The organism is Ochrobactrum sp. EDr1-4 (genome assembly GCF_049199085.1).
Classification (GTDB): Bacteria; Pseudomonadota; Alphaproteobacteria; order Rhizobiales; family Rhizobiaceae; genus Brucella.
On record NZ_JBLZOF010000007.1, the window covers coordinates 57,672 to 115,342 of the forward strand.

Genomic DNA, 57,671 nt, shown 5'->3' on the forward strand with positions numbered 1-57,671 from the left:
TTTTCTCGCCGGACTACAGGACGATCAGATTAAAGATATTCTCGCGCGAAGTGACTTGCGTGCTTATACGCCCAGGACAATCGTCGAGCCTGAACAAATATGGCAACGTATTTATGAAACCCGTCAGCGCGGATTTGCGATTGCCGTAGAGCAGGTTTACGCCAACGACATCGCCTTGGCCGCACCAATCCATTTGCCAGATGGTCACACGACAGCTGCTGTGGTGCTTGCTGCGTCTAATCTACGATATGATGAAAATACCATCACGCGTCAGTTTGTACCGATGATGATTTCAGCTACCCGATCTGTGACGCAGATTCTCTCCTAGGCATCATAACAGTTCGCTCTACCCTTGCTGAGCTGAATTGGCCGTCAAGCCCATAATAGTCTTGCTTTTGAATGCGATCATACTAAAAAAATGAGTTAGCGAGTGTTTTGGAGAGCCTGCCTCAATTACATCTTGCTTTCGGCAATGTCATCTCCAGGCACATTTGCTGCTGTTCATCTCTTTCCAACCCATTTGGCACCTTGCGTTGATTGTTTGGAATCGGAACCAACAATCTCGACTGGCACTCTGGAAAACGGAAAGCAATATTCTGCGCGGGGCAGTTTCTTGACTTGCAATCAGCACTCGATCCAGTAATAGGGGCAAGAGGTTCATACTCCATTGTTTCATCCAAACATTACGCTGTGATGTCGAGTAGCTGCATGCATAAGGCGCGGGCATCGTTTGAAATGTCTGGACTAAAAACAAGCCAATAGCCTTTTGCGCTTGTCAGTGTCACATCGCAGGCGTGGACCAACTTCCCGCGCGCTATTGCATTATCGATAAGTCCCACCCAGCCAAGCGCGATCCCCTGATCGGCCATAGCTGCTTCCAAAACCAAGTTATAAGTGTTGAAAATCAACCCGTAATTTCCCTCATCAATCTCTTCGTTGATAGCCTCAAGCCATGTTGACCACGTGTACCAGCGATCGCCTTGCAATGTATCCAGGTGCAAAAGTGCCGATGATTTGATACCCGCCGCATTCGGGAAAGGGCCATGTTCCTCTAAAAATGCAGGAGAGCAGACAGGGACAACAGCTTCTCCGATGAATGCAATAGAGTCTTTTGGGACGTCGTCCTTTGCTCCAAACAAGATTGCAACATCGGCTTCGCGATAATCCAGCGGCTTGATCATAGAAGATGCGGTGATACGAACGTCAACATCAGGATGTCTGGGGCGGAATTTCGCTACACGCGGCATCAGCCAAAACGCAGCGAAGCCGTAATCTGTTGCAATGCGCAGGCCGGGAGTTCGCTGTCTGCGTTTAATTTGTTGAATTGCATCTTCAATACCGTCAAGGCCGCGACGCACAGCATCATAAAGTATGCGTCCCTCTGGGAGAATTTCGACGCCTCGGGCTCGTCGTGCGAACAGCGATACGCCCAATCGATCTTCCATTCGTTTTATTTGATAACTGACAGCAGGTTGTGTCATGCCTAACTCACGCGCTGCGAGAGTTAGATTTTCTAATCGTCCAACAGCTTCAAAAACGCCGAGACTGCCCATATCCCAGGATGGAGAAACCATAAATAACCTTTATGACTGTGATAAAAAATCAGTGTCTTTTCCCTTATCCCTAAAGATGTTTTTCTTAAACAAGGAATGCAAGACATAACGAATTTTGATTGAAAATCATTTCGCTAAATACAGATAGGGGACAGATATGCGCTACCTTACAATGACAGCAATTGCACTTGCGAGCTTTGCAGGTTTGTCGAATGCAGCCTCTGCGGCTGATGCTGCGGCGTGTGAAACAATTCGTCTGTCTGATCCGGGTTGGACGGATATTACATCAACGAATTCAATAGCCAGCGTGCTTCTTGACGGTCTTGGCTATAAGCCTGACGTGAAGACAATGTCAGTTCCTATCGGATATGAGGCACTCAAAACCGGTAATCTGGATGTTTTTCTTGGCAACTGGATGCCCGCGCAGCAGAAATTCCGGGATGATCTCGATAAAGCAAATGCTGCTGAGGTTTTGGTAAAGAACCTTGAAGGCGCAAAGTTCACATTGGCTGTTCCTGACTACGTGGCTAAAGAGGGTGTGAAAGATTTCGCTGATCTTGCAGCGCATGCTGATAAATTTAGCAAAGAGATCTATGGCATCGAACCCGGTGCGCCCGCGAACCAAAACATTCAGAAAATTATTGAAGATAAAAAGTTCAAGCTGGAGGGCTGGAACCTTGTGGAATCAAGCGAGCAGGCAATGCTTGCTCAAGTGGACCGCAAGAACCGCGATAAGCAATGGGTTGTGTTTCTCGCATGGGCGCCACACCCGATGAACACCAAACTCAACATCGAATATTTGGCGGGTGGTGACGATTATTTTGGTGCGAATTACGGTGGCGCTGAAGTCTACACGCTTTCACGCACGGGTTGGGCCAACGATTGTGCAAACGCTGCTAAATTCTTCAAGCAATTGACGTTCACGGTTGATCTCGAAAATGAGCTGATGGACAAGATCCTTAACGAGGGAACTGAAGGCACTGCTGCGGCAACTGCATGGCTCAAATCCAATCCGGCTCAGATAGATAAATGGCTTGATGGTGTAACCACGCTCAAGGGCGAACCGGGCGCTGCCGCAGTGAAGGCAAAGCTCGGATTATAAGTCGCACGACAGTCTTGGTTTCGGCGGGCGTTGATTGCGCCCGTCGTTTGACGTTTGTACTTTATCTCCATTGATGGTTCTTCCCATGACAAAGCCGAACATACTGATATTGATGGTCGATCAGCTGAATGGCACATTCTTTCCTGACGGACCGGCCGAGTTTCTTCATGCCCCACATTTAAGAAAGCTGGCCGAAAGATCTGCACGTTTTGCGAATTGCTATACGGCAAGCCCGTTGTGCGCGCCGGCACGTGCCTCGTTTATGTCGGGGCAATTGCCATCGCGCACCGGCGTTTATGACAATGCGGCTGAGTTTTCGTCAGAAATACCGACCTATGCGCATCATTTGCGGAATGCTGGATACCAAACAGCTTTGTCAGGCAAAATGCACTTTGTTGGCCCTGATCAATTGCATGGCTTTGAGCAACGCTTGACGACAGATATTTATCCTGCGGATTTTGGATGGACACCGGATTATCGCAAGCCGGGTGAGCGGATTGACTGGTGGTATCATAATCTTGGATCGATCACGGGGGCTGGAACAGCTGAGATAACAAACCAACTCGAATATGACGACGAGGTCGCTTATCAGGCTGAGACCAAGCTCTATGATCTGGCTCGCGGCCATGATGACCGCCCATGGTGCCTCACTGTGAGCTTTACGCATCCACATGATCCCTATGTGGCGAGAAAAAAGTTCTTTGATCTTTATGCAGATATTCCCGAGCTTGATCCAAAAATTGGACCATTGCCTGCCAGTGAAATTGATCCGCACAGCGAACGTTTGCTACGGGCTTGCAAAGCGGAAGATTATGATCTGACCCGGGAGCAGATCAGGGCCGCGCGTCAGGCCTATTTTGCTAATATTTCCTATGTCGATGATAAAATTGGCAGCATTCTTGATGTGATTGATCGATGCGGGATGGCTGAAAATACAATTATTGTTTTTACGTCAGATCACGGAGATATGCTCGGTGAGCGCGGGCTGTGGTTTAAGATGAACTTCTTTGATGGCTCTGCGCGTGTGCCTTTGATGATCGCGTCGCCGCAGCTTAAGCCGGGACGGATTGAAGAAGCTGTATCAACGCTTGATGTATTGCCGACGCTTGCTGACTTCGCTGGAATAAATCTCAGCGATATCATGCCTTGGACCGATGGGGCGTCATTGGTCGATGTCGCATCAGGCGCTAAATCGCGCGGCGTGGTGCCAATGGAATATGCTGCGGAGGGCACTATCGCGCCCATGGTCGCGGTAAGAGAGGGGCAGTGGAAACTTAATCTGTGCGAGGCTGATCCACCGCAACTGTTTAATCTTGCAGAAGACCCGGACGAACTGTCGAACCTCGCCGATGCGTTTGAATATCAGGACGTCTTTAAACGTCTTAAGACACAGGCAGAGAAGCGCTGGAATTTAGAACTTTATGATCAGCAGGTTCGGGCCAGTCAAGCGCGCCGGCATGTGGTTTACACTGCGCTTCGCAATGGCGCTTACTACCCTTGGGACTATCAGCCGCTTCAAAAGGCTTCGGAGCGCTACATGCGCAACCACATGGATTTGAATATTCTTGAGGAGGCCCAACGGTTTCCAAGATAAAATCGGAGCTCTTTGATATTCACATGTATCGCTGAGTTATGTATTTCAGTCCGAAACTGCTTGAACGTTACAATGAAGCTTCTCGTTATACGCAAATGGAACCGGCTCAGACAGATTAGCGCCATCATTGCGGGCGCTCCAGCAAGTATCTTAATAATCGCACTCAGCGTGATCAGTGCGGAATCAAGCGTTGCACATGCTCTATCTTCGACTTTAAGTCCGAAGCCGCGGCCGGTTTTACGCTTTGCGGTATTGAAGGCCTGCATATGGTGCAAAAACAACAAGGGGACTTCGTCTGACCGGCCGCGTTTCATTGCACACCTGTTCAGGTATTAAGGTATTGCTCAATTGGCGAGTAGCACGGCTATTTGGACTTTAGCGGATTGAGTAAGCGATTGGAAATTGGCCTTGACCGCTTGGATCGGAATATTTCACATGATGACCGACTAATCGCTTCCATCGCTTGCTCTCCCTTCAGTGCAAATCAAGGCTAACAAAAATAATCATGCATGAAATCATTTGTCCTCACTGCAACAAGGCCTTCAAGATCGACGAGGCTGGTTATGCTGACATTTTAAAGCAGGTTAGAGACGGAGATTTCGAGAAGCAACTGCATGAGCGTTTGGATCTGGCCGAGCAGGACAAGCGCAACGCAGTGGAACTGGCACAGGCTAAGGTTGCTAGTGAACTACAGAAAACGACTTCTGCGAAGGATTCTGAAATCCAGGAATTGCGCGCGAAACTTGAGGCAGGCGAAGTTGCGCGCAAACTAGCGGTTGCTGAGGCTTTGAGCGACGTTGAAAAGCAGCGTGATAAGCTGGTGAACGATCTTGATAATGCCAGACGTGATCAGGAAGCGATGTCGAAACTCGCCGAGGCAAAGCTCATTTCAGAGTTGCAAAAAGCTGGTTCAATTAAGGACGCTGAAATCCAGAGCTTAAAGGCGAGACTTGATGCGGGAGAACTTTCGCAGCAACTCGCTGTTACACAAGCGGTCAGCGCGATTGAAAGAGAACGCGAGGAGCTGAAGAACGGTCTTTCCCGGGTAGAGCTCGAAAAGAAGCTGGCTGAAACGGCTCTCAAGGACAAGTACGAAACACAACTCCGGGATCGCGATGACGCTATTGAACGCTTGAGAGATATGAAAGCAAAGCTGTCGACAAAGATGATCGGAGAAACGCTCGAACAACACTGTGCCACCGAGTTCGACCGAATTCGAGCGACGGCCTTCCCCCGTGCATATTTTGAGAAAGACAATGACGCGCGCAACGGTAGCAAGGGGGACTTCATCTTCCGCGATATAGATGATGGCGCGTCTGAAATCGTTTCGATCATGTTCGAGATGAAAAATGAAAATGATCAGACTGCTACAAAGAAAAAGAACGAGGACTTTTTCAAAGAACTGGACAAGGATCGCAGCGCTAAGGGCTGTGAATTTGCAGTATTGGTCTCACTGCTGGAACCGGAGAGCGAACTCTACAATACCGGCATTGTAGACGTATCTCATCGTTACCCAAAGATGTATGTGGTGCGGCCACAATTCTTCATTCCAATCATTACGCTTTTACGAAACGCGGCAATGAACTCATTGAAGTACAAGACTGAACTGGCTTTGGTAAAAGCACAACACGTCGACATCACCAATTTTGAAAGCCAGCTTGACGATTTCAAATCAGCTTTCGGGAGAAACTGGCGTCTGGCCTCAGACGGTTTTGAAGAAGCAATCAAGCGTATTGATGAAGCTATCAAAGATTTGGAAAAGACGAAAGAAGCACTTCACAAGTCAGCAAACAACTTGCGGCTTGCAAATGACAAGGCTGAGGATTTGACAGTCAAGCGATTGACGCGTGGCAATCCAACGATGGCTACGAAATTTGCTGAACTCCAGTCAAGTGTCACGGAAGACGATTAAGAGAGCCGCCGATTCTTGACTGGATCTCAAGCTCACAGATCTATTAGCGGTTGTGCCTCTTTGCTCAGAGCTGCAGATGGACTGTCAGTTCGATAGGTGGTGACAGGCTTAAGCGGTATTTTAAGCGTTCCTCCCCAAATTAATAAGGCGGCGGCGCTAAAACCTGCACCAAGCATGCATACGCCTGTTCGTATGGCAAAGCGCGCACGATCGCAGGCGGAATTTCCTATAAGTTCTAACTTATCGGCGTGAAATTGAGAATCTATGCAAAAGATAAAACTTAGATTCCGGGTTCATGCTCCTAAAGACGCACGGGGTTCTAAGGGTTGAGATGCGCTGCATAGACGCTGATGTTTTGATCATGTGGTACGGGGAGGGTGCGCGTGCTGCAGCGCAAGCACAGCCGTTGTTTGCAGCACTAAGTGCCGTGAAGCGCGGCTCCTATGTGGCACTCGATGATCCTGTCGCGGTTTGGTCGGCATCGGCATTAAGCGTTCTCTCCATTCCCTATAGTTTTCCCAAATTTGTGCCGCGTTTGGCTGAGGCTGCACGTAAAGCAGAAGTGGCTCGGGAAATCTGCACAGCTAGGATAAGTGGAATTTCTGCCTGAGTGCGGCTTAGATGCCGGGAACAGGAGATACCATGACGAGACGACCACGCCGAAACCATAGTCCAGCTTTCAAGGCAAAAGTTGCGCTCGCTGCGATCAGAGGCGAGCAGACGCTAGTTGAATTATCCCAGCAGTTTGACGTGCACGCGAACCAGATAAAGCAATGGAAAGATCAGCTTCTTGAGGGGGCGATCGGGGTTTTCGGCGACGAGACCAAGGCGGAACCAGCAGAGCCAACCGTCGACGTTAAAACGCTGCATGCCAAGATCGGCGAGCTAACTCTGGAGAACGATTTTTTAGCCGGAGCGCTCAGCAAGGCGGGATTGCTGGGCGGAAGGAAATGATCGACCGCGCTCACAAGCTTTCGGTCGCACGACAGGCAAAGCTGCTCGGGTTCAGCCGTAGCAGTGTCTACTATTCACCGCGCCCTGTATCGGATGGCGATTTGGCACTGATGCGCCGGATCGATGAACGGCATCTGGAATATCCATTCGCGGGAAGTCGGATGTTGCAGGGGCTTTTGAAAGGCGAAGGGCTTGAGGTTGGGCGACTACATGTCGCTACGCTGATGAAGAAGATGAGCATCGAGGCGATTTACCGTCGCCCAAACACCTCGAAGCCAGCGCCAGGGCATAAAATCTATCCCTATCTCCTGCGCAAGCTAGCGGTCACCAGACCCAATCAGGTGTGGGCAATGGATATAACGTATATTCCGATGGCACGTGGTTTTGTCTATCTGTGCGCTGTCGTCGACTGGTTCAGCCGCCGGGTTCTGTCATGGCGACTGTCGATCACGATGGAGGCGGACTTCTGCATCGAAGCGGTTGAGGAAGCTCTGGTGCGCTATGGAAAGCCTGAAATATTCAACACGGATCAAGGATCACAGTTCACGTCCATCGACTTCACTAACGTGTTGAAAAAGGCAGAAATAGCTATCTCGATGGACGGTAAGGGGGCGTGGCGGGACAATGTCTTTGTCGAGCGGCTCTGGCGATCAATCAAATACGAAGAGGTTTATCTTCACGCCTACAAAACCGTGTCCGAGGCCCGCACTGGCATCGGCAGATATCTGAATTTCTACAACAGCCGACGGCCACATTCATCGCTTGACCGGCAGACACCGGATCAGGTTTACTTCAACGCGCTGACACCAATGATGGTGGCGGCATAATCCAGGCGGTAATCCACTTAGCAAAACGACCGAAACTGTTCAGACAAACCGAGCCACTTCTAGCGACGGAGCAATGATGCATGATTACCCTAAGCGGATATTGAAAATTAATCCGTCAGCGAAAGTGCAAATTCTTTAATTGCAATATTACCGAATGCAGTTCCGGGTAGATGTGCAATTTCCGCCATGAAAGCTAAATTGCGGGCAAGTTTGATAACTAAGCTTCGGTAATATTGCTCAATGGTGAACCAACACTCCCCGAAAAGCCTCTATAGCGCTGATGGCTGCGGCTGAGGTGGGCCTGCATCGCATTGCGGGCTTTTTCAGTGTCGCCTGAGCTGATCGCTTCGCAAATAGCGTGATGCTCTATAACCGTGTTTTGAATATATTCCGGCGTGATCAGAGCGGGGTTGAGATTGCGTGAGAATGCTGGCTGCGGTAGCATTTTCACGCTCATCACGCTGAAAAATTCGATGAAAGCGAGGTTGTTTGTAGCTTCCGCTATGCATCGATGGAAAGCAAAATCGAGTTCATCTAATGCCGCTTCGTCATCCTGCGAGTTCTCAAACTGTTTAAGAGCCTCCCACATTTTAGCTTCCTGCGCCCATGATCTGCGCTGAGCGGCTAACCCCGCAGCATGAACCTCAAATGCCATTCGCAATTCAAGCAAGTCCATAAAGGGTAGGGATAAAAGACCGAGCGGCTCCAGAATGGTGGAAGCTTCGCCGGGTGCGGCATTGGCTTTGTCCTGATCGCGAACAAAGATACCCACCCCGTGTTTGGCTTCCAGCAATCCGTCTGAGCGTAAGGCTGCAATCGCTTCGCGAATAACCGTTCGGCTGACGCCAAGTGTGTGGCCGAGCTCTGCCAAGGTGGGGAGCTTGTCTCCATTTTGGAGTGTCCCATCGGTAATCAGCGCCTTGAGATTGTCAATCGTTCGCGATGTCAGTGTTTTCAATGAAAATCTATCCCGCTCAATTCATTTTCTCATCTCTCAGCTTTGTTACGATGCCTTCATGGAATATGCAAGATAGTATCATTCATGCAGTGATATTATCTCTTATCAAATTTATTTCTCTTTTGGTTAAAATTACCATGGATACAGATTGCTGAATCTAAGAAAATCAAATGCAAGATGTGCATTTCAGAAAGAGATTTCATTAAAAAATTTATTAGATCGGAATCAATTATACGGAATGGAAAATTGATAAGTTGTTATTTTAAAACAATAAAATGCAGTTAGTGAATATTTCGCCAACGCTGTACGACATCTAATAAACCATCTTGACAAGAAGTAATATTTCCGCGAATTTGATGTCATAACAAAACCGCAAGTGATAATATCACAATCTTTTCGTCGCATAACAGATGATGAAAATAAGAGATGCGGAAAACAATAAGGGGAAACATGATGGGATCGGTTTCATCCAGACTGAAAGAACTCGGTATTACTCTTCCAGAGATCACGGCACCAAGCGGCACATATGTTCCGTTCAGGCTTAGCGGTGATACGCTTTATATCTCGGGGCAGGTTCCGCGCGTTGACGGTATTGATTGCTATCTTGGCTTGGTGGGCAGTACGATGGATGTGAAACAGGCTTATCAGGCAGCCCGCATCTGTGCGCTTAATATTCTAGCTCGTGTGTCCACTGCGCTTGAAGGCGATCTGGACCGCATTTCTGCGTGTCTGCAGGTGCGCGGTTTTGTCAATGCAGTGCCAGACTTTAAAGATCATCCAGCTGTAATCGATGGGGCGTCTGATCTTCTCGTCGAAATTCTGGGCGAGAAAGGTCGCCACGCGCGAACTGCTTTGGGTGCAGGGTCGTTGCCACGCGGGTTCGCCGTTGAAGTCGATGCGATTTTTGAGGTTCGGCCTTAAAGCGCTGTTTCCATTGTGCTGATATAACGAAGCGAGAGTTCGATGACTGACAAAGCCATCAAGATGAGTGCGGTCAACAAATGGTATGGCCAGCTTCATGTACTTAGAGACATCAATCTGGAGGTTAATCGCGGCGAGCATATTGTGTTGTGTGGTCCTTCCGGTTCTGGAAAATCCACGCTGATACGCTGCATTAATTTTCTCGAAGAAATACAAGATGGTATAATTGATGTGAATGGAACCCGTTTGGGCAACAAAGGAGCGAATGTCGATCATATTCGCCGCGATGTTGGGATGGTCTTTCAGCAGTTTAATTTGTTTCCCCACATGACCGTGCTGGAAAATTGCATGCTCGCTCCGCGCCGCGTGCACAAGTCGTCGACGCCGTCGGCTAAAGAAAAGGCAATGCATTTTCTCAACCGCGTTCATATTGCGGATCAGGCCAACAAATATCCAGCTCAGCTATCCGGTGGGCAGCAGCAGCGCGTTGCCATTGCACGTGCACTTTGCATGGACCCCAAGATCATGCTTTTTGACGAACCGACCTCGGCGCTTGATCCCGAGATGGTCAAAGAGGTGCTTGATACTATGGTATCTCTCGCGGATGATGGCATCACGATGATCTGCGTGACCCATGAAATGGGGTTTGCGCGCGCAGTTGCCCATCGCGTCATTTTCATGGACCGCGGCGAGATTATCGAAAGCGCTCCACCGAACGAATTTTTCAGCTATCCCAAACATGAGCGCGCCAAAGCGTTTCTCGGGCAGATTCTCAACCACTGACAATAAGGGGAACAGAGGCAATAAGTGGGAGATAGCGAATGCACTATATATTTGACTTTGGACCAGTCTTAGCAGCATGGCCGGCGCTCGTTAATGGCGCAATCCTGACACTGAAAATATCGTCAACGTCAATGGTTTTGGGCCTGCTGCTCGGTATCGTTTTCATGCTTATGCGCATGAGCGCAATTAAGCCAATTTCGCTTATCGCGTTTGGCTATATCGAACTGATCCGGAATACCCCTTTTCTCGTGCAGTTGTTCTTTATCTTTTTTGGCATGCCTTCCATGGGTATCACACTGACTGCTGAACAGGCGGCAATTTTGGCGATGACGCTGAATTGCGCGGCCTATGCTGCTGAAATTGTTCGCGGTGGTGTTGAATCAATCAAGGTTGGGCAGGTTGAAGCTGGTAAGGCATTGGGACTTCATACATTCGATATTTACCGCTTCATTATCTTCCGTCCGGCCATTCGCGCAGTCTACCCCGCTTTGTGCAGCCAGTTCATCCTGATGATGCTCAATTCAAGCCTGGTGGCATCCATCTCTGCGGAAGAACTGACCTATGTGGGACAGATGATCGATTCAGAAACGTTCCGAAGTTTTGAGGTCTATTTCATACTGGGCGTTATCTATCTTGCACTATCGCAGTTCTTCTCCATCGTTCTGCAATTCATCGGCAGAACCTACTTTTCCTATCCGACGAAGTGAGGCTTAGCGATGATCCGTAGTTTTGGTTCAGGAGAATTCTTTTTCATCCTTGAAGGCGCACGCTGGACGGTCTTGTTGTCAATCCTCGCTTTTACTTTCGGAGGGCTTGCGGGCTTAATGGTTGCGCTTGGGCGTACCAGCCGGATGAAATGGCTGCGTTATACGATGGCGACCTATATCCAGATTTTCCAAGGTACACCGCTGCTCATTCAACTTTTCTTTGTCTATTTTGGCTTGCCGCTGTTGGGCCTTCGTGTCGATGTTTGGGTGGCCATGATCGTCGGACTTTCGCTGCATGCCAGTGCGTTTCTAGGTGAAATCTGGCGTGGAAGTATTGAAGCTGTTCCGACCGGTCAGGATGAGGCTGCACGTGCGCTCGGCGTTGGATATTTTGATCGTATGAAGGATGTCGTGCTGCCACAGGCATTTCGCATAGGTCTGCCTGCCACCATCGGATTTCTGGTCAATCTGATCAAGGGAACCGCGCTGGCAGCTTTGCTTGGGCTGACAGAGCTCACGCGATCAGGACAGCTCATGGCAAATATCACTTTCGAGCCGATGAAGGTCTTTGGAACGGTGGGTCTCATGTATTTCGTCATTTGTGTTCCGCTCACTTACTACAGCGCCCGGATCGAGAAGCGCCTCAACGCTTCGCGTTAAATCAAGAATAAATAAACCAGAGGTAAGAACATGTTTTCGAAGATCGCATTTAGTCTGGCAGCAGGTGTTGTTGCATCTCTTTGGGCTTCGGGTGCTGCACTCGCTGCATCACCTGACGAAATCAAAGCCAGGGGCGTTGCCGTTGTTGGGGTTCAGATGGACCAGTTTCCATGGGGCTTTATTGACGAGAATGGCAAGAATGGTGGCTACGACATTGAAGTCGCCAATCTGATTGCCAAGGAGCTTGGTGTGGAGGTCAAGTTCGAACGCGTTACCGGCCAAAACCGTATTCCACTGCTGACAAATGGTATGGTGGATTTTCTTGTGCCGTCTATGACGGTCACACCGGAACGCGCCAAGGTCATTCAGTTTGCGCTGCCTTACTCCGCAAACGACATCACTGTTTGGGGCAAAAAAGACCTCGACATTAAGGGCAATGAAGACCTTGCAAATTATACGATAGGCGTTAACCGAGGCAGCGCATTTGAGCCGATCCTTAGAAGGGTTGCGCCAGCGGGAACGAAAACCAAAGGTTTTGATGATGATGCAACAACCGTGCAAGCCCTTTTGTCCGGACAGGTAGACGCTATTCTCGGAAGTCTGACTTATGGTTTGGTGATCGACAGCACGGGGAATGGCGGTAACTATGATCGCAAATATAAGGCTGCAGATAACATTCAATCGATGGCTGTTCGTAAGGGCGACCAGGAAATGCTCGACTATCTCAATGATTTCGTAACACGGCATAATGCCGACGGATCATTGGATGCGCTTTATAAAAAGTGGATTGGTGTTGATCGCCCGAAACTACCAACCGAGCTTGAAGGCGTGGATTTTACGGGCAAGCAATAGTTATCCCGTGATTTAAAATAGAGGGTGTGCGGCGTTAACTGCACACCAACCACCAAAACACTCACATGCAACAAAATTGAACCCGCAAAGGATATTTGCGGGAACCGATAAACACGTGCCGCTCTACAGCTTTCCAGCTGCGCCCGCACATACCGTATTGATCTCTTTCTGGGAGTTAAGCAGAACATGACGATAGATGGCAAACTGATCAGGGTTGGTGTCGATATTGGCGGAACCTTTACTGATGTGGCGATGGAAGTTGGTGAGACTCTTCATTCGACCAAGGTGCTGACGGATTACGCATTTCCGGAAAACGCGATCATCAAAGCCATTGTTGAAGTGGCTGAAAAAGCTGGAGTTAAGCTTGAGCAGATCGATACCGTTATTCACGGCACAACACTTGCTACGAATGCGTTGATTGAGCGGCGCGGTGCCAGGACTGCACTGGTGACGACAAGGGGCTTCCGTGACGTTATCGAAATGCGCACTGAAAGTCGCTTCGAGCAATATGATCTGGATATTGTCCTGCCAGCACCACTTGTTCCGCGCAATGACCGATTGGTCATCGATGAGCGTATTGGAGCAACGGGAGAAATTCTCAAGCCGCTTGATGAGAAGGAAGCCGACACGCTCTGCGACCGTATTATTGCGGAAGGCTATGAAAGTGTCGCTGTCGGCCTTATTCATTCATACCTCAATGGCGAACATGAACGCCGCTTCCGTGATCGGTTGTTGGCTAAAAAACCTGATCTTTCGGTGTCGATCTCATCGGAAGTGTCGCCACAGATGCGCGAGTTCCAGCGCTTCAATACGGTTTGTGCGAACGCCTATGTAAAACCGCTGATGGCTTCTTATCTCAATCGTCTTGTAGGCCGTTTGCGCGAAGAGGGGTTGGTTTCACCTGTCTTCATGATCCATTCGGGTGGTGGTATCATCAGCATTGAAAGTGCGATTGAATTTCCGGTTCGTCTGCTTGAATCGGGGCCCGCAGGAGGCGCGATCTTCGCGGCCTATATTGCGGCCAATCACAAGCTTGATCAGGTCGTTTCCTACGATATGGGTGGGACAACGGCTAAAATCTGTCTGATTGAACAACAAGTTCCCAAGACGTCGAAGACCTTTGAAGTGGCGCGTACGTATCGCTTCAAGAAGGGTAGCGGCATGCCGATTTCTATTCCGGTTATCGAAATGGTCGAGATCGGCGCCGGTGGCGGCTCGATTGCAACGGTGGATTCCATGCGTCAGATCCGCGTTGGTCCGCATAGTGCTGGATCAGAACCGGGCCCTGCATGCTATAATCGCGGTGGTATTCATCCAACCGTTACGGATGCCGATGTTATTCTCGGTCGCCTTGATCCCGAAAGCTTCGCTGGTGGTGCTATGAAGCTGTCACGCAATGCGTCTGAAAAGGCGATGGAAGCTGATATTGGAAGTAAACTCGGTTCAGATGTTGCAACCTCTGCTTATGGTTTGAGTGAAGTCGTCGACGAGAACATGAGCAACGCAGCGCGCATGCATGCGGTGGAAAACGGCAAGGAATTATCGGAATTCACAATGATTGCCTTTGGTGGAGCAGCGCCTGTCCATGCGGCACGTCTTTGCGAAAAGCTCGGTGTTAATGATCTTCTCATTCCGCCCGGTGCAGGCGTCGGCTCGGCAATCGGCTTTCTGCGCGCTCCTTTTGGTTTTGAATCTGTCCGCAGTGCCTATAGTCGCCTGAGCCGTTTTGATGGCACCGCGATCAATACGGTCATTCGCGAACTCGTTGAAGAAGCAACGTCCTTTGTCCGTTCGGGCGCGCCTGATGCGAACCCATCGCTCGAATGCACGGCCTATATGCGCTATGCGGGCCAAGGCTGGGAAGTGCCGGTAACTATCGAAGTTCGAGACTATCAGGACGCAGATGCTGGCCTTTTCCGCGGTCTTTTCGATGAATGCTATGAACGTTTCTTCGGTCGTGTGATTGATGATCTGGACGTTGAAATCGTGAGCTGGTCGTTACGTGCAAGTGCAGATGCGGCCGCTCCATCGCCTGCAAAGCCTGTAAACAAACAGTCCCAGGCATTCGTGTCTGGTCAGCGGCAGATATTCGATGTTCTCGAAGAGCGTTTTCTGGATGCCTCTGTCGTTGAACGTGCCGATATGAAACCGGGTGATTGGGTCGCCGGACCTGCTGTCATCACAGAACGCGAAACATCAACCATCGTGACTGCTAGCCGCGAAGTGATCATGCAGGCCGATGGATGCCTGTTATTGCGCGCAAAAGCTGCTTGAGGAATGTTATCATGACAAAGAAACCTATTTCAGACGTCCATATGCAGATCATGTGGAACCGACTTATTTCTGTTGTTGAAGAACAGGCAGTCACGCTCATCCGCACCGCTTTCAGTACGAGTGTGCGTGAATCCGGCGATCTTTCGGCGGGTGTTTTCAACCGCGCTGGTTTGATGATCGCTCAGGCCGTCACCGGCACACCCGGACACGTCAATGCAATGGCGGAAGCAGTCGGCCATTTCATCAATGACATTGGCCGTGACAATATTTTTGAGGGTGATGTTTACATTACCAATGACCCTTGGAAGGGCACAGGACATCTCCACGACTTTACCGTTGTGTCGCCAAGCTTTCGCAAAGGCGAGCTGACCGGCTTTTTTGCCTGTACGGCACACGTTGTTGATGTCGGTGGCCGTGGCTTTGGACCCGACGCAAATGAAGTTTATGAGGAAGGCATTTTTGTGCCGATCATGAAATTTGCGGAACGCGGTGTGGTCAACAAAGACCTCGTCAATATTCTGCGTAACAACGTGCGCGAAAGCCATCAGGTTGTTGGTGACGTCTATTCGCTTGCTGCATGTAACGAAATCGGTCATCGCCGCTTGATGGACATGATGGATGAATTTCATCTTGACGACCTTGAAGGTCTGGCCGAATTCATTTTCAAGCGCAGCTATGATGCGACGCTGGAACGGCTTGCTGCCTTGCCGCATGGAACATATTCCAATGTCATGAGGGTCGACGGTTATCTTGATCCTATCGATATCGTTGTGCGCCTTGATGTGTATTCGGATCATATCCTGGCCGACTTCTCTGGTACATCCGCGCCAAGCCCTAAGGGGATTAACTGTCCGCTGATCTATTCAGCAGCCTATGCTTGCTATGGTCTGAAATGCTCCCTTGCGCCGGAGATTCCGAACAATCATGCCTCGTTGTTGCCATTCAAGGTGACCGCGCCGAAAGACTGCATTCTTAATGCGCAGCGTCCAGCGCCTGTATCAGTCCGCCACGTTCTTGGTCATCTCGTGCCGGATGCGGTACTTGGTGCGGTTCATAAGATGTTACCGGGCAAAATTCCGGCGGAAGGATCCGGTGCTCTGTGGAACCTTCATGTCAGTGCGCGGCCATTGACCGGGGAAGATGCACCAAAAGACGGCGGACATCGTGCCGAAGTGCTATTGTTTAATAGTGGTGGAACGGGTGCGCGTCCGCAACTCGACGGCTTAAGTGCCACCGCCTTTCCAAGTGGCGTTCATTCGATGTCGATTGAAGCCACCGAACATGTCGGCCCGGTTATATTCTGGCGCAAGGAATTGCGCGACGGATCTGGTGGCGCAGGTCAATATCGTGGTGGTCTTGGGCAGGTTGTTGAGATTGCGCCGACCAAAGGGCATGAAATTTACTTCAACGCCATGTTCGATCGCATCAAGCATCCGCCGCGTGGTCGTGAGGGTGGTGAGAATGGTGCTGCCGGCGCAGTCGTTCTTGATGATGGCACGGTTCTTAATGCCAAGGGCAGACAGCACGTACCCGCTGGTCGCCGTCTTATCCTGGAGCTACCCGGCGGCGGCGGTTATGGCCCCGTCGAGAAGCGGTCTGAAGAGGCCGCGCAACGTGATCTCGAATTTGACTATGTCATAAGCCGGTAATTGCAAGACGTTCAGAAGCCGCCGCATGGGCGGCTTCTTTTGTCTCAATGTTTGGAAAAGAGCGTTCAAAATGAATTATGAAAACCGCCGATCGGCAGGTGTAAAAGCTTCACCCAGCATGGCAGTTTCGATGGCCGCCAAAAAGCTTCGCGCCGAAGGCCGTGATATTATCGATTTATCTTTGGGAGAGCCGGATTTCGAACCACCAGCCCATGTTGTCGATGCTGCATGTGCTGCGGTGAAAGCAGGGGGCGTTCGTTATGGGGCCGCTGCGGGAACTGAAGCGCTTCGTAACGCGATTATTGCCAAGTTTAAGCGAGATAATCAGCTTGATTTTAGCCTCGACGAACTGACAGTCGCCAATGGTGCGAAGCAGATCCTATTTGACGCATTTCTTGCGACCCTTGAGGAGGACGATGAGGTTATTATTCCGACGCCATGCTGGGTTTCTTATGCCGATATTGTTTCACTCCACGGTGGCAAACCTGTTTTCGCCAACTGCGGAGTGGAAACTGGCTTTAAACTTACATCAGCGCAACTGGAAGCCGCGATCACCCCGCGCACGCGCTGGCTGATGCTCAACTCACCGTCCAATCCGACAGGTGCTGTTTATAGTGCCGATGAATATAGGCAACTGGCTGCTGTACTCGAAAAGCACGAAAGAATTCTCATTCTTTCCGACGAGATTTATGAACATATCCTGTTAAGCGCAGTGCCTTTTGTCTCGTTTGGAGGTGTATGTCCGCAATTGCGTGAGCGCACGCTGATCGTCAACGGTGTTTCCAAAGCCTATGCCATGACTGGTTGGCGTGTTGGCTATGCGGCAGGCCCCAGGGCGCTGATCGCTGCGATCAATAAAATGCAATCTCAAAGCGTCACATCCGTCTGTGGTATTGCACAGGCAGCGGCAAAAGCGGCACTTGATGGCGATCAGGATTTTGTTGCGGATGCAGCGCGCACTTTCAACCGCCGTGCCGACCGGGTATCTGGTTATATTGGTCAAATAGCTGAGATTGAGTTTCTCAAACCAGCAGGTGCTTTTTATGCATTTATCGGTGTGGAACAGCTGATTGGAAGACAAACGCCGTCGGGCGTAACGCTCAACGATGATACGGACATTGCAAGTTATTTGCTTGATGCTTTTGGCGTTTCGAGTGTTCCGGGAATCGCGTTTGGTGCGCCGGGTTTTATTCGGCTATCGATTGCAGCTTCCGATGCAGAACTGATTCAAGCATGTTCGCGTCTGAGAGATATGGTTGCCTCTCTAACTTAGAAGAGTACGTTAAACTGAAAAAGCCGCAGGTGATAACCTGCGGCTTTTGTTTATTATTGTGACTCAGGCAGCTTGCTTTCGAGCATATTTGCCGATCAAAGCCTCAAGCATTCTCTCTTCTTCATGTGTCAGATCGGAGAGAGGCGATCGGACCTTGCCAGCGTTAAAACCCTGCAGACGAACGCCAGCTTTGACTGCCGCGACAGCATAGCCTTTGCGACGGTTGCGAATGGCCATGAACGGATAAAAGAAGTCATTCAGGATGCGTTCACAAGTGGCTCGTTCGCCAGCGCGTAGCGCGTTATAAAACTCAACTGCCAGACCCGGTACGAAGTTGAATACTGCCGATGAATAGGTGGTAAAGCCTGCGCCGAGATACGCTTCTGCAAAGAGTTCTGCTGTTGGCATTCCACCCAGATAGGTCAGACGGTCGCCCATTTTTGCAGTGATTTGACGAACAAGCCCGATGTCGCCGACACCATCCTTAAAGCCCACCAGATTAGGGCAGTCATCACACAAGCGAGCCAATGTGTCAGGCTGGATGACCGAGTTGTCACGGTTGTAAACCATGACGCCAATTCCAATCGACTGGCAAACACGTTTAATATGTTCGTATAAGCCTTCCTGTGGCGCATCAATCAAATAATGCGGCAAAAGCAGAATACCGTCTGCACCAGCTTTTTCCGCCGATCGTGCAATATCGATAGCGACTTCAGTGCCATAACCGCAACCCGAAACAATAGCGGTGTCGCTGTTGCCCGCAGCTTCCTTGGCGGCAGATACAATCGCAGGAATTTCGTCCGGACGCAGTGAGAAAAACTCACCTGTTCCGCCGGCTGCGAAAAGAACCGGTGCGTCGAAACTTGATAGCCATTCGACATGCGCTTTATAGCTTTCAGGCGCAAACCGTCCTTCATTATCGAAATGCGTGACCGGAAAAGACAGCAATCCGGCGCCCAGTTTTTGTTTGATCTGTTGCGGTTCCATATGAAGTTCCCTTTAGAGCGAAGTTTCATATGGACTGTAGTAGAGTCAGATGATGAGTGTCAACAACTTATATTATAAGTTATCGCGTACCTGCCGCAAAATTGCGCGATACCGCATCTGGCTGCCCTTCAGGTGGCTACGCATCGCTTCTCGTGCACCATCTTCATCTCCGGTTGCGATAGCCTCAATAATCTGCTCATGTTCTTTATGCAGGTGAGCGATATAATTGCCAGAACTTGTATCATTACCAGGCTGAAGAGCTGCGCGTGGGATGACGCCGTTACCGATCATCGTCAGGAACTCTCGAAACCGCGGATTGTTGGATGCGTCGGCTATGGCAATATGCAATGCAAAATCCGCCTCGGCCGTGGATTGTCCAGCTTCAAGGCAGGACAGAACCTGTCGGTGGCAAATGAATATATTTTCTTCCTGCTGCGGTGAGCGCCTTACGGCAGCAAGTCCGGCAGCTTCGATCTCGACGCCTGTTCTCAGCTCAAGAAGCTCAATAACAGACGAAATTCGCTCGTAATTCAGGTTTTGAAACGGCAATGTCTCTTGCGGCTGCGCTTCAAGCACGAACACACCTGCTCCTTGTCGTGCTTCAACAAGACCGTCTGCGCGCAACGCTGCGATAGCCTCTCGAATGACTGTACGGCTCACACCCATAGATTCCGTTAGCTTCGCTTCACTTGGCAATTTCATTCCTGGCTTAAAAGTGCCAGCTTGGATCGCCTCTTTAAGCTCGTCACTTGTTTTGACAACAAGACTGCCCCTGGTGCGAGGCCGCGGCTCATATTTATTGATCATTACCCTGATCTTCCTCAAATTATCTATTTTAACTTCTAACAATTTGAGTTGCGGACAACAAGACAAAAGCTCGAGGTTATCTTATATGTCGAAGTGCTTTGAATACCTTGCATTATAAGTTAAGGAGGTCGACAATGGGCTTCTAATATCCATCACGCTTCTTAGTGATACACGGGTCGACGGACTTGAATTGGAATTGAGAATCTTTACTGGCAATTAGCCACGCCAACGGTAAGGCTAGGCTGCTTCCCGGCCAACTCGCGCGCTGCCGTTACGAGCGCGTTGTTGATCCTGCGCAACATCCCTTCATCTCGCCATCGATAAAAGTATTTTGCACCGTGGAGAATGGTGGAAAACCGATGGTAAAGACCGCCATACGCCACCTGATGAAGCAAGATAAAGCAGCCCGTTGAACACCTCACGCAAATCCGTCTTGCGAGGCGCCCAAGACGGCTCGGTGCAGACATAACACGCAGATGGCAACCCGTTCTGCATCCGTTAAATCGCTTGCGTAACGCGAGTTCCGACGTTCATACTGTCGACGAGCGGCTGCAGTCTAAGCTATCGTGATCCCCATCGAATGAATCGTTCAATCCTTTTTGGAGCAGTCTCTCATGAGTCTTAGGGAGCCAGCAAAAATGCTTCTACGACGAGAGAATAATAGAGATATTGGCTTCCTCAAGTAGGCCTGTCAAAATCGGTGCTGGCATTTCATTTGTTATGACTGCAGTTATTTCGTGAATTGAACCAAGTCTGACCATTGCACGTTTACCGAATTTTGAACTGTCCACTGCCAGTAACTTGTGTGCTGCCTGCCGCAATGCGGCTGAAACGACGGCCACTTCCGTATGGTCGTCGTCACATAGATCGCCGTCATTATCAACGCCGCTGACGGAAATGATTGCATAGTCGAACTTGAAGCGTCGGATGAATTCCGGTGTATCTTCCTGAAACATGCCACCATCGATAGGTCGAACAAAGCCACCAGGAACTGCTAAAGTGAAATCCGTTTTCTCACTAATAATGGCGGCGGATCTCAGACTATATGTGACAACATGCAGGCGTTCTCTGCTTACAAGCGCATTGGCAATTGCTTCGCATGTGGTGCCAGTGTCAAGAAAAATAGTGGCGTTATCGGGAATGAGCGCGACCACTGCTTCAGCAATTCGAGCCTTTTCATCGGCCCTATCATGCCTGCGCTGACGATAGGTGATGGGGTCCAGCGGAGCTAGCTGTGATACGCCACCATGTAACCTTCTGACTTTGCCCTGATGCTCCAGATCCGCAATGTCACGTCGGGCTGTTTGCGTAGTAACGCGAAATCGTTCAGCGATCTCCTCCAACGAAACATAATGGCTGTTCTCAATCCACTGAAGCAGCATTTGCTGCCGGATTTCTTTCTTTTTGCCACCGGAACCAGAAAGTTCGCTCATATTTGCTGTCGCATCCTTATGCGCGTTGTTGCTCAGATCCATCTCTCATTCCCAGGTTCAAATAGGCAAGGAAATTGTGGGCTTAGGCCACAAGAACTCCCAGAGGCTATAGCAAATAAAAATGTAATATTAATGACATTTACTGTTCATGGAGCGAGGAAATTGAGTCTTCCAAAGCCGCCCTAGAGTAAAATGTAATAAAAGTGACATTAAACTCTGTCATTTCAGCGTCAGGTGAAGTTGGATGATCAATCCGGCTGTCACATTGATGAAATGGATGTATTTTCCAAGAAAAGGACTAAGGGATGGTTCCGGGGACAACCAAACGTAACCGAAAACTTATTGCTTTAACTGCGCAGCTTTTATGTGGTGTTGCAGTTGCAGGTATAGCCGCCGTTCCGGCACGCGCGGCCGATAGCTATGACATTCGTGTCATGACGCTCAATATTTGGAACAAGTTCAAACAGAGCCCGGAACTGACCGCGGATTTTATGGCAGCCGCCAATTTTGATGTCCTCGGTATGCAGGAAATCAACGGTAGTACTTACGTTACGCGTATCCCCGATTTTCTCCAAACCGCTGGTCGTGGCACTTACGGCAACGTGCAAGTCGGCGATGTGGGTATTATTTCGCGTCTGCCAGGCACGTTTGGAACACTTAATCTGGGTGGATCGACGCAGGGGCGCTATGTCAGCTACACTCAGCTGGATGCCCAAGGTTCCCGCCCGCAGACAATGATCGGTACGGTTCATCTTGATTATGCAGATGGTTCAACTGGTCGCCTGAACGAAGCCAAAGCCCTCAATACATGGGCAAAGGGATTTAATCAGCCAATCATCGTTCTTGGCGATTTCAATGCTGGTGATGTTTCTGAGCGTGGACTTCATCATATTGATGCACAAATCAGACTGATGCAGCAGTCTGACGGCAATCCATTTTACCGCGACCTGACACGGCAATATGTTCTCAACGCCAATCAGCAGACTATGCGCGCGGTCATACAGGAAGCATATGCTGGACAAAATATCGACAGCCTGTCGTGGAAGCAATGGGGTGACGCTCTTTCAGTCGCCTACAGAGCTGGTAAGGATGTTGGTCTGCAAGAAGAAACCTATGCGGTTGATAACAACACGCCAGTTACCATGAATGTTCTCAAGAAGCAGTATATGCTGCTTCAGACTGATGCGGCCCGTGAAGGTTTCAAGCCACATGATCTAAACGATGGTAGCACCACATGGCCATCGGCAGGCGAAGACGCAACCAATACCTGGGCGAGCTGGGACCGCGCCAAGATCGACCATTTCCTCGTCTCGCGACCATTCGGGAAGTGGTATGAGATTGTAGATGATCCCAATGATCCCTATACTGGGGTGATTAAAGACGTAAAAGTGACTCGGCCGGGCCGCCAGCCAGAAGCAATCTCGGATCATGAACCCGTTGCGCACGATTTCCGCTGGGTCGGGCCTCAGTTGCAGACCTATTCGGAAAACCAAGTCCAGAAAACACGCCTTGTTTGGGGTGCCAATGCTTATGGTTTTGAGGACAAGAACAAGGAATTTGTTCTTACGCGAAACAACCATCGTACAGATCTCTATCTTGGCCAGATTTCGGATGCCAATGGCACACCAAACCTGAACGATCTGACGCTTGAAGAGAAGAAGACATTGCTCAACTGCGATAGCACCGATGCGCGCTTCCAGCAGGCCATCAAGGACTATTGTATTGATGATCATTCCTTCATTGGTGAAACAGCAGTCACCGACGGCGGAACGATCCTCGTCAGCGAAGATGCAGCTCTTGGCAATGCCGCTGCTCGCCTGCGTCTCATTGATGGCGGTTTGCGCGTAACCGGCAGCGATATGAAAACACTGGATCGCACCGTGTCGCTTGAAGGGCTTGGATGGATCGACATCGCTGATGCAAACAACCGCGTGACATTGTTGCAGCAAGCCACGGGCGCGGGCGCTCTTCTCAAGCGTGGACCCGGTACGCTCGTTCTTGGGCAGGCAAACAACTATACTGGCGGAACTTTGGTTGAAGGCGGTGTGCTTCAGGCTGGTGTAGATGGTGCATTCGTCAACAACACGGCTTTCGCCTTGAATGGTGGCAAGCTTGATCTCAATAATTTCAATGTGAGCATGTCGTCACTGATGGGTGAGGGCGGAACGTTGAGCCTTGGCTCTGCAGCTTTGACTGTAAACCAGTCTGCCAATACGCGTTTTGACGGTAACATGGACGGTACTGGTAGCCTTACGAAGTCCGGCACAGGTGTTCTGGTTCTTAATGGTGCCAACATCTATACAGGTGGTACAACTGTAAAAGAAGGCGGTCTGGTCATCGGTGATGCATCCCATTCAGGTGCCTTCCTTGGCGGCACGGTTAGCGTTGAAAACGGCGCACATCTTAGTGGTGCTGGCTTCATCGGCGGACTTTACGCTGGTGCTGGCAGTATCATAGCGCCGGGCAATTCAATTGGCACGCTGAAGGTTACCGGCAACCTGGAATTTGATGCGGGAGCTACTTATGTTGCTGAAATTGATGCCGCCGGTAAAAGTGACCGTATCGATGTGAGTGGAACCGCAGCGCTTGGTGGCGCTAAGGTTTATGTAGAAAAGGCTGCTGGCACCTATATGCCGGGCAAGCGTTACACCATTCTGAGTGCTGAAGGCGGCATCACAGGTACATTTGGCGATATGAGCCAGAACATGCCTTTTGTAGATCTCGGTTTGGCTTATGACGCCAATGCGGTTTACCTTGATATCGCTCGTAACGATGTCGACTTCATTGCCACAGCAAAGACAAGTAATCAGAAGTCGGTAGCCCTCGCTGTGGAAGAGCTTGGTGCTGACAACGCTGTTTACGATACGGTCGTCATGCAGGACAGCGAAGATAATGCGCGCCGCGCATTCAATGCTCTTTCGGGTGAAGTTCATGCTTCAACGCGAACTGCGATCATCAATGACAGTTCCATTGTTCGAAATGCAGTTATGGATCGCATTGGCGCAGCATTTGGTGGTGAGCGAAATGCTGCATCCTCGTCGGTCGCAACAGATGCCGATTCAGCTCAGATTTCCGCAACTCGCGCAGCAATCTGGGGGCAGGCGCTTGGTCAATGGAGTCAAACCTCAGCTGACGGAAATGCGGCTAGGTTGAAGCAATCCACGGGTGGCTTCGTTGCAGGTTATGATGCGGAAGTTGTCGAAAACTGGAGACTGGGTGCTCTCGCAGGATATAGCCACACCAGCTTCGATGTGAATGATCGCGACTCGTCAGGTCACAGCGATAATTATCATCTAGGCATCTATGGTGGCACTCAATGGGACGCGACACTGCTCAAAGCAGGCGTTGCCTATAGCTGGCACAAAATCGAAACTGATCGCTTTGTCGCCTTCCCGGGCTTCGCAGAGAGTCTTGATACGGATTACAGCGCAAATACCTTCCAGGCTTTTGGTGAACTCTCACATCGTTTCGATCTGAGTGGAACTGCGATTGAGCCATTTGCGAATGTTGCTGTAGTGCGTCTGCAAACAGACCGCTTTAACGAGCATGGTGGCAATGCTGCGCTTCAGATTGGAAAAGAAACAACGACAACTACGTTTACTACGCTTGGTCTTCGTGTTTCTGCTCCTGTGGTGTTCGGTAGCATGAATGCCAAGCTCAACGGAACAGTCGGCTGGCAGCACGCCTATGGCGAAACTATACCGACTGCGGCTGCTGCGTTTGATGCTGGAACAGTATTTGAGGTGGCTGGTGCACCAATTGCCAAGGATACTGCGATTATCAAGGCTGGTTTTGATATCGATCTCGGTAACCATACGACACTGGGTCTTGAATATTCTGGTCAGCATGGTTCGAGCTTTAATCAGAACTCGGGTAAGGCCAAGCTTAGCGTAAAGTTCTAAATCCTATTGAGCAATGCTGTGGCCGGTGAGACATCCTTTTTTCACCGGCCATTTTTTAAAAATTTAAGTTGGGGGTGCGGACGAAAACGTGGACTATCAGGTAGTTAGTCGCCCGAACTTCTCAGCCCATTCGCGGAAAGTCTTATATGTGACGATGATCCCGCGATATGCCAGCATGTATTCAACCATGCTAAAGCACAAAGGAAAGCGGAAATACAACCATACAGCTTCGGCAATTATTTCAACGTGATAACGGTGGCGGTGATAAAGCGAAGAACGAGGTTCGGTCATGCCCTATTATCGTCACATAATATTACACCGGAGTTAAGGTTAACAGTGCCCAACGGGTATCTGCGGCCTACCTCAAACAACTTGGCAATACCTATGATAAGGATCTGTTCTCGCGGAAAGCATCAGGGCCAGCGATCATATCGTGCTGCATAACCAGGCCGAAGACATGACTGCACCCGACCCGCAAAGCTAAATCATCACCAAAATCATACTGCCAAACGGGCGCCATCCAGACATGACACCACCAATCGGGACGCTACCGCCCAGCTCAATATCGACGGTCTGTTTATCTAGTGAGGTTGAGCGCCAAACGAGAGCCGTGTTCGTATTTCCCAGATTGCTTGCCGGGTGAAGCGCATCTTCAAACACCGCGACCACGTTGCCACGGTTCACATAATTGCGCCACGCAGACCAAGGCTTGTCACTCGTGCCCGACTACGCCGTAGTGACAACCATGTTTTGCGAAATGATGTTTGTCATATTTACAATTCTCCAGCGCACTGCGTATTGTCTCCCCTCACGCAAACCGGCCATCTTATTTGCTTACTCGGTGGGGTATTTTTATTTGAACAAAGCGATATCGACGGTGACAGCACTGAGTTTGATTTCAGCATTATTGTTCTTGGGGTGGTGGCTAGAAATCAGCTTCACGAACGACATGGGCAAATGGATGATGTCGTGGGTGCAGTAGCCTGAGCAGGCAGGGATAACGCCATCACCCCTTCGTTACATAATGCTGATGTAATCTAAAGTTCACATTTCTATTGACAAACGCTTCTTTGTAAACTAAAGATTACGCGTGATCGAAGTTCGCAAAACCACAACATTTGCTAAATGGCTCGCCGAGCTTCGGGACAACAATGCTCGTCTAAGGATTGTTACACACGCATCCGTAGAATGGAGCTTGGCAATCCCGGTGACGTGAAAGCCGTTGGAGAAGGTGTCAGCGAAATGCGGATTACCTGCGGCCCCGGTTATCGGATTTATTTTGTAACAACGGGGTCAACCATTGTTGTGCTGTTGTGCGGCGGCGATAAGTCATCACAAAGCCGAGACATTTCACTGGCGAAGCAGATGGCAAAGGAGATTTAATATGCCCCTCGAAACCTCCCGTTTTGACATTCTCGATTACCTGAAAACACCAGAGGATCGAGTTGCTTATCTCGAAGCCGCCTTTGAAGATGGCGATAGCAAGGATATTGCTATGGCTCTCGGAGACATTGCTCGTTCTCTTGGTATGACCAATGTTGCGAAAGAAGCAGGCGTAACCCGCGAAGCCCTTTACAAAGCCCTGAGCGAAAAAGGCGACCCTAAGCTTTCAACACTCCTTGGTGTGATGAAAGCCCTTGGTATCCACCTGACCGTAAGCGCCAACCAACAGGCGGCGTAATAGTGGGCAGGGCACTGTTACGTTAAGCAGAGTACAGACGTAAGTCATTCTTTGGCTCCCCTGTTATGCAGATTTCAAGCATGCAGTTTCGCACCACATGCTTGTTGCGGCTTGTCGTAATTCACGGTGATCAGTCGGGACTGAAAGTATTTCTTATCAAGCAATGCAGGTTGTAAATAGGATCGTGAATGGAAGCGAACTTTTATAAATGTCGTGCTGATTTAAAGCGCTTCATAACACGCTCTCGTCGTCGGAACGGCTGATGCGAGTTCTCTGCCCGATTGTTCAAACCTTTATGCTGGCGATGATTGCAAACACCAAGGCCTATTGCTCGTCTGGTAGCGCCATATGATCTTAGTTTATCGGTGACCATAATTCGTGGTGCGCAGCCCTGAGCACAGAGTAGTTTGCGCGTGAAACGCTTGGCTGCCTTAGTGTTGCGGTGTTTTTGAACAAGGACATGCAGTACAAGGCCATCCTGATCAACCGCTACCCAAAGAATGTGATGCTCACCTTTGATGGATATCACACATTCGTCACCTCGCCGGGGCGTACGACGACGGATGGTATTGGCATAGGCTTGCCCGAACTTCTCAGCCCATTCGCGGAAAGTCTTATATGTGACGATGATCCCGCGATATGCCAGCATATCTTCAACCATGCTAAAGCTCAATGGAAAGCGGAAATACAACCATACAGCTTCGGCAATTATCTCAACGGGATAACGGTGGCGACGATAAAGCGAAGAAAAAGTGGTTCGGTAATCACCCGTTATCGCCACTGATGCTTACGCTTAGGTTAAGGTAACAGGGCCCTTGAGACGCTTAACTTGCACAATAGGTCAATGGCTCGATCCCTAAGAAAGAATTTAAATTTGATGCATTCATTTATGCAAGACGATATGACCGACTCGTCGCAGCTATTTCAATACAGTGATTAATGATGGAACGTTATTCAAAAATAATCGTTAAGCACGCGAAATAGTCGCGTGTGGGAAAATGATGGATCAGTTTCAATCGGCACTTCATGAAGTCTTGAATGCGGATAATTTTAATGTCTGGCCGCATGTTATAACCTTGGCTGCTGCGTACATATTAGCTTTGCCAATTGGTTGGCATCGCGAGCGAGAGGAACGCAGCGCAGGTCTCAGAACATTTCCGCTTGTGGCAGTCGCGAGTTGTGGCTTTGTGCAAGCCACTGAAGGCTTAACTGCGGATAATCCAGAAGCGATGGCTCGCATCATAGAAGGGGTTATTACAGGCATGGGTTTCATAGGTGGCGGAGCGATTTTGCGCCTGAGTACCTCAGTTAAGGGAACTGCTACTGCAGCAAGCCTCTGGTCTACCGGTGCCATTGGCATCGCTTGCGCTGTTAATGCCTTCGATGTGGCAATTATTATAATGGTCTTTGCTCTTGTCACACTTGCATTATTCTCTAACGGTAAGGATCATATCGCTAAGGAGATTGAGAAAAATTCAACGGTATCTTCGGAGTAAGAAAATAATATTTTGTCCTCATGCTTCCAAGTCTATATACCATATTTTTATTTGCTCCATAGTACAGATAAAAAACCGGGAAATACTATTTAATTAATAGCCGAATTTTGTGAGACCCAAATTATTTTTGAAGGATTAATTCTCATATTTTTTGCAACAGATAATGCCTTGCTTTTAAGAGAACTATTCAGCTTGGGTTTCCGCGAGAGAATCCAAAAATATTTATCAGGGTTCGGACCAACTATGATTGCCCACTGATAATTCTTATCGAGTGCGACCACATTATAACCACCGTAAAACGGTCCGAAAAACGAGACCTTGAGTGCGCCTACATTTGGTGTAGTGGCGAACTTTGCTTTACCGATAGCGCTGCGATATGCCCCCTTTGCAGGATCAAAACCCGCATTGATGACTTTGATTGTTCCGTCTTTATTCAACGAGTAATGGGCAGTTGTTTTTGTCATGCCACGCTCGAAGCTATTCTCTATGCGACCAAGCTCATACCATTTTCCGAGATAGCGATTTGCTTCAAAGTTTTCTACCGGAACAATGCGTGTTTGATTATTGAGGGCATCATTGCCGACACACCCTGTAAGAGCAGAAAGCAATAGAATTGCGAATGCTTTGCTTTTCATTTTTGCCATCCAATGATATTACTGATGACTTAGTGCCAACCGCGCTTGATTCAATATCGTGTGAAGAACAATTTACATAGGGAGCAACGAGCTGGATCGGGAAATATTAACAAGTCTTGAGTAAGCGAAGCGGCATTCAGAATATAACACGAAGAGCATTTATCGAATTGATTTTTACTTTAAAAATCCATCCAGATTAAACTCATCCCAGCCTTGCAGTTTCGGTTCTGCAATGTTTGCTTCCGAATTAAGTGCACTAGCCTTTTTAATTTTAGTAGCCCGGAGAAGTTTCGCTTTCATTGCCGCGCGTCGCCTGTTTTCAGACGCAGTCACCAAATCTTCTTCACGCCAAATCATTACCATATCGCGATCCAGAATATCTTCGATTAACTCGATATCAAAAACATGGAAGGTTATCTTTTTTGCCCGACCTCTTAATCGGACTGTGCGGGTCCCTGCGCTCGACAGGCGCCCATCATTTAACCATCTGCGCCTTTCCGTACTCGTGATTACTAGAATATCTTCAATTTCACGCGGAATAATGGGTAAAACAGCGATGTTTTTGAGCGCTTCATCCACAATCGTTATTGCAGCACGGAAAGTCGTTCGCAAATTGTAGGATGCAGTCAAGATAAGTGTTTTTGAGTCCAGAGTAAGGGCTTTGCGGACCGTTATGGGAAGTCTGGCCCTAATGTCCTGTAAAATACCCTTAGCGCGTACAGAAGAACCGAGTGTCGCCGATAACGGCAACTCCCATGTTTTGATCAACTCAGTGGCGACACTTGCGCCTTCTTTTTCTTTTGGCATCGCTTACCAAATGGTGGGCTTAAGGAGGAAATTCAATGCCGGTATTTCATTCTGAAGCGGCATGTGAAACGTCACGCCGTCGATCTCTCATCTGTAACCTAAATTCCATAAGACTATTATTCCTAATTTTTCTACTTGTCTGCTAATCTCTTTTCATGCGCGGCGCGCTGTCTATCAACTGACGTGTATAGGCATGTTGTGGCTTCGCAAAAAGGTCCCCGGCGGTCGCTTCCTCGACGATTTCTCCATAATACATGACAGCAACGCGATCGCTGATGGCTTCCACCACCGCAAGATCATGGCTGATGAAGAGATAGGACAGTCCGAACTGCTGTTTGAGCTCATCGAGCAGCAGCAGCACTTGCGCCTGAACGGAGACATCAAGCGCACTTACCGGCTCATCCAGCACGATGATTTCGGCATCTGCTGCAAGTGTGCGGGCAATGGCGATACGCTGTGCCTGCCCGCCGGAAAATTCATGCGGATAGCGCAGAAGAGTATCATTTGGCATCTTAACGGCATCGAGCAGTTCTTCCATCCGCTTTTGGCGCATTTGACTATCAAGTTCACCCAGCAGTTTCAGGGGTGTTTCCAGTATCTGCCGGATGGTCTTGCGCGGATTAAGCGACGCCGCCGGGTCCTGAAACACATATTGGATCACCTTGCCAAAAGCCCGCGGACCAGAGCGGCGAAGCGCGCTGGCATCCTGCCCGGCGATTTTCATCGTGCCCTCGCTCGGCTCTGTAAGCCCCACCAGCATTCGCGCCAACGTGCTTTTTCCTGATCCGCTTTCGCCTACAATTGCCAGTGTTTCGCCGCGCGCGAGATTGAGCGACACAGACTTGACCGCTTCAACTGCATGGCGCTGTCTGCCGAAAAATGTGCGTCCGCCACCAAAGGTTTTGCTCAGATTGTGGACGCTGATTGCAGCCTGACTCATGTGGCGGCCTCCGTCTGTTTGCGACTGAACAGCTTTGCTACGCGCTCATAGAAGTCCTTGCCGTTGCCAAGTTCCGGCACGCAGGCAATCAGCCCCTTGGTATAGCTATGTTGCGGATTGGCGAGCACCTCTCTGGCGGTCCCTGTCTCGACAATCACCCCGTCTTTCATGACGGCAACGCGATCGCAGATTTCGGAGACGACGCCGAAGTCATGAGTGATGAACAAAAGCGCCATTCCGCGTTCGCGCTGGAGATCGCGTAAAAGCTCAAGAATGCGCGCCTGTACGGTCACATCAAGTGCGGTGGTCGGTTCATCAGCGATGATGATGTCGGGATCATTTGCAAGTGCCATGGCTATGCCGACACGCTGACGCTGACCACCGGAAAGCTGGTGCGGGTAATGATCTGCACGCTCCTTTGCATCCGGAATACCCACTTTCTCCAGCAAGGCGATAGCTTCCGCCCGGCGTTCGGATGCGCTGATCGATTTATGCGCAGCGATTGCCTCTTCAACTTGCTTGCCGATTGAATACATCGGGTGCAACGTGGTCAACGGATCTTGAAAGACATAGGCGACCTTGCTGCCGCGCATGGCGGTCAGTTCGGTTTCGCTCATGTCGAGTACATCTTCGCCGTCAAGATAGATGGCGCCGTTGCGGATCAAACCGGGTGGTGAGGCCACCAGCCCCATGATGGAGAGTGCGGTGACACTTTTGCCTGAGCCGCTTTCGCCAATCAGGCCAAGACATTCACCGCGATTAAGATGCATGGAAACACTGTTGACCGCAGGCGTGTAGATGCCATTGTTGACGAAGCCTGTTTCGAGCTTTTCGACCGCGAGGGCTGCATCCAGCGTCCTTGGCTTGGGCACGGTTCTGTTCCTGGCGATTGCCGTTACCGAGCCTGGGCGTGCGAGAGCACCGGAGCGCAAACGGGGATCAAGCACATCGCGGATGCCATCGCCCAGCACATTGAGGCTGATGACAATCAGAAAGATCATCAGGCCCGGCACGATGGAAACATGTGGTGCCGTGAACATCTGCGCGCGGCCTTCTCCGAGCATAGAGCCAAGATCAGCCTGTGGCGGCTGCGCTCCAAGACCCAGAAAGCTGAGGCCTGCCGTTTCAAGGATCATCCAGCCTGCCGTGGTCGACATGGTGATGACGATAACCGGCAAAACGTTGGGCAACACTTCGGTAAGCAGGATTGAAATGTGCCCTTTGCCAGAAAGCCGGGCAGCATCCACAAATTCGCGATTGGCAAGGCCGAGTGTTGTGCCGCGCACATTACGTGCAAAGAACGGGATATTGACGACAGCAATTGCATAAAGCGCATTCATCAATCCCGGTCCGAGCGCTGCAACGATTGCAAGAGCCAGCAGGATATAGGGGAAGGCCATCAGCATATCGATGCCGCGCATCATAAAGTTGTCGGTGCGCCCGCCTGCATAGCCTGCGACGATGCCGACAGCCGATCCGATCACGGCGGCAATCAGCGTGGCTGCAAAGCCAACCGCGACCGAGACCCGTGCGCCCCAGAGAAGGCGACTCAGAATATCGCGTCCAAGCTGGTCTGTGCCCAGCAGATGACCTGCAGAGAAGACGGGTTGCAGCCGGTTTGCAGGTGCTGTCGCATTCGGGTTGGGTAATGGAAGGATTGGCACGAGTATTATCAGCACGCAGATGAGCGCGAGCAGAAAAAAGCCAAAAGCTGCCAGACGATTGCTCATCAGCAGACGCCATGACGACAGGCGTGCAGAAGTGGCTGGCGCGTAGGTTTCCGAAACGGCACTCATGTGCGTATCCTCGGATCTAGGATGGTCTGAAGGACATCGGCGAGCAGATTGAACAGCACATAGCTGGCCGCCACGATCAGCACGCCGCCCTGCACAAGCAGGATGTCGCGGGTCGAAATTGCCTTCACAAGCATGGCGCCGATACCGGGCCATTGAAACACGGTCTCGATATAGACCGCACCGCCCAGCACGAAGCCTGCCTGAATGCCGATAACGGGAATGACACTGACAAGGGCTGAACGAAAGGCGTGGCCGTAAATTACGCGACGCTCATTGAGCCCTTTGGCGCGTGCGGTGCGAATATAATCCTGACGCAGCACTTCAAGCATTGCGCCGCGCGTCAACCGGGCAATCACACCGGCAGCAACGACGGCAAGCGTCGATGCTGGCAGGATCAGATGCCAGATAAGGTCCTTGAGGTCACCGCCGCCATAGACGGCATACATGCCTGATGCCGGGAGGATGCGCCAATGCACTGCAAAGAGATAAATCAGTAGAAGGCCAAGCCAGAATGACGGGATCGAAATGCCTGCCAGAACGATGAAAGTGATAGTGCGATCTGCCCAGCCAAACTGACGAACGGCTGAGACAATGCCTGCGAAAAGTCCGAAGATCGAACAGAGCACGAGAGCAACTCCTGCCAGAATGAGCGTTGCCTGAAAGCGTTCCAGCACCTCATCAAGAACAGGACGATTGAGCACGAAGGAGCGACCGAAATCGCCGTGCAACAGATTGCCGATCCAGATGAAATATTGCTGGACAAGTGGTTTGTCGAGGCCGAGATCACGATTGATACGCTCGACATTTTCCGGCGTTGCATAAGAGCCGAGCAGCGCTGTGGCAGTATCGCCGGGAATTGATGCCATCACCAAAAACACGATGATGGACAGCCCGAAAAGTACGGGAACGACTGCGATGAGCCGCTTGAAGATATAGGCTGGCATTGGCCCTCCTCCGCTTCATCTGGGGCGCATTTTGTGCAAAACCGGGTTTCGCTTCTGATTAAAATGCGCAGGCAAGATTGTGCCAGCGGCCTTTGACCTCTGGCACAAAGCTTTATTGTTTGGTTACATCTTTGAGATGCAGCAGGAATGACGGCTGGAGCTTGAAGCCCTGAACTGCAGCTGTGGTGACAGCGTTTTGTTTCCAATTGGCAACAAAGAGCCATGGCGCATCGTCGTGCACGATAGACTGGATCTCGCCGTAAAGCTTGCCGCGCTCTGCCTGATCGGTCGATGTGCGGGCCTTGGTCAGCAGTTCATCGACTTTCGGATTGGAATAATAGCCCGAGTTAAAGCCGCCTTTGTCCGGCAGGGCTTCTGTGCGAAGCGTGAGAAATGGAACCGTGTCTGGATCATTGGTCATCCATGCCATTTCAGCCATGTCTGCCTTGCCATCGAGGCCGGAATTCACACGACCAAGAAAGGTGTTCCACTCGTAGGTTTCAATCTTCACCTTGAAACCGACGGCTTGAAGATCAGCCTGAATAGCTGCGCCCATATTGATCGGGTCAAGCATCCCCGAGCCACCTTCTGTCACATAGAATGTAAGTTCAGGATTGGTCGCGCCTGCTTCCTGCAACAAGGCCGTGGCTTTTTCCGGATCGTAAGGATAGGGCTCGGTCTTATCATCAACCCAGTTGAATGCAGGCGGCACGGGACCAGCCGCGACTGTTGCAGAACCTTGCAGGACATTATCGACAAGGCCCTGTTTGTTGACTGCATAATTTGCAGCCTGACGAACTTTCTTGTCGGCGAACGGTCCGCTTTTCGTGTTGAGAATGCTGAACCAGACATGCGGCCCCGCCTGTTCTGCGACGGCGAAATTTGCATCCTGCTTGAAGGTTACGAGATTATCCGGCGGCACCTCGACCATGATGTCGATGCCACCTGCCATCATTTCAGCAACGCGCGTATTGGCGTCGGTGATGGGACGGAAAACAATTGCATTCAAGGTCGAAGCCTTATCCCAGTAGTCGGGATTACGCTCGACGACCACGCGCTGGCCAGACTGCCATTCGGCAAATTTGAATGGGCCGGTGCCCGACGGATGGCGACCAAATTCAGCGCCATATTGTTCGACGACGGCTGGCGAAACGATGAGGCCGGTTGGATAGGCGAGGTTAGACAGGAAGGGCGCGAACGGCTCTTTCAGCTTGAACTCGACTGTGTTTGCATCCACGGCATTGACGCTTTCAATGGATTCAAAGTTAAAGGAGAGGGGGAACGGGCCGGTATTGTAGAACGGATGATCCTTGTTCAGCATCCGCTGGAAGTTGAATTTGACCGCTTCCGCGTTGAAATCCGAACCGTCGTGGAATTTCACGCCCTGTCGCAGCTTGAATGTATAGGTTTTGCCATCGTCCGAAATGGTCCAGCTTTCAGCAAGCGCCGGCTCGATTTCCAGAGTGCCATCCTTATAGCGCACCAGACCGTCATAGATGTTCACAAGGATGCGGAAATCATTGGTCGCCGTGACCGTGTGTGGGTCAAGCGATTGCGGTTCAGCAATCTGCCCGACGATCAAAACATCGGGCGGTGTCTGCGCGCCAGCGTGAAATGTCGCTGAAGCCAGAACCAGAATGGCCGCTGTCAAAACGGCGCGCAATAACCTCTTCATCAGCGGTTCCTTTCGTATGGACATACCTGCCTGCAAATCTGTCAGTATATAATTGTAGGGCTGAAAAAATGGATATCAACAAATTGTAGAAATTAATTTCTTAAGTCTATAAGTTCAAATTTATAAAATTTATCTCACCTAATATCTAACAATTTTATATCAGGAAAAATACAAATAATTAGTTATTATTTGTTTTGAAATAAAATTTATTATTATTATTACGTAATAATGAGAACTATATTTTGTATTTGGATGGGATGAATTTCTTGATTATTCAAATAATCGCAATAAATTCAATTACACTATGTAGCCGCGTGCCAAGAGACCTTTTAAATGAAAAACCCAGCAATAGGCCGGGTTTTTAATTGTAGCGATTAATCGCGATGCTCTGGCATTTCTTTTAGCTGGTCTTTGGTCCAGCTCGTCACAGCGTGAACATTTCCGCTTTCATCGCGCATGAAATCAAGATCGGTTAAAGCTACCGCCACGGGCTTAGCTCCAATACCAAGAAAACCTCCCACATCAACAATCACTTGACTTGCAGAACCCATACCATGGACGTGATCTACTTTACCGATTTTGTGATCATCGGCTCCATAAACAACTGCCCCCTCCAGAATGGAAGGTGTCAGCTCTGTTGATAAAAGGCGCGTATGTTTACTGTGATCCATAATAGGTTCTCCTGATAACTTTTCACCGCTCTTAGTCATAAGAAGCATCAATTGATGGTTTCGGTATAAGAGCGACTGAAGATTGGTATGAGAATTGACCAAGAAGCCTTCAACTCTCTATTTCATATCGATGGTCAGAAGTTTTTGACCATCGATATGGTCTATGATCGCGTGCTTTATAGATAACGACTGCGCTCACGTTGTACTTCATCAGCCGTGTATGGTGCTGCGGCCGTATCAAATCGCTGCCACCCATCTTCGGTATAAACGCGGCGGCGCTCTACAAGGTCGACGCGATTTGCACGGGAGAGAATAGCCTCTGCTTCTGCGTAGCGATCTTCAGGCACTTTTGCAGTGACCACAGTGCCGCCACGTCTTACACCTTCTGCATAGAGATGTGCGTCTTCTTCAGGCACTCCCGCTTCAGTGAATGCACCGATTAATCCGCCTGCTGCACCACCAACAACGGCACCTCCAACTGCGCCAGTAAGTGTTGCCGCTAACCAACCTGCCGCAACGACAGGTCCGACACCTGGAATGGCCATAATGCCAAGACCAGTCAGCAATCCACCCGCACCACCGACTGCAGCACCGATACCTGCACCAACGCCAGCACCTTCAGCAGCATTGCTTTCTTTCTCATGGTCGCGTGAAACAATGCTGATGTCGGACGATGGAATACCAGCAGACTCGAGTTCTGAAACAGCTACCTTAGCTGATGAATAAACATCAAACAGACCTGTAACGGTTCGCATTTTAATCTCCCTTAATTAAATGATTTTTCAAGTTAAATTACATAGCCTTTTTTGTAACATTTCCCTGATAGTCGAGCTGAACGGACACCTTGTCCGCTCCCTTCATCGCGGAAGCTTCCCAGATTCCTGCTTCTGTCAGTTTAAGATCGTTTACTTGAGAATAGCCTGCTTCTTCGAAACGTTCTTTTGCTTGCTCTTCTGTGAAGCTATTTTTACCTGCTACCGGAGCTGTTGGGTTATTCGTTTCTGGTGTTGCAACAGCTGGCGTTTCCGAACTTTTTGTGTCCTGTGAAAAGGCAAAAGTTGGTGCGAATGCTATTGCGCTAGCAATGGCTAACGTTATAATTTTCATAATATTTCTCCCTTATTGGACTGAATGTATCAGTATTAGGAAAACGTCTTAAACACGATTGAGTTCCACGTCGTTTTCATAGATGGCAGAAACTTTGGCTTTCTAATGCCAACTAGTTTTTAAGTTCTTTTCCAACAAATCCGCGTTGAAGCTCGTCGGATACCAATTTAATTGCCGTCGCAGCCTCCGCGGGCGCCCAGCCAGCGTTGACCGCTTCGTTTATCAGGTCGCGAACACCAGGTACACTTGTTCCCAAAACAACTGCATCAGCTTCCTCTTCAGAATGTCCTGTCAGAGTGGTACGTTTAATAAGATCTACAATACCTGGCGATACAGCGTCTTTGCAATCGCGCTGTCTGCCTGGATAATCACCCGCTGATTTGGGACTTCTCATTGACGTCCTTCCTTCATAGTTGATAGGATAGTTTAGTCTTCAGATCGATCTTTATATGGCTCGTTTGGAAGCTGCTTTCTTGAGCTGCCAGGAGCGTTTCCCTGCTCATGAGTAGGTCGCATTTGTTGCTCTCTGGGTTCAACAGATGATGGATCTGCTGACGTATCCGGGCGATGTAGATCCGGATCAGACCAAGGGGACTTTTTCTTATTCATTTTCTCTCCTATGAATAAAACCCCGCCGAAGCGGGGTTATTCGATTTAAGCAGCTTTTAAATTTATTTTCGTTTCTGCAAGCTTGGTGAGATCCTTATCGGTCTGACCTTCTTCCTGGAGTGTGGCATCTAACAGCTTGGCAATGTCTTTATGTCCAAGCTCTGTAGCCCACCGCTTTAGGGTGCCATATCGGGTAATCTCGTAGTGTTCGACCGCCTGCGCTGATGAAATAAGACCAGCATCAAGCGCCTTGGTTCCCTTAAACTCGTCAATAATTTCTTCGCCCTCAGCAATAATGCCCTCAATAGCATCACAAGTTTTGCCTTGAGCTCGCTTGCCCAGGATTTCAAACACCTGCTGAAGGCGTTCAATGTGTTCCTGGGTTTGGTCTTTATGCTTTTCAAAGGCCGTTTTAAGCTCAGGGGACGATGCTGCGCGTGCCATCTTCGGTAGCGCTTTCACAATTTTTCGCTCAGCGTAATAGATGTCCTTGAGCGTATCGTAAAAAAGATCGTCGAGCGTTTTTTCTTTTGACGTTGGCATGGTTCTCTCCCTCAAATTTGGTAGAAAGCCCCCGCCTGTAGGTAATGCAATTGCAACTCATAAGTTCCGCAATTTTCGTGATACTGCTCGTTAACCCGTTTACGAAAAAATATTTTGTCGACGCGTAATATATAAAAAACCTGAGTACCCGCTATTCAACAATGCGATGCTTTGGTAAAGAATTCTCTATGGCTGTTTGCATACTGTTCAATGGTGCATAATCAGAGCTGCGAATTGTTTGAACATCAATTCGATGAACGGTCTCTGAAATAAGATTGTCAGTGCCTTTGATTTCGAACTGATCGACCTGATCTATTAAAAGCGAAATTGTCGTCTCAACGATTTGCATTCTCAAACGCTCGTTCGGAGTGTAGAAGCTCGCTTTTTTATACAGCAACCGCCTCAAATTGAACGGGTCGGTGTCGCATGCAGTGTTGGGGAGAACCATGGTGCTCCTCCTTCCTGGCAGGCAAGAGCAAATATAAACCCTCAGCCGTCACCGCCTACTTATTCAGATTGGTGACGATGGAACGAGCATACGCCGACATAATCCAGAGTCAACCTCTTGCACATTATGCGAGTCAGAGAGCGTTTCTGCCAGAATTTGCAGTCACCACCCCGAACTCCATTTCTTGACGGTTCGCAATACGGTTTCATTCTTTCGCCATGCTGTTTGAACGATCAAATATTGGAAATCCAGCATCAAAACGCGGCAGCGAAACAGACCCAATTGCTCTCAAAGTAAATTTACGTCTAGCTTTAATCTGCCCGGCAGACCGCATCCCTTTCAATTTCCAATGGAACCTTAACCTTGAAAGAGGGTTGATATTTGTAGGAAACACAATTGGAGGAATTGTTATGAAAATCTCTGCCCTTCTACTTGCCAGTGCAATGGTGCTCGTACCAGCAATTGCTGGCGCACAGGCAACTCAAACACCCAACACTGATGCGCCGGGCGCAACGAACACCCCGACACACGATGACAAAACACCTGATGCCGGCCAGAACAGCATAACCGAGGCGCAGGCAACTGAGTTGTTTGGGAAAGCAGGATACACTGACCTCACAGGATTAAAGCTCAACGATCAGGGGGTATGGGAGGCTTCCGCTATGAAGGACGGTAAAAACGTAATGCTGTCGCTTGATGCAGAGGGCAAGGTTTCAGAACATATGATGTAGGCTTGTAAGCGAATTTTTTGAAAGCCGCTTTGGCGGCTTTCAAAATTAATACCCCTAATAATCCAACAAGAAGGATTTAAGAAATGAAACCTGAATCTACTGATCCACTGACGCATGACAAGGACGTTAAATTTCTAACTGAGAATTCTGATCTTTCCCCTCTTCAGGCAAAAGAATTGATCCAATCACTTGGACGTGATCACCCTGAATTGCTCAAAGAAGCGAAGAAATTCAAAGCGGAAAGCTGACGAGTGTAGCAAATAAATACTTTCATTTTTAGCCATCTTTCAAGAAAACAAGAATTAAACGGAATCTGAACGCACTGCGTCTGGGAAATTCATTTTTGTTTAGTCGATGCTGGCGTCCAGAAATCTTGGTTACATGTGCGGTATGCGGCTATGGCAACAGATAAGCTTTCTTTGTACAGAAGTAAGCGCGACTTCAGCTTAACGACTGAACCGAAGAATTCAACGTTAAAAAACCGTTCGAAACAAAGACGTTTCGTCATTCAGAAGCACGACGCGACCCGGCTTCACTATGATCTTCGACTTGAACTGGATGGAGTTTTCAAATCCTGGGCAGTCACAAAAGGGCCGTCACTTGATCCTCATGACAAGCGCCTAGCAGTCGAAGTTGAGGATCACCCGCTCGATTATGGCGACTTCGAAGGGATAATCCCAAAGAAGCAATATGGCGGTGGTACCGTTATGCTATGGGACCGGGGTTACTGGGAACCTGAAGGCAATAGAACACCGCAAGAAGCCCTTGAGAAGGGCGATCTTAAGTTCACCCTTGAGGGCGACCGCTTACGTGGCAGTTTCGTGCTGGTGCGCATGCGCCATGATCGCAATGGTGGTAACCGCATTAACTGGCTGCTGATCAAACACGAAGATGAGTTCTCCGTGGCAGAAAATGGCGAAGGGGTCCTCAAGAAGTACTTTAAGTCGGTGGCATCCGGACGAACGATGGAGGTTATCGCGTCTGGTACAGGCAGAAAACCAAAGCCATTTATGACGACAAGCGCCGGCGTCGAGGCAGATGCTGTGTGGGATAGTAGTCGTGGTCTGGCCGCTGAGGAGCGCAAGACCGGTGGAAGAGTTAAGCGCCCCTCTGAAAAGCGGAACGAAAAATTGGCTCCTGTTCGTCGCGAGATTGCCGGTAAAGCATCAGTTATGCCTGCATTTATACCACCGCAATTGTGCAAGACCTTGGCGCGGCCGCCATCTGCCCCTGGCTGGATCCATGAAATCAAGTTTGATGGCTATCGGCTGCAGATGCGCATCGAACGCGGCACGGTTACCCTGAAGACGAGAAAAGGCGTCGATTGGACGATAAAGTTCCGTGCCATCGAAAAAGCAGCATGCATGCTTCCCGATGCAATTATCGATGGAGAAATTTGCGCGCTCGATGACCACGGAGCACCGGACTTCGCAATCCTGCAGGCAGCTCTTTCAAAAGAGCAAACAGATGCCCTGGTATTCTTTGCCTTTGATATGCTGTTTGAAGGGCATGAGGACACACGCGAACTGCCGCTTTTTGAGCGCAAGCATAGGCTTGAGGCGCTTTTATCAGACACAGGTGAGAATACGCGTATTCGATTTGTTGAGCATTTTGATACCGGCGGAGATGCCGTTCTCAACTCTGCCTGTCGCCTGTCACTGGAGGGGATCATTTCCAAAAAAGCCGATGCGCCCTATCGCTCGGGCAGGAGCCAGTCCTGGACGAAATCTAAATGCCGTGCCGGTCATGAGGTGGTAATCGGTGCCTACGCTAAAACCAATGGCAAGTTTCGGTCTTTATTGGTAGGCGTCAATCGCGACGGCCAATTCGTCTATGTTGGTCGTGTCGGAACGGGGTATAGTGCCAAAGTGGTGGAGGCCATTTTGCCCAAGTTGCAAGCGCTGGAAACATCTACGTCGCCGTTTACAGGCTTGGATGCTCCAAAAAGCCATGATGACATCGTCTGGCTTAAGCCCGAATTGGTGGCCGAGATCGAATTCGCCGGATGGACAGGTGACGGTCAGATACGTCAGGCCTCATTCAAGGGCTTGCGCGAAGACAAACCTGCGGAGGAGGTTGAGACAGAGACACCGACAAATCCCGAAGAGACTGATTTACCTGAACCGGAGAAGGCCAGACCCCATCCCAAACGTTCTGCCAGAGGCGGCAAGGCGCAGGTGATGGGGGTGATGATTTCCCATCCCGACAAGCCGTTGTGGCCCGATACCGAGGATTGCGCGGCGGTTAGCAAGGTTGAGCTTGCTTTGTATTACGAGGCCATAGGCCCCTGGATGATAGAACATTTAAAGGGTAGGCCATGTTCGATCCTGCGGACACCCGATGGCATTGAGGGTGAACAATTTTTTCAGCGTCATGCCATGAAAGGCATGTCAAATCTCCTGGAACTTGTCTCCATAAGCGGTGACCGCAAGCCCTATCTGCAGATCGACCGGATTGAGGGGCTCGCTGCCATCGCTCAGATCGGTGGTACAGAGCTTCATCCGTGGAATTGCCACCCGGGCAAACCCGATAATCCAGGTCGTCTGGTCTTCGATCTGGACCCCGGTCCTGGTGTCGCGTTTGCAAATATCGTTGCCGCGGCGCGAGAGATACGTGACCGGCTGGAGGAACTTGGTCTTTTGAGCTTTTGTAAGACCACTGGCGGTAAAGGCTTGCATGTTGTCACGCCGCTTGCCTCGTACAAAGGGAAGGGCGAAGGCTGGGATGCGGCAAAGATGTTTGCTCACGATATTTGTAAGCAAATGGCACGAGACAATCCAGACCTTTACCTGATCAAGATGGCGAAAAACCAACGCGAGGGCCGTATTTTTCTCGATTATCTGCGAAATGACCGCATGGCGACAGCTGTTGCGCCGCTTTCACCACGCGCCCGCCCGGGCGCTCCCGTCTCCATGCCACTTAATTGGTCGCAGGTCACACCCGACCTCGATCCGAAACGTTTCAATATTAGCACTGTGCCAAGGCTCTTATCAAACATAACTGCCTGGCAGGATTATAATCAGAGCCAACGACCGCTTGCAGAGGCTATAAAGCGGCTGGCCAATATCAACGGGGCCTGAAGTATCAACGGCAAGATTTACTTCCGCGGCTGCTTTTGTTCAGCGAGGGATTTGCGCAACGCATCCATAATATTGATCACATTGTCAGTTGGTTCGTGGGACTGTTTTTTTGCTCTGCTTTTCGCCGGCTTTTTAAGCATCTTTTTCCGAGTTTCAATAATATCGAGCAGCCGATCCTGTACAGGATCAATTACCATACTGGCATCCCAATCCCTTGTCTGGCTTTTAATTATTTTCTGTACCAACTGCATCATATCGGCATCTGGCTTTTCTTTACTGACGCCTTTGAAATAACTTTCCTCATCACGAACCTCGTCACCGTAGCGCAAGGTCCAGAGCACTATGCCTTTGCCCCGGGGCTCCAGCATCACAGCGCGTTCGCGGCGGGCGATGACCAGCCGGGATATGCCTACCATTTTCTGCGCTTCCATCGCATCACGAATGACGGAGAATGCCTCTTGGCCGACCGGTTCATTTGGAGACAAATAATAGGGCGTATCGAGCCAGATCCATTCGATGCTGTCGCGGGGTATGAAGGTTGAAATATCAATGGTTTTGGTACTGTCGAGGGACACATTCTCTAACTCGTCATCTTCCAGTATCACGTAGTCAACTTCACCGCGCTTATACCCTTTGACCTCGTCATCTTCCCTGACGGTTTTACCTGTCACTGAATCCACATACTGACTAATGACACGGTTACCGGTTGGCCGATTTAGCGTGTGGAAACGAACCCGCTCACTTTCGGATGTTGCGGGTACCATTTGAACTCCGCAGGTCACGAGTGACAGCTTCAGATACCCCTTCCAGTAAGAACGAATGGCCATGGTGAGTTCCTATCAGCTTGCCTTACGGCCCTTCGGAGCGTTATGCTTCGGTTTTGCGGCAGTCTTTTGCCCTTGTTCGCCCAAGTTGACATTGGCCGCTGGACGCTTGGACTCTCTCTTGTTCGTATCCATAGCAGCACTTTCACGCAACGCCTTGAGAAGATCGGCTGGCTTTGAGGCAGCGGGAGTTTTTCTTCTTGGAATCGACCGGCCTTCCATCTTGGCTTTTACAAGTTCATTCAACGCCTCGTCGTAGCGGTCTTCAAACTTGGTGATATCAAATGAGCTGGTCTTCGTTCCAATGATATGCTTTGCCAGCTCGAGCATCTCGCCTTTGATCTTGAGATCGGGAAGTTCCTCGAAAGCTTCTTCGGATGCGCGTACTTCATAATCGAAATTCAGCGTTGTGGCGATCAACCCTTCACTGTGCGGACGGATTAAGACCGTTCGCAGCCGACGAAACAGCACGGTTCTCGCAACCGCTGCAACCTTTTGCTTTTTCATGCCGTCGCGTAAAAGTACAAAGGCTTCTATGCCTCTTTTATCGGGTGCGAGGTAATAGGGTTTGTCAAAGTAAACATTGTCGACCTGCGAGCAGGGGATGAATGTATCAATCATCAGGGTCTTGTCGCTGTCTGGGACTGCTGCTGATATTTCATCCGGCTCCAACACGACATAGCGACCATCGTCGATCTCATAACCCTTGACCTGTTCGTCGCGATCTACAACATCACCGGTTTCGCTATCGACGAACTCCCGTCTTACACGGTTTCCGGTTTTGCGATTTAGAATGTTAAAACTTATCCTGTCTGAAGTAGATGCAGCAGTGTAAAGCGCCACGGGGCAGGACACTTCACCGAATTTGATGAAACCTTTCCAGTTCGCTCGCGGAGCCACCATGGTGGTATTCCTTCTGTTCATCCCAGCAATAAAAGCGAGAGATTGACTGCCACTAATTCTCAGAGATCATGGGTGAGGGCTCAACTTTTTCCGACGCTGAACGCAATTTGCTCACTGATTGATCAATCATCTGGATATCTTCCACCGTGACGACCGGTATAGGATCGGACGCCATAGCCTCCAGAACATCTGTCGAAAGACAGTTGTTTCGCAAGACCCACTCCATCGCCTCGCGCGTTTCCCGCTCAGCGCGCAGCTGGGCATAAAGGGCAAGGATGAGCCGATCGCGGGCATCGAATGAATTTCCTTGCGATTTTATCGGATTTTTTGACATGGCCATTGTCCCACAATTACCCTATTCCACGGCCGCCTGTTGCACCATAAACCTCACCATTGATGAAGCTTGCCTCTTGCGAAGCGAGCAAGACATAAATGGGGGCTATCTCAACAGGTTGACCGGGGCGTCCAAAGTCACTGCTTTCTCCAAAATGACGCACCTTTTCATCGGGTTGCCCACCACTTGGTTGAAGCACTGTCCAGAAGGGGCCGGGTGCCACAGCATTGACACGCACACCTTTCTCAATGAGTTGTTTAGAAAGGCCTTTGGTGTAAGCAACAATGCCTGCTTTGGTCGTAGCGTAATCCAATAGGATAGGTGAAGGGTCATATGCCTGGATTGATGCGGTAGTAATAACCGAAGCCCCTGCATAAAGGTGCGGGGTGGCCGCCTGGGTAATCCAATGAAGCGCATAGAGATTTGTTTTCATCGTTTTGTCGAAGTCAGCGCTCGACAATTCGCTGATATCCTCGCGGTATTGTTGTCTGGCGGCATTGATGACGAGGATGTCCACGCCACCAAGATCACGAACGGCCATTTCCACCATATTTCGGCACCATGCCTCGTCTGATACGTCCCCTGGAAGCGATATGCCAATCCGACCTTCTGCTTTTATAAGATCGATTACGGTTTCCGCATCGGATTGCTCTTCCTCAAGGTAAGAAATCGCTACATCAGCACCTTCGCGAGCAAACGCAATTGCCACTGCGCGACCGATCCCTGAATCACCGCCGGTGATCAGAGCCTTTCGTCCTGCCAGCTTTCCCGAGCCTTTATAGCTTTTCTCCCCGTGATCTGGGGCTGGAAGCATGTTTTCAACCAGTCCCGGCATCGGTTGTGGTTGCGCATCAAAGGGTGGAGCCGGATATTGAATGCGTGGATCCTGCTTTGTAAGGCGGTCCCTCATCATAATTGTCCTCCATATTGCGAATTAAAGGCTCGCTCGAATTGCACGTCCGATGCGAGTAATTAAATGCTTATAAAGGTAACGTTCGCCTTCTCACGTCGTTCCACAATGCGAGAGGATTTTAGGCATAAGCTGTCATTTTAGCGCGAACAACTCCGCGTCGGGGTCTCGAGCTCCATTAATTGCGGTAGAGATTATCTCCGCAGCAATCTGGCTGAAAGTAATACCATTGCCACCAAATCCCATCACACAGTAGACATTTTGCAAATCAGGTACTGGGCCAATCAACGGCAGTCCTGTGGTTGTTGAGCCGAAAGCGGCAGCCCATCGGTATTCCACTGGTCCAATATCAACACCAAGCAGTTTACTCACTTTTCGCTGGATGGTCTTCTCTTTTTTATGCAGTTTTGCTTCAGAGTGATAAGCGCTGGCGTTGTTCTCATCTTCACCGCCCGCGATCAAACGTCCCTGATTATCTGTTCTCAGATAAAGATAGGGGTCGGATGCTTCCCAAAGTATATGGTTTTTCAGCCAGTGGGGAAGGGCGACGCCTGCTTTACTCGCTATCGCCCATGTTGAAATGATCTCGTGTTTTTTGTTGGAAAGGCTCTGAAGAAACTCATAACCAGTACAGAATACGACATGTCCAGCGGATATTAGTTTGCCTGCTGCAGTTCCCAGAACAACCCTCTCTTTGAAGGCCTTTATGTCAGTGATTTCTACTCCGCTCACGATTTCAGCCCCAAGCCTGGCCGCGTGACGTAGCAATCCAGCGGTCAACTGACCGGGGTTGGCGGATGCTGATATGTCACTCAAAATGGCGCCACTACGCTCAATAGCGTAGAGCTTTTTCATGCCAGCCTTATCAATGAACTGCGCGCCTATTCCAGCTTTTACACGTGCTTCCATTTCAATTTTAAGACCGCGAGCGCCCATTTCATCACCTGCAACGTAGAGTGCCTGTCTGCGTAGCATTGAGCAGGAAATTTCAAGTGAGCGAACAATATCTTCGAGTTTCAGCACAGCTTTTGCGGAACGCAACCAGGCCCTGTTTGCCTGTTCTTCTCCGATCATCGTTTGAAGCTTATGTAAGGGCACATCAATTTCGTGCTGGATCATTGCTGTGCTGGCAATACTACTGCCATGGACAGGAGTACGTTTATCAATGATGAGTATGGACTTCCCGGGTTTGACGAGAGCTTGCGCAACGAGCGCTCCGCTAATGCCGGCACCGACAATTACAATATCATAGTGATCGATGGAAACATGGCTTGTGCTCCGTACAGTGATACGAGGACTATCGAGCCATAGGGGGCGAGAATCTCGCAGATCACGGGCCTTCGTAAGTTTTTGTTCTGTCATGACGTTCTTTCATATGCAGCTATTATGGCTCTGTGTAGCCGACCACATGAATAGTGAGTGTGCCGGACGATGGGTTGGTTTTAAAAAACAAGATCCCCGTTTCATGGGATTCAGATGCGACGTAATCGAACGTTATGTCAGAGCTTTCAGTGCTGCTGGATGAGGAAATGTCTCCGCGAACATGCACTTGGGCGGCTGTTGAAAGAGAAGTGTTACGGAGATCAAACGTTACGCGGTAAACTTTGTTCATAGAGTTTATCGACATGATCGATATGTCGAACTGAGGCTCTTGAACTTCATATCGATAAATGTCCCGGCCAATCCATACGAAAAGGGCAGTGACCAACAAAGTGCAAATTCCGCCTGCCACCCATTCTAACCAATGAGGTCGAGCGGTTTCGGTATGTTTATTGCCTATGGATTTTGTCATCGGTCAATCACAATATGAGACGTGCGGCGGCAGCGCCAATGGAGGCGGGGAATCCGAGGATGACGGCGGCAGTAAGTATTTGGGAGAGGGATGTGTGATCGAGACGTTCAAAAGTCCACAAGGCATAAATGCTGACCACAATGGCGATGACATATCCTGGCATTGTGAAGCGGATGAAGGGTTCCCACCATGGCATTCCCTCTGAGATGCTATGTGAGCCCTTAAAATGAAGCGCGTAAACAAAACCGTGCATCAGGGTAACGGAGATAAGGGCGATACAGGCAGTATGAAGCGGGCTGATCTTATACGCAATTAGGATCATCTCATCAGTTGGGGCGACATTGAGACTGAGAAACAGCGACCCAACCAACATCATGAAAAGCTCATGCAAATATCCGGTTTCGCCTTCATATTCACCGTCTTGCTTGTCCCGTTTTTCCGAGCGCAATCCAAGCTGACTTCGTCCCAGCAGTGCGCCGATACTGGCTGGCACAGACTGCAAAGCAATTTTGGCCACCATTATGCTGATGGTCCACTGGTCATCAATAACGCCCAGAAGAAGCAAAATGGCGGCACTTACGGCGATACCCAGCCCATAAGCTATTACGGCATCACGCAATGCTTCATGCCAAGTGGTGGTCTTTTCAAAACCTATCCGCCTGGCGAGCACCCAAAGCAACGGCAAATTGAGAATGCAAAGTAGCAGCAGACGCGAGCGAGTTACGTATAGGCCAAGGAACCACATTTCCATAGTCATCAACATCGGCAGAGCGAAAAGAAGTGCCCCTGCAACTCCTCGCGCGATACCGATAATAAAGTGACTGGCTTTATGGTCCCCAGGTCTGCCTGCTGCAATTGCCACCATGAAAAGCCTCCAGCTCCATGTCAGCATTAACGCTTGTCTCAGACACTGGTTCCCGGCTCAGCTCGACGTATCGATAAGTGCGATGCCAAACTCTGGACGATAGCGACGTCGCAACTCTTGAGGTGTCTCCCTGATGATCACTTCAAGCGTTGGCCTTACATACCCTTTGACAAAATGGCCGCCCCGCGTGTGCCCGTCTGCCAGACCGAGAACGGCATGCAAATGTGGATTTGGTTTTCCCATCTCATCTAGCGTGATATCGCCTATCAGGCTCAAAACCTCGCTTTGAGCGTCGACGGGAATATTTACATAAGATTTTGATGTCAGATCGAAAAAGGCTAGCATGGCAGTCTCGAACGCGCCGATGGCTGTAACTGAAGCGGCAGCAATATCTTGTTTGATTGAGAAGTCTCTTATGGTTTCGAAAGCTTCTTCACCGGGGTCAACGATAAGCATAAAAACACGTTCATCGTCATTTAATAACAGTTTGCTTTGCATAATCTTAATCCCGTTCTTTCCAGTAGAGGGCTACCAACCAAGTCACTTACCAGAGAAGATATGCAATCTGTCAGCTAACGCGGCGCAGATGACACCCTTCTTCGATTTCTTCGACGATCTTGTTCACAAATGCATCAAGATCGTCCGGCGAACGGGATGTGATAATACCCTGATCGACTACAACCTTTTCATCCGACCAAACGCCACCGGCATTTCGCACATCTGTCTTAATTGAGCCGTAGGAGGTTACATTTCGTCCTCTGATCGCATCTGCTTCTATCAACAACCAGGGCGCATGGCATATCGCGGCAACGATTTTGCCAGATTGGGTAAATTCGCGCACAACACGCATGGCGTTTTCCTCAGTTCGCAGTTTATCAGGATTAATCTGACCACCCGGAAGCACAAGCGCATCGAAGTCTTCAACATTGACGTCCTCTGCCAAAAAATCGACGTTGACTGAATCACCCCAATTTGCGTTGTCCCAACTCTTGATCGCACCGCTTTGAATGGACGCGATTTTTACGTTTGCACCACGGCGCTGCAGTTCTTCATAAGGAACACGGAGCTCTGAACGTTCATAACCGTCAGTTGCCAGAATAACGATTTTTGCATTTTTTATAGCTGTCATATTTTGGTCCTTTCCAATTTCTCGGTATTTAATCGATGTCGTTTGATGGCAGAAAATTAGACATCTTAGCATTGGGATCTATTGAGAATTTCTAGCAGGCGGAGCGCGCAATGGACGGGTAAGAAGCTCGTCTGCCGTTTCGTTGGCCATCAAGGGAAAACGGAAAAATCCTGATGTTCTTCAGCACCGTCGAGTCCGTTTGACACAGCGCGGCTCCTGTTAAACCAACGTAAGCAAAGAGGGATTGTTCCGTAGATTGTGCCAGTCCGTCGTATTAAACTTTTTTAGTTAGGGGCGGCGGCGCTGAGTTTGATTTATTAAGCAAGTAGTTCGAAAGCGCAGAGATTTTAAACAAGCACCAATTCGGGGTGAAGTTATCTCCCCGTTTGCTCAGCCATCGCTGGCTGAACACTTTTTAGGCTGGTATTTCAATGCCTCTAAAGCACTATGAAATGGCAGAATATTGCGTGTTGTAAAAATATATGTCTACTAGTGCACTGACGTGTTTATAGCTTTAAGCTATTGATTTGACCTTATTAATGAGCGGGATACGAATCATGCTGTTGTGTTGCGCTCAAGCGCCTCAGTCTGCAATAAGTTTTTCAAGGCTTTCAAAGCGTGATGGCTGTTATTTCAGTCCGTGCAACTGCAACATCGCCGCGAGACAGCCATGAAAACAAACCACCGTTTCATCCGGTCAGGAAGGCTATTAGGCCTTGATTTCGGTGTGGCCATAGGCCTCGCTGCCGCGTTATTGTTCTTTGCGATCAGCGGCGTTCTGACCTATTTCAATTTTCAAGGTATCCGCGAAGCAAACCAGAAAATTGTTCAGACCCATCAGGCTATTGTCTCCCTGCAAAGCCTTTTCTCAAAGCTGCAGGATGCAGAAACGGGCCAGAGAGGATATCTTTTAACTGGTGAGGTTAGTTACCTTGCTCCTTACCAGACAGCACGCAGCGCGATCGATAATGAAATCGCAAAGGTTGCTGAACGTACGGGGGAAACCTTAGGACAAAGCGAAAGGCTTGATAATCTCAGGCAGCATGTCAACGCTAAGCTCGGTGAATTGGCCGATGCAATTGCGCTCAGGAGAAGCGGTGGATTTGATGCTGCGCTCGCCCTGGTTCGCTCTGATCGCGGTAAGCTCGAAATGGATGCTATTCGCGATGGTATTAACGCAATGTCAGAGGTCGAGAACAATGTACGCAGCGAACGCTTATCAGAAATGGCAAAGGCGCAGCAACAAGCGCTAATAAGTACGGTTCTTGCGGCAGTCCTCGGTATAATTCTTACATTGGTAGTCGGGTACCTCATTCGGAACGCATCCCTTAGACAATACCGCGATGAATGGCTGCAGACTGGTGAAATTGGGCTCGCATCGGCAATGATCGGCGATCAGCGCATTGATGAATTGGGTGAAAATATCCTCGACTATCTGACGCAATATACGGGCGCTGTGGCGGGAGCTTTTTTCAGCGGCAGTGGTGGCCAATATCGACTGGGCGCTGTTTTGGGCGTACCAGACACAAATAGTGTGCCTGAAGCTTTTGCTGCACGCCAAGGATTGTTAGGGCAAGCAGCGGCAAAAGGGGATCTGATTGTTCTCAACGATGTTCCAGACGGATATCTGGCCTTTGGATCAGCACTCGGCAGGGACAAACCCCGTCATCTCGTCATCATTCCAGCGGCCTTAAATGGCACGGTCAACTCAGTAGTAGAACTTGGTTTTCTGGAACGAGCAGACGAAAAAGTAGTGACGCTGTTGAACAGGGCTGCCGAAACGATCGCGGAGAGCGTCCAGGCTGCAGCATATCGTGATGAGTTGCAGAATTTGCTCGAAGAGACACAGCAACAGTCTGAAGAGTTGCAGGCTCAGGGCGAAGAGCTTCGTGTTTCCAACGAAGAACTCGAAGAGCAAAGCCGGGTCTTGAAGGAATCGCAGTCGCGGCTCGAGCAACAACAAGCTGAACTTGAGCAAACTAACAGCCAACTTGAAGAGCAGGCAAACCAACTGGAACTACAACGCAGTGATCTGGAACGTGCGCACGCGTCAGTGCAGATGAAAGCCGATGAGCTTGAACGCTCCAGCCAGTATAAATCTGATTTTCTAGCAAACATGTCGCATGAGCTGCGCACACCGCTGAATTCGTCGTTGATCCTTGCTAAGCTTCTTGCGGACAATCCCGACGAGAACTTGACTCAAGACCAGGTCAAATATGCGCGAACCATCCAGTCTTCGGGCAATGATCTTCTCAATCTCATTAATGACATTCTTGATTTATCAAAAATCGAAGCCGGTCACGTTGAAATTCATCCTGAAGTCACGCCTCTTGCACGTCTTTCGACGGGTCTGAAGCAGCTGTTTCAGCCGTTGGCAGATGAAAAAAACCTTAAGTTCGTTATCGACATTGATGATCGTCTGCCGAAATCGTTTGTCACAGACCCTCAGCGACTGGATCAAATACTTAAAAATCTTCTCGCCAATGCCATCAAATTCACTGAACGTGGACAAGTCGAGGTGTCAATCCGACTACAGGAAGGGCAACAAATCAGCTTTTCCGTAAAAGACAGTGGCATTGGGATATCTTCAGACCAGCTCAAAAGTATCTTCGAAGCATTTCATCAAGCGGACAGCACTATCAGCCGACGATTTGGCGGCACTGGACTTGGTCTGTCTATCTCAAGGCAGCTTGCCAGATTGTTGGGTGGCGCAATAAGTGTGGAAAGCACTCTCGGACAAGGCAGCAATTTCACCGTCACTTTGCCGCTGCGATATGAGCCTGGCGGGAATAGCGCGTTGCCCCTCACGCAGGTTGTTGCGGCGGGAGAAACGCCCACGAACACGCCAGTCACATCCAAGAGCTTGCCACAACCTTTTCATTTGGAAGACGATAGGGATGCGCTCACTGATGACAAGCGTGTTCTTCTGGTTATCGAAGACGATGACACATTCGCCGCAATTGTGCGCGATCTGTCTCGTGAGATGGGGTTTCATTCTGTTGTGGCCCGCACAGCAGAGGAGGCCGTGCGCTTAGCGCGTGAGTTTTCGCCAAATGCTATCGTGTTGGATGTTGGCCTGCCTGACGAGTCCGGTTTATCAGTTCTCGATCGGTTAAAAAATGACGTGCGCACCCGTCATATCCCAATCCATGTCATTTCTGCGGGCGATCATACTAGAACCGCTTACGCGCTTGGCGCTGTTGGTTATCTTAACAAACCAGTCAGTCGTGAGGAGCTTGTTGATGTTCTGAGCCAGCTGCAAAATCGAATAACCAAACGTGTACATAAGGTTCTCATCGTTGAAGATGATGAGCGGCAGCGTGAAGCGGTTGCAAAACTTTTAAGTTCAAGCGATGTTGAGACTACAACTGCCGGCAATGTGGCCGAATGCCTCGATCTGCTGCGCGAGCAGACTTTTGATTGCATGGTGCTGGATCTTTCTTTGCCCGATGAATCAGGCTTCTCACTGCTTGAAACACTTAGCAATGAAACTGCCTACGCATTTCCACCAGTGATTGTTTATACCGGAAGAGAACTTTCCAGCGAAAGTGAGCAGAAACTCCGGCGGTATTCCAAGTCAATTATCATTAAAGGTGCAAAGTCCCCCGAGCGACTGCTCGACGAAGTCAGCCTTTTCCTGCATCAGATCATTTCTGAATTGCCCGCAGAACAGCAACAGATGATCCGCAAAGCGCGTCATCGCGATGCGATGCTTGAGGGTCGTCGTATTCTCGTCGTTGAGGACGACATCCGTAATGTTTACGCACTCACGAATATTTTGGAGCCGCGTGGTGCCCAGGTCATTATTGCCCGCAACGGCCAGGAGGCTATCGAAGCACTCAATCGGTCGCTCGAAAATGCTGAGGCACGTATTGATCTTGTATTGATGGATGTGATGATGCCTGTCATGGATGGATTGACAGCTACAAAGGAAATTCGTCGAAATCCAGCCTGGAAGAAACTGCCCATTGTAACGCTGACGGCTAAAGCGATGCCTGATGATCAGCAACGCTGTATTGAAGCCGGCGCAAATGACTACATGGCGAAGCCGCTGGATGTTGATAAACTCTTGTCACTTGTTCGGGTCTGGATGCCGAAATGACAGGGCCACTTGAACACGGCTCCGCTGAAGAAATTGAGATCAGGCTGTTGTTGGAGGCACTCTACCTTCGATACCATTATGACTTCCGCAGCTATTCGCTTGGTTCGATCAAGCGTCGGCTTCGGCAGGCACGCGAACAGATGGGCTTTGCCAGTTTTTCTGCGATGCAGGAAAGTGTGTTGCATGATGCAACCATGCTTCCGCATTTGCTGCGCTACCTCACAGTTCAAGTCAGCGATATGTTCCGTGATCCAAGCTATTTTCGAGCCATTCGCGAGCATGTTGTGCCGCATTTGCGAACGTATCCCTCACTCAAGGTTTGGATTGCTGGATGCTCGAGTGGCGAGGAGCTTTACTCCATGGTCATTCTTTTTCGTGAAGAAGGTTTGGAGGAGCGAACGCTCTTTTACGCTACCGATATTAATCCGGAGGCGCTCCAAGCGGCCGAGGCCGGTGTCTATCCGATTGATCGTGTGCAGTCGTTCACTTCCAATCACCAGCAATCAGGCGGTTTGACATCGCTATCTGACTATTATCAGGCTGCATATGGTAGGGTTTCGTTTGATAGGTCACTGCGTCGAAACGTTGTGTTCTCGGATCACAGCCTCGCGACCGATGCTGTTTTTGGAGAGATGCACCTGATTTCATGCCGTAACGTGCTTATCTATTTTGATCATGACCTGAAAAATCACGTGCTGGGCATGTTCAAAAGTTCCTTAGCCCATCGTGGATTCCTGGGATTGGGGGCAAAAGAAAGCGTTCGCTTTTCTCGCTATGCGGACACCTACGCTGATTTTGTGCGTGAGGATAAAATTTATCAGAAGGTTTCGTCATGACGGTCTCCAAAACGCAGGCCGTGGTCATCGGTGCGTCGGCGGGAGCGTTTGATGCATTGTCGGCGATCCTGCCCTCTCTGCCGGTCACTTTTCGATTGCCTGTGATGGTCGTGGTGCATCTTCCGCCAGACAAGCGCAGCTTGATGGCTGAACTTTTTCGGCATAAATGCATACTGGCGGTGGAAGAGGCTGAAGATAAGCACCCACTGTGTTCTGGCACAATCTATTTCGCACCGCCTGATTATCATATGCTTGTTGAAAGGGACCATACACTGTCGCTTTCCAAGGATGCACCTGTCCTCTATTCCCGTCCATCTATCGACGTTCTTTTTGAAAGCGCGGCCGATATCTTCGGGCCCAAACTGCTGGGCATCGTGCTGACAGGCGGCAATGAAGACGGTGCCAAGGGTTTACAGTCTATAACGGCGGCGGGCGGAAAAACACTGATTCAGGACCCCAAAAGCGCCTTCGTACCAACGATGCCAGAGGCTGCTATCCGCTCTTGTCCGGATGCCAAAATTTTATCGCTCGAAGCGATAGCGCAATATTTGAGAGAGGTTTAGGTCAACACATGGAACCCATTTCGTTTCTTCTCGTTGACGATCTTGAGGAAAATCTTATCGCCTTGGAAGCATTGCTTCGCCGGGATGGCTTGAGGATACTGAAAGCCAATTCCGGTGATCAGGCACTTGAACTGCTTCTTCAACACGATATTGCTCTTGCTCTTGTCGATGTTCAGATGCCTGGGCTCGACGGTTTTCAGCTTGCAGAACTTATGCGCGGAAACGAGCGCACACGTCACGTTCCAATCATTTTCGTAACGGCTGGTGGTGGTGGACAGCGCCGTTTTCAGGGTTATGAAGCAGGAGCGGTAGACTTCATACAGAAACCTATCGAACCGGATGTCTTGCGCAGCAAGGCCGGTGTTTTTTATGAATTATATCGGCAGCGGCAACAGCTTGCTTTTCAACGCGACGAGCTCGCTGTTCAGGCTGCGGCCTTGCGCCAATCAGCGCAGGAAAAAGACATTCTTCTTCAAGAAATCAATCACCGCATTAAAAACTTGTTTGGCTTGACATCTGGCTTGATATCACTCTGCGCTCGATCCACAGATAACATTGATGACCTGGTCACCAACTTGCGGTCTCGCATGCAAGCCCTTGCGCGGGCGCACGAACTCACCCTTCCCGTACCCGGAACGAGTGAAGCCAACGAGAGATCCACATCCGTGGTGGCGCTTATTGAAGCAATCCTCGCACCACACAATAACGAACAAAAGTCAGCTGTTACAATTACCGGAACCGATGCAGTGCTTTCCGGTAAGGCACTGACGTCACTGGCTCTTTTGTTGCACGAGTTGACCACGAACTCTGCAAAGTATGGCGCGCTTTCTTCTCCAGAAGGCCAACTGGCGATTGAGATTAATCTGGACGCAGAACTCCTTCAGCTTCATTGGAGAGAAATCGGCGTCAAAATGCTATCCAAACAACCTGAGCGTCAAGGATTTGGGGCCACGCTTGAAAAGGCCACCGTGCAAGGTTTGAATGGGACGATCTCTCGTGATTGGTGTCCAGATGGATTGTCTTTGGTTCTTAAAGTTCCATCAGCCCAACTTAACCCCCACCTTTAAAATTAAATTTAAAAATAGTCAGTCGGTGAGGGATCGTTTTAGCCTGATGCGTGTTGTCAATTTGAAAAGCATTTTAAGGAAGTTTAATGACTGACAACAGCATTCCCTTTGCCCTCGTGGCCGAAGATGACGTCATAATCCGCATGGATGCTGTAGATATTCTAGAAACAGCAGGTTTTCGCGTCAAAGAAGCCGGTAATGTTGAAGAAGCATTAGAATTGCTGAACGACGATCCAGAGAGATTCCGTCTTTTGTTTACAGACGTACAAATGCCGCCAAGTGAGCAGACTGGTTTTGATCTCGCCCGCCATTGTTCAAAACATTGGCCTCACATAAGAATTTTAATTGCTTCCGGGATGATGGTGCCAGAAGACAATGATCTACCGGATGGAGCCATTTTTGTGAGAAAGCCATTCAGTGCGCACGTGATCTACGATCATCTTCAAGTTATTCTGCCTGACGGTAAAAAACCCGAGCCACTGAAAAAAATGGCGATTTAATTCAAGAGTTGAAAATGTGCTCGGAGCGTGAATGTAACACCACTCGCTCATACTTCAGATCAACACTGCCTTGAGCTGAATAAGCGAGCAGATGCGTGTAATTATAAATCTTCACTAGTCTATTCTGAATCGATGACCATCTGCCCTGAAACCTCCCTTCAGGCAGTTTTGAACGCGCCCGTATCTGGTGTTGAATTGATCCGCATATTACGTGATGTATTAAGAGTTGAGCCATAACTCGAAGCATTTGTTCCGAGTGCACTGAGCCCCAACATTGGACCGCCGGGAAAATAGCGCGGAAAACTCTAATCATAAACTGTCCAGTTTTAAGGGAGCAGAGCAAGCGGGCTTGGTTTTTAGAGAGCGATGACTAATCAAATACCACAACAAAAAAATCGACTTTTGTCGCTTTAGAACAAATTTTGTTAGTATCAGCATAGACTTTGCTTTTCCGCATGTTGAAAGTGATATTTGGGTAGTTAGCGTCTTTGAGGGGTCGATTCAGCATTTATTACCAAATGAAGATTACTGATTTTTTTTGCAGAAAACATTTCTTGCTGTGTATAGGTATTTATAAATTTTTTAGATAGCATCGTTTGAGAATATTACGTGTCAGTTGATCTTATTTTGTAAGTGCCTGAACTCGTTAATTATTGACCCTTGAAGCTCATTCGCGAATTGAGGAGAGCGTCATGGTTGCAGTTGTCACGAATAAGGCGAGTGGTAGTTCGCGAACAGTAACTGGTAATGATATTATTCTTTCGGCGCCGAGCGTCGTCAAAATTTCTTTAAATCCAAAATCTATTTCTGAATATCAAAGAATTGGAGATGACCTCCTCATCAGATTGCATAATGGCGATACAATTCGCATCGTTAATTATTACACGCATTATAGCGACGGTCAGGACAACGACCTCGTCCTGCAAGATGAAACCGGCCAGCTCTGGGCTGGTAATCACAGCGATGGGCTGGCAGATTTTAATTTCTCGGAAATTCAAGGTGTTGACCAGCTTGCAGGTGGCGGTGGCGATCTGGGGCCGGTCCTGCTTGGGCTCGCCGGATTGGGAGCTTTGGGTGCAGCAATTGGTGCTGGTTCTCGAAGCGATAATGATGATGATAGCGACGCAGATGCCGACGCAGACGCTGATGCCGATGCCGATGCTGATGCTGATGCCGACGCAGACGCTGATGCTGACGCTGATGCCGATGCTGATGCTGATGCCGATGCCGACGCTGATGCCGATGCCGATGCCGACGCTGATGCCGATGCGGATGCCGACGCAGATGCCGATGCTGACGCTGATGCCGATGCGGATGCCGACGCAGACTCTGATGCTGACGCTGACGCTGATGCCGATGCGGATGCCGACGCAGACTCTGATGCTGACGCGGATGCTGATGCGGATGCCGATGCTGACGCAGATGCGGATGCTGACGCCGATGCCGATGCCGACGCGGATGCTGATGCCGACGCGGATGCCGACGCAGACGCGGATGCCGATGCGGATGCCGACGCAGACGCGGATGCCGATGCC

At 49.7% G+C, this 57,671-nt stretch carries 53 protein-coding genes and 3 pseudogenes (2 of these 56 cut by a window edge); 27 read left to right on the forward strand and 29 right to left on the reverse strand.

The window, feature by feature from the left end:
- Positions 1-328: the 3' portion of an IclR family transcriptional regulator gene (locus tag ACOZHT_RS18670; RefSeq protein WP_421566218.1), read on the forward strand. The gene continues 455 nt to the left of window position 1, outside the view; 328 of the gene's 783 nt are visible here — the last part of the coding sequence; its start codon lies off the left edge, out of view; its stop codon occupies positions 326-328.
- 355 nt (positions 329-683) lie between these two features.
- Here the strand turns inward: ACOZHT_RS18670 and ACOZHT_RS18675 are convergent, their stop codons facing one another.
- The gene (locus ACOZHT_RS18675) at positions 684-1,574 is read right to left on the reverse strand and encodes a LysR substrate-binding domain-containing protein (RefSeq protein ID WP_421566219.1); all 891 of its coding nucleotides are present in this window, start codon (positions 1,572-1,574) and stop codon (positions 684-686) included.
- Positions 1,575-1,710: 136 nt separating this feature from the next.
- Between ACOZHT_RS18675 and choX the strand changes: the two genes are divergently transcribed.
- The 5 genes from choX to ACOZHT_RS18700 all read left to right on the forward strand — a co-directional run bounded on the left by choX (position 1,711) and on the right by ACOZHT_RS18700 (position 7,942).
- A complete protein-coding gene (gene choX / locus ACOZHT_RS18680; protein WP_421566220.1) occupies positions 1,711-2,655 on the forward strand; it encodes a choline ABC transporter substrate-binding protein in 945 nt (314 codons plus the stop codon).
- 85 nt (positions 2,656-2,740) lie between these two features.
- Positions 2,741-4,249 (forward strand): choline-sulfatase, encoded by a 1,509-nt coding sequence (gene betC, locus ACOZHT_RS18685; protein WP_421566221.1) that lies wholly within the window; start codon positions 2,741-2,743, stop codon positions 4,247-4,249.
- A 505-nt stretch (positions 4,250-4,754) separates the two neighbouring features.
- Positions 4,755-6,161: a DUF2130 domain-containing protein gene (locus tag ACOZHT_RS18690; protein ID WP_339514656.1), complete on the forward strand. Its 1,407-nt coding sequence runs from the start codon at positions 4,755-4,757 to the stop codon at positions 6,159-6,161.
- Between the two features lie 331 nt (positions 6,162-6,492).
- Positions 6,493-6,771, forward strand: coding sequence for a hypothetical protein (locus tag ACOZHT_RS18695; protein ID WP_421566222.1), 279 nt, complete (start codon positions 6,493-6,495; stop codon positions 6,769-6,771).
- A gap of 32 nt (positions 6,772-6,803) precedes the next feature.
- Positions 6,804-7,942, forward strand: a protein-coding gene (locus ACOZHT_RS18700; protein ID WP_421566223.1) for an IS3 family transposase whose coding sequence is annotated in 2 segments (ribosomal slippage) — positions 6,804-7,071 and positions 7,071-7,942 — 1,140 coding nt in all. Because the reading frame shifts where the segments join, the coding sequence is not laid out codon by codon here.
- A 217-nt stretch (positions 7,943-8,159) separates the two neighbouring features.
- On the opposite strand, the gene ACOZHT_RS18705 is transcribed toward ACOZHT_RS18700, so the two are convergent.
- A complete protein-coding gene (locus ACOZHT_RS18705) occupies positions 8,160-8,900 on the reverse strand; it encodes a FadR/GntR family transcriptional regulator (protein WP_339514660.1) in 741 nt (246 codons plus the stop codon).
- Between the two features lie 453 nt (positions 8,901-9,353).
- Here ACOZHT_RS18705 and ACOZHT_RS18710 point away from each other — a divergent pair, with 453 nt between their 5' ends.
- From ACOZHT_RS18710 to ACOZHT_RS18745, 8 genes are all read left to right on the forward strand, one after another.
- Positions 9,354-9,821: a RidA family protein gene (locus ACOZHT_RS18710; protein WP_339514741.1), complete on the forward strand. Its 468-nt coding sequence runs from the start codon at positions 9,354-9,356 to the stop codon at positions 9,819-9,821.
- A gap of 42 nt (positions 9,822-9,863) precedes the next feature.
- Positions 9,864-10,604 (forward strand): amino acid ABC transporter ATP-binding protein, encoded by a 741-nt coding sequence (locus ACOZHT_RS18715; RefSeq protein WP_339514662.1) that lies wholly within the window; start codon positions 9,864-9,866, stop codon positions 10,602-10,604.
- A gap of 38 nt (positions 10,605-10,642) precedes the next feature.
- On the forward strand, positions 10,643-11,311 hold the full coding sequence (locus ACOZHT_RS18720) for an amino acid ABC transporter permease (protein WP_339514664.1): 669 nt from the start codon (positions 10,643-10,645) through the stop codon (positions 11,309-11,311).
- 9 nt (positions 11,312-11,320) lie between these two features.
- Positions 11,321-11,971: an amino acid ABC transporter permease gene (locus tag ACOZHT_RS18725; RefSeq protein WP_250043421.1), complete on the forward strand. Its 651-nt coding sequence runs from the start codon at positions 11,321-11,323 to the stop codon at positions 11,969-11,971.
- A 30-nt stretch (positions 11,972-12,001) separates the two neighbouring features.
- The gene (locus ACOZHT_RS18730) at positions 12,002-12,823 is read left to right on the forward strand and encodes a transporter substrate-binding domain-containing protein (RefSeq protein WP_339514666.1); all 822 of its coding nucleotides are present in this window, start codon (positions 12,002-12,004) and stop codon (positions 12,821-12,823) included.
- A gap of 186 nt (positions 12,824-13,009) precedes the next feature.
- Positions 13,010-15,097 (forward strand): hydantoinase/oxoprolinase family protein, encoded by a 2,088-nt coding sequence (locus ACOZHT_RS18735; RefSeq protein WP_421566224.1) that lies wholly within the window; start codon positions 13,010-13,012, stop codon positions 15,095-15,097.
- An 11-nt stretch (positions 15,098-15,108) separates the two neighbouring features.
- Positions 15,109-16,746 (forward strand): hydantoinase B/oxoprolinase family protein, encoded by a 1,638-nt coding sequence (locus ACOZHT_RS18740; protein WP_339514670.1) that lies wholly within the window; start codon positions 15,109-15,111, stop codon positions 16,744-16,746.
- A 70-nt stretch (positions 16,747-16,816) separates the two neighbouring features.
- Positions 16,817-18,019 (forward strand): pyridoxal phosphate-dependent aminotransferase, encoded by a 1,203-nt coding sequence (locus tag ACOZHT_RS18745; protein WP_339514672.1) that lies wholly within the window; start codon positions 16,817-16,819, stop codon positions 18,017-18,019.
- A gap of 63 nt (positions 18,020-18,082) precedes the next feature.
- Here ACOZHT_RS18745 and kdgD read toward each other — a convergent pair whose 3' ends face one another.
- From kdgD to ACOZHT_RS18760, 3 genes are all read right to left on the reverse strand, one after another.
- Complete coding sequence (gene kdgD / locus ACOZHT_RS18750) at positions 18,083-19,006, reverse strand: 5-dehydro-4-deoxyglucarate dehydratase (protein ID WP_339514674.1); 924 nt, start codon at positions 19,004-19,006, stop codon at positions 18,083-18,085.
- Between the two features lie 72 nt (positions 19,007-19,078).
- Complete coding sequence (locus ACOZHT_RS18755) at positions 19,079-19,813, reverse strand: FadR/GntR family transcriptional regulator (protein WP_339514676.1); 735 nt, start codon at positions 19,811-19,813, stop codon at positions 19,079-19,081.
- Positions 19,814-20,457: 644 nt separating this feature from the next.
- Positions 20,458-21,288 carry a DeoR/GlpR family DNA-binding transcription regulator gene (locus ACOZHT_RS18760; RefSeq protein ID WP_339514678.1) on the reverse strand — a complete coding sequence of 277 codons (831 nt, stop codon included), beginning with the start codon at positions 21,286-21,288 and terminating at the stop codon, positions 20,458-20,460.
- Positions 21,289-21,551: 263 nt separating this feature from the next.
- Between ACOZHT_RS18760 and ACOZHT_RS18765 the strand changes: the two genes are divergently transcribed.
- The gene (locus ACOZHT_RS18765) at positions 21,552-25,148 is read left to right on the forward strand and encodes an autotransporter domain-containing protein (RefSeq protein ID WP_421566225.1); all 3,597 of its coding nucleotides are present in this window, start codon (positions 21,552-21,554) and stop codon (positions 25,146-25,148) included.
- Between the two features lie 111 nt (positions 25,149-25,259).
- On the opposite strand, the pseudogene ACOZHT_RS18770 reads toward ACOZHT_RS18765, so the two are convergent.
- Positions 25,260-25,439, reverse strand: a pseudogene (locus ACOZHT_RS18770) (IS6 family transposase); the annotation flags it as partial.
- Positions 25,440-25,628: 189 nt separating this feature from the next.
- Complete coding sequence (locus ACOZHT_RS18775) at positions 25,629-25,832, reverse strand: hypothetical protein (RefSeq protein WP_339514682.1); 204 nt, start codon at positions 25,830-25,832, stop codon at positions 25,629-25,631.
- 406 nt (positions 25,833-26,238) lie between these two features.
- On the opposite strand from ACOZHT_RS18775, the pseudogene ACOZHT_RS18780 reads away from it, so the two are divergent.
- Positions 26,239-26,531 (forward strand): annotated as a pseudogene (locus tag ACOZHT_RS18780) (type II toxin-antitoxin system RelE/ParE family toxin).
- A 1-nt stretch (position 26,532) separates the two neighbouring features.
- Positions 26,533-26,829 carry an addiction module antidote protein gene (locus tag ACOZHT_RS18785; RefSeq protein ID WP_339514684.1) on the forward strand — a complete coding sequence of 99 codons (297 nt, stop codon included), beginning with the start codon at positions 26,533-26,535 and terminating at the stop codon, positions 26,827-26,829.
- A gap of 63 nt (positions 26,830-26,892) precedes the next feature.
- Here ACOZHT_RS18785 and ACOZHT_RS18790 read toward each other — a convergent pair.
- A pseudogene (locus tag ACOZHT_RS18790) lies at positions 26,893-27,604 on the reverse strand (IS6 family transposase).
- Between the two features lie 226 nt (positions 27,605-27,830).
- On the opposite strand from ACOZHT_RS18790, the gene ACOZHT_RS18795 reads away from it, so the two are divergent.
- Positions 27,831-28,325 (forward strand): MgtC/SapB family protein, encoded by a 495-nt coding sequence (locus ACOZHT_RS18795; RefSeq protein WP_339514743.1) that lies wholly within the window; start codon positions 27,831-27,833, stop codon positions 28,323-28,325.
- An 89-nt stretch (positions 28,326-28,414) separates the two neighbouring features.
- On the opposite strand, the gene ACOZHT_RS18800 is transcribed toward ACOZHT_RS18795, so the two are convergent.
- From ACOZHT_RS18800 to ACOZHT_RS18855, 12 genes are all read right to left on the reverse strand, one after another.
- Entirely contained in the window at positions 28,415-28,960 is a 546-nt protein-coding gene (locus tag ACOZHT_RS18800; RefSeq protein ID WP_339514689.1) for a lipocalin family protein, read from the reverse strand.
- A 174-nt stretch (positions 28,961-29,134) separates the two neighbouring features.
- Positions 29,135-29,767, reverse strand: a complete 633-nt coding sequence (locus ACOZHT_RS18805) for a hypothetical protein (protein WP_339514691.1) — start codon at positions 29,765-29,767, stop codon at positions 29,135-29,137.
- A gap of 142 nt (positions 29,768-29,909) precedes the next feature.
- Positions 29,910-30,707, reverse strand: a complete 798-nt coding sequence (locus ACOZHT_RS18810; RefSeq protein ID WP_421566226.1) for an ATP-binding cassette domain-containing protein — start codon at positions 30,705-30,707, stop codon at positions 29,910-29,912.
- Complete coding sequence (locus ACOZHT_RS18815) at positions 30,704-32,503, reverse strand: dipeptide/oligopeptide/nickel ABC transporter permease/ATP-binding protein (RefSeq protein ID WP_339514695.1); 1,800 nt, start codon at positions 32,501-32,503, stop codon at positions 30,704-30,706. The genes ACOZHT_RS18810 and ACOZHT_RS18815 overlap by 4 nt, the downstream gene beginning before the upstream one ends.
- Positions 32,500-33,447, reverse strand: a complete 948-nt coding sequence (locus ACOZHT_RS18820; RefSeq protein ID WP_339514697.1) for an ABC transporter permease — start codon at positions 33,445-33,447, stop codon at positions 32,500-32,502. Before ACOZHT_RS18820 ends, ACOZHT_RS18815 begins: the two co-directional genes overlap by 4 nt.
- A gap of 112 nt (positions 33,448-33,559) precedes the next feature.
- Positions 33,560-35,122, reverse strand: coding sequence for an ABC transporter substrate-binding protein (locus ACOZHT_RS18825; protein WP_421566227.1), 1,563 nt, complete (start codon positions 35,120-35,122; stop codon positions 33,560-33,562).
- A gap of 374 nt (positions 35,123-35,496) precedes the next feature.
- Entirely contained in the window at positions 35,497-35,793 is a 297-nt protein-coding gene (locus ACOZHT_RS18830) for a PRC-barrel domain containing protein (RefSeq protein WP_421566228.1), read from the reverse strand.
- A gap of 176 nt (positions 35,794-35,969) precedes the next feature.
- Positions 35,970-36,548 carry a hypothetical protein gene (locus ACOZHT_RS18835; RefSeq protein WP_421566229.1) on the reverse strand — a complete coding sequence of 193 codons (579 nt, stop codon included), beginning with the start codon at positions 36,546-36,548 and terminating at the stop codon, positions 35,970-35,972.
- Positions 36,549-36,585: 37 nt separating this feature from the next.
- The gene (locus ACOZHT_RS18840; RefSeq protein WP_421566230.1) at positions 36,586-36,900 is read right to left on the reverse strand and encodes a PepSY domain-containing protein; all 315 of its coding nucleotides are present in this window, start codon (positions 36,898-36,900) and stop codon (positions 36,586-36,588) included.
- Positions 36,901-37,012: 112 nt separating this feature from the next.
- Positions 37,013-37,294: a hypothetical protein gene (locus ACOZHT_RS18845; protein ID WP_421566231.1), complete on the reverse strand. Its 282-nt coding sequence runs from the start codon at positions 37,292-37,294 to the stop codon at positions 37,013-37,015.
- Between the two features lie 260 nt (positions 37,295-37,554).
- Positions 37,555-38,052, reverse strand: coding sequence for a ferritin-like domain-containing protein (locus ACOZHT_RS18850; protein ID WP_421566232.1), 498 nt, complete (start codon positions 38,050-38,052; stop codon positions 37,555-37,557).
- Positions 38,053-38,203: 151 nt separating this feature from the next.
- Positions 38,204-38,500, reverse strand: a complete 297-nt coding sequence (locus ACOZHT_RS18855; protein ID WP_421566233.1) for a hypothetical protein — start codon at positions 38,498-38,500, stop codon at positions 38,204-38,206.
- Between the two features lie 410 nt (positions 38,501-38,910).
- Here ACOZHT_RS18855 and ACOZHT_RS18860 point away from each other — a divergent pair, with 410 nt between their 5' ends.
- The 3 genes from ACOZHT_RS18860 to ligD all read left to right on the forward strand — a co-directional run bounded on the left by ACOZHT_RS18860 (position 38,911) and on the right by ligD (position 42,311).
- Positions 38,911-39,231 (forward strand): hypothetical protein, encoded by a 321-nt coding sequence (locus ACOZHT_RS18860; protein WP_339514712.1) that lies wholly within the window; start codon positions 38,911-38,913, stop codon positions 39,229-39,231.
- A gap of 83 nt (positions 39,232-39,314) precedes the next feature.
- Positions 39,315-39,479, forward strand: a complete 165-nt coding sequence (locus ACOZHT_RS18865) for a hypothetical protein (RefSeq protein ID WP_421566234.1) — start codon at positions 39,315-39,317, stop codon at positions 39,477-39,479.
- A gap of 150 nt (positions 39,480-39,629) precedes the next feature.
- Complete coding sequence (ligD, locus tag ACOZHT_RS18870) at positions 39,630-42,311, forward strand: DNA ligase D (protein WP_421566235.1); 2,682 nt, start codon at positions 39,630-39,632, stop codon at positions 42,309-42,311.
- 17 nt (positions 42,312-42,328) lie between these two features.
- On the opposite strand, the gene ACOZHT_RS18875 is transcribed toward ligD, so the two are convergent.
- From ACOZHT_RS18875 to ACOZHT_RS18915, 9 genes are all read right to left on the reverse strand, one after another.
- Positions 42,329-43,138 carry a Ku protein gene (locus ACOZHT_RS18875; protein WP_421566236.1) on the reverse strand — a complete coding sequence of 270 codons (810 nt, stop codon included), beginning with the start codon at positions 43,136-43,138 and terminating at the stop codon, positions 42,329-42,331.
- A gap of 12 nt (positions 43,139-43,150) precedes the next feature.
- The gene (locus tag ACOZHT_RS18880) at positions 43,151-44,038 is read right to left on the reverse strand and encodes a Ku protein (protein ID WP_421566237.1); all 888 of its coding nucleotides are present in this window, start codon (positions 44,036-44,038) and stop codon (positions 43,151-43,153) included.
- Positions 44,039-44,090: 52 nt separating this feature from the next.
- Complete coding sequence (locus ACOZHT_RS18885; RefSeq protein WP_421566238.1) at positions 44,091-44,372, reverse strand: hypothetical protein; 282 nt, start codon at positions 44,370-44,372, stop codon at positions 44,091-44,093.
- A 16-nt stretch (positions 44,373-44,388) separates the two neighbouring features.
- Positions 44,389-45,282 carry an SDR family oxidoreductase gene (locus ACOZHT_RS18890; protein ID WP_421566293.1) on the reverse strand — a complete coding sequence of 298 codons (894 nt, stop codon included), beginning with the start codon at positions 45,280-45,282 and terminating at the stop codon, positions 44,389-44,391.
- Between the two features lie 135 nt (positions 45,283-45,417).
- Positions 45,418-46,644: an NAD(P)/FAD-dependent oxidoreductase gene (locus ACOZHT_RS18895; RefSeq protein WP_421566239.1), complete on the reverse strand. Its 1,227-nt coding sequence runs from the start codon at positions 46,642-46,644 to the stop codon at positions 45,418-45,420.
- Positions 46,645-46,666: 22 nt separating this feature from the next.
- On the reverse strand, positions 46,667-47,074 hold the full coding sequence (locus ACOZHT_RS18900; RefSeq protein WP_084486784.1) for a TIGR02588 family protein: 408 nt from the start codon (positions 47,072-47,074) through the stop codon (positions 46,667-46,669).
- Positions 47,075-47,081: 7 nt separating this feature from the next.
- The gene (locus ACOZHT_RS18905; RefSeq protein WP_421566240.1) at positions 47,082-47,939 is read right to left on the reverse strand and encodes a TIGR02587 family membrane protein; all 858 of its coding nucleotides are present in this window, start codon (positions 47,937-47,939) and stop codon (positions 47,082-47,084) included.
- 57 nt (positions 47,940-47,996) lie between these two features.
- Positions 47,997-48,437, reverse strand: a complete 441-nt coding sequence (locus ACOZHT_RS18910) for a PPC domain-containing DNA-binding protein (protein WP_421566241.1) — start codon at positions 48,435-48,437, stop codon at positions 47,997-47,999.
- A 70-nt stretch (positions 48,438-48,507) separates the two neighbouring features.
- On the reverse strand, positions 48,508-49,068 hold the full coding sequence (locus ACOZHT_RS18915; RefSeq protein WP_339514729.1) for a type 1 glutamine amidotransferase domain-containing protein: 561 nt from the start codon (positions 49,066-49,068) through the stop codon (positions 48,508-48,510).
- 670 nt (positions 49,069-49,738) lie between these two features.
- Between ACOZHT_RS18915 and ACOZHT_RS18920 the strand changes: the two genes are divergently transcribed.
- The 6 genes from ACOZHT_RS18920 to ACOZHT_RS18945 form a co-directional block, all read left to right on the forward strand.
- Positions 49,739-53,170 carry a response regulator gene (locus ACOZHT_RS18920; RefSeq protein ID WP_421566242.1) on the forward strand — a complete coding sequence of 1,144 codons (3,432 nt, stop codon included), beginning with the start codon at positions 49,739-49,741 and terminating at the stop codon, positions 53,168-53,170.
- On the forward strand, positions 53,167-54,006 hold the full coding sequence (locus tag ACOZHT_RS18925; RefSeq protein ID WP_339514732.1) for a CheR family methyltransferase: 840 nt from the start codon (positions 53,167-53,169) through the stop codon (positions 54,004-54,006). Before ACOZHT_RS18920 ends, ACOZHT_RS18925 begins: the two co-directional genes overlap by 4 nt.
- Positions 54,003-54,569 carry a chemotaxis protein CheB gene (locus ACOZHT_RS18930; RefSeq protein ID WP_339514733.1) on the forward strand — a complete coding sequence of 189 codons (567 nt, stop codon included), beginning with the start codon at positions 54,003-54,005 and terminating at the stop codon, positions 54,567-54,569. Before ACOZHT_RS18925 ends, ACOZHT_RS18930 begins: the two co-directional genes overlap by 4 nt.
- 8 nt (positions 54,570-54,577) lie before the next feature.
- Complete coding sequence (locus tag ACOZHT_RS18935) at positions 54,578-55,636, forward strand: sensor histidine kinase (protein ID WP_421566243.1); 1,059 nt, start codon at positions 54,578-54,580, stop codon at positions 55,634-55,636.
- An 86-nt stretch (positions 55,637-55,722) separates the two neighbouring features.
- The gene (locus tag ACOZHT_RS18940) at positions 55,723-56,136 is read left to right on the forward strand and encodes a response regulator (RefSeq protein ID WP_421566244.1); all 414 of its coding nucleotides are present in this window, start codon (positions 55,723-55,725) and stop codon (positions 56,134-56,136) included.
- Positions 56,137-56,828: 692 nt separating this feature from the next.
- Positions 56,829-57,671 carry the 5' portion of a BapA/Bap/LapF family large adhesin gene (locus ACOZHT_RS18945; RefSeq protein WP_421566245.1) on the forward strand. 3,462 nt of this gene lie beyond the right edge of the window, so the window shows 843 of its 4,305 coding nt (coding positions 1-843); the start codon lies at positions 56,829-56,831; its stop codon lies off the right edge, out of view.

Coding starts and splice junctions, on each gene's coding strand:
- ACOZHT_RS18675 (WP_421566219.1), bottom strand. CDS start 1,574: ATGGTTTCTCCATCCTGGGATATGGGCAGTCTCGGCGTTTTTGAAGCT.
- choX (WP_421566220.1), top strand. CDS start 1,711: ATGCGCTACCTTACAATGACAGCAATTGCACTTGCGAGCTTTGCAGGT.
- betC (WP_421566221.1), top strand. CDS start 2,741: ATGACAAAGCCGAACATACTGATATTGATGGTCGATCAGCTGAATGGC.
- ACOZHT_RS18690 (WP_339514656.1), top strand. CDS start 4,755: ATGCATGAAATCATTTGTCCTCACTGCAACAAGGCCTTCAAGATCGAC.
- ACOZHT_RS18695 (WP_421566222.1), top strand. CDS start 6,493: ATGCGCTGCATAGACGCTGATGTTTTGATCATGTGGTACGGGGAGGGT.
- ACOZHT_RS18710 (WP_339514741.1), top strand. CDS start 9,354: ATGGGATCGGTTTCATCCAGACTGAAAGAACTCGGTATTACTCTTCCA.
- ACOZHT_RS18715 (WP_339514662.1), top strand. CDS start 9,864: ATGACTGACAAAGCCATCAAGATGAGTGCGGTCAACAAATGGTATGGC.
- ACOZHT_RS18720 (WP_339514664.1), top strand. CDS start 10,643: ATGCACTATATATTTGACTTTGGACCAGTCTTAGCAGCATGGCCGGCG.
- ACOZHT_RS18725 (WP_250043421.1), top strand. CDS start 11,321: ATGATCCGTAGTTTTGGTTCAGGAGAATTCTTTTTCATCCTTGAAGGC.
- ACOZHT_RS18730 (WP_339514666.1), top strand. CDS start 12,002: ATGTTTTCGAAGATCGCATTTAGTCTGGCAGCAGGTGTTGTTGCATCT.
- ACOZHT_RS18735 (WP_421566224.1), top strand. CDS start 13,010: ATGACGATAGATGGCAAACTGATCAGGGTTGGTGTCGATATTGGCGGA.
- ACOZHT_RS18740 (WP_339514670.1), top strand. CDS start 15,109: ATGACAAAGAAACCTATTTCAGACGTCCATATGCAGATCATGTGGAAC.
- ACOZHT_RS18745 (WP_339514672.1), top strand. CDS start 16,817: ATGAATTATGAAAACCGCCGATCGGCAGGTGTAAAAGCTTCACCCAGC.
- kdgD (WP_339514674.1), bottom strand. CDS start 19,006: ATGGAACCGCAACAGATCAAACAAAAACTGGGCGCCGGATTGCTGTCT.
- ACOZHT_RS18755 (WP_339514676.1), bottom strand. CDS start 19,813: ATGATCAATAAATATGAGCCGCGGCCTCGCACCAGGGGCAGTCTTGTT.
- ACOZHT_RS18760 (WP_339514678.1), bottom strand. CDS start 21,288: ATGGATCTGAGCAACAACGCGCATAAGGATGCGACAGCAAATATGAGC.
- ACOZHT_RS18765 (WP_421566225.1), top strand. CDS start 21,552: ATGGTTCCGGGGACAACCAAACGTAACCGAAAACTTATTGCTTTAACT.
- ACOZHT_RS18785 (WP_339514684.1), top strand. CDS start 26,533: ATGCCCCTCGAAACCTCCCGTTTTGACATTCTCGATTACCTGAAAACA.
- ACOZHT_RS18795 (WP_339514743.1), top strand. CDS start 27,831: ATGGATCAGTTTCAATCGGCACTTCATGAAGTCTTGAATGCGGATAAT.
- ACOZHT_RS18800 (WP_339514689.1), bottom strand. CDS start 28,960: ATGAAAAGCAAAGCATTCGCAATTCTATTGCTTTCTGCTCTTACAGGG.
- ACOZHT_RS18805 (WP_339514691.1), bottom strand. CDS start 29,767: ATGCCAAAAGAAAAAGAAGGCGCAAGTGTCGCCACTGAGTTGATCAAA.
- ACOZHT_RS18810 (WP_421566226.1), bottom strand. CDS start 30,707: ATGAGTCAGGCTGCAATCAGCGTCCACAATCTGAGCAAAACCTTTGGT.
- ACOZHT_RS18815 (WP_339514695.1), bottom strand. CDS start 32,503: ATGAGTGCCGTTTCGGAAACCTACGCGCCAGCCACTTCTGCACGCCTG.
- ACOZHT_RS18820 (WP_339514697.1), bottom strand. CDS start 33,447: ATGCCAGCCTATATCTTCAAGCGGCTCATCGCAGTCGTTCCCGTACTT.
- ACOZHT_RS18825 (WP_421566227.1), bottom strand. CDS start 35,122: ATGAAGAGGTTATTGCGCGCCGTTTTGACAGCGGCCATTCTGGTTCTG.
- ACOZHT_RS18830 (WP_421566228.1), bottom strand. CDS start 35,793: ATGGATCACAGTAAACATACGCGCCTTTTATCAACAGAGCTGACACCT.
- ACOZHT_RS18835 (WP_421566229.1), bottom strand. CDS start 36,548: ATGCGAACCGTTACAGGTCTGTTTGATGTTTATTCATCAGCTAAGGTA.
- ACOZHT_RS18840 (WP_421566230.1), bottom strand. CDS start 36,900: ATGAAAATTATAACGTTAGCCATTGCTAGCGCAATAGCATTCGCACCA.
- ACOZHT_RS18845 (WP_421566231.1), bottom strand. CDS start 37,294: ATGAGAAGTCCCAAATCAGCGGGTGATTATCCAGGCAGACAGCGCGAT.
- ACOZHT_RS18850 (WP_421566232.1), bottom strand. CDS start 38,052: ATGCCAACGTCAAAAGAAAAAACGCTCGACGATCTTTTTTACGATACG.
- ACOZHT_RS18855 (WP_421566233.1), bottom strand. CDS start 38,500: ATGGTTCTCCCCAACACTGCATGCGACACCGACCCGTTCAATTTGAGG.
- ACOZHT_RS18860 (WP_339514712.1), top strand. CDS start 38,911: ATGAAAATCTCTGCCCTTCTACTTGCCAGTGCAATGGTGCTCGTACCA.
- ACOZHT_RS18865 (WP_421566234.1), top strand. CDS start 39,315: ATGAAACCTGAATCTACTGATCCACTGACGCATGACAAGGACGTTAAA.
- ligD (WP_421566235.1), top strand. CDS start 39,630: ATGGCAACAGATAAGCTTTCTTTGTACAGAAGTAAGCGCGACTTCAGC.
- ACOZHT_RS18875 (WP_421566236.1), bottom strand. CDS start 43,138: ATGGCCATTCGTTCTTACTGGAAGGGGTATCTGAAGCTGTCACTCGTG.
- ACOZHT_RS18880 (WP_421566237.1), bottom strand. CDS start 44,038: ATGGTGGCTCCGCGAGCGAACTGGAAAGGTTTCATCAAATTCGGTGAA.
- ACOZHT_RS18885 (WP_421566238.1), bottom strand. CDS start 44,372: ATGTCAAAAAATCCGATAAAATCGCAAGGAAATTCATTCGATGCCCGC.
- ACOZHT_RS18890 (WP_421566293.1), bottom strand. CDS start 45,282: ATGAGGGACCGCCTTACAAAGCAGGATCCACGCATTCAATATCCGGCT.
- ACOZHT_RS18895 (WP_421566239.1), bottom strand. CDS start 46,644: ATGACAGAACAAAAACTTACGAAGGCCCGTGATCTGCGAGATTCTCGC.
- ACOZHT_RS18900 (WP_084486784.1), bottom strand. CDS start 47,074: ATGACAAAATCCATAGGCAATAAACATACCGAAACCGCTCGACCTCAT.
- ACOZHT_RS18905 (WP_421566240.1), bottom strand. CDS start 47,939: ATGGTGGCAATTGCAGCAGGCAGACCTGGGGACCATAAAGCCAGTCAC.
- ACOZHT_RS18910 (WP_421566241.1), bottom strand. CDS start 48,437: ATGCAAAGCAAACTGTTATTAAATGACGATGAACGTGTTTTTATGCTT.
- ACOZHT_RS18915 (WP_339514729.1), bottom strand. CDS start 49,068: ATGACAGCTATAAAAAATGCAAAAATCGTTATTCTGGCAACTGACGGT.
- ACOZHT_RS18920 (WP_421566242.1), top strand. CDS start 49,739: ATGAAAACAAACCACCGTTTCATCCGGTCAGGAAGGCTATTAGGCCTT.
- ACOZHT_RS18925 (WP_339514732.1), top strand. CDS start 53,167: ATGACAGGGCCACTTGAACACGGCTCCGCTGAAGAAATTGAGATCAGG.
- ACOZHT_RS18930 (WP_339514733.1), top strand. CDS start 54,003: ATGACGGTCTCCAAAACGCAGGCCGTGGTCATCGGTGCGTCGGCGGGA.
- ACOZHT_RS18935 (WP_421566243.1), top strand. CDS start 54,578: ATGGAACCCATTTCGTTTCTTCTCGTTGACGATCTTGAGGAAAATCTT.
- ACOZHT_RS18940 (WP_421566244.1), top strand. CDS start 55,723: ATGACTGACAACAGCATTCCCTTTGCCCTCGTGGCCGAAGATGACGTC.